This window comes from Planctomonas sp. JC2975 (genome assembly GCF_012985205.1).
Lineage (GTDB): Bacteria > Actinomycetota > Actinomycetes > Actinomycetales > Microbacteriaceae > Humibacter.
Genome location: NZ_JABEKS010000002.1, coordinates 403,395 through 459,120 on the forward strand (window position 1 = coordinate 403,395; position 55,726 = coordinate 459,120).

Here is a 55,726-nt window from a genome sequence, read left to right on the forward strand (position 1 = left end):
TGGAATGCGTGCTCGAGCGAGACGATCGCCCGGCGACCGGTGTACTTGCGTGCGATCTTCACGGCGTTCTCGACGGCCTCTGCACCGGAGTTCACCAGGATGGAGTGCTTCTCGAAGTCGCCAGGCGTGATCTCGGCGAGCTTCTCGGCCACCCGCACGTAGTTCTCGTACGGCGTCACGGTGAAGAGGGTGTGCGTGAGCTTGTTGGCCTGCTCGAAGGCTGCGGCCGCCACGGCGGGATGCGCGTGACCGATCGTCGTGACCCCGATGCCGCATCCCAGGTCGATGAGCCGGTTGCCGTCGACATCCACGAGGATCGCGCCGGAGGCGTGGTCCATGTAGATGTTCGCCAGTGTGCCTGCGCCGCGCGAAACGGATGCTTCACGCCGCTTCTGCAACTCGACGGAGCGCGGTCCGGGGAGGGGGGTCAGGACGGCACGAGACTGCGGCACGGAGAATTCGCGGGGCATCCCACCATCGTACGGTGGGCGGCCGGATGTCGATTCCAGGGCGCGTGCCTGCCCGTTCCCAGCGGGAGCCTAGGCGCATGGTGCACACTGAGGTGGCCCCCACTCCACATTCAGAAAGCGATGCCGTGCGCCTGAAGATCCCAGCAGTCCTCGCCGTATCCGCCGCTGCCGCCCTGCTGCTCGCCGGATGCGCCGGTTCAGGCACTGGCGCCAGCACGGCGACCCCTTCCGCCTCCGCGAAGTCCGCGTCGACGGCGTGCAACCCGCCGAAGTCGGGCAGCGTTTCCGATGCTGTCAAGGTGACCGGTGACGTCGGCAAGGACAACACCGCAGCGGAGCCGACGGTGACGTTCACGAAGCCGCTGAAGGCGACGGACACCCAGCGCAGCTACGTCAGCAAGGGTGACGGCGCACAGGCGAAGACGGGTGCGACGGTCGACATCTCGATGGTCGTCTACAACGGTACGAGCGGTGCGAAGCTCACGAGCAACGGATACGCGGGCACGGCGACCATTCCGGTCACCGTCGGCGGCGGCTCCCTGATCCCCGGCCTGACGCAGGCGGTGGAGTGCGCACCGGTCGGGTCCCGCTTGGTCACGACGGCGACGGCCAAGGACGCCTGGGGCGGCGACCCGTCGTCGAACGTCAGCAGCCTGAAGGCAACGGACACCGTCGTCTTCGTGGTGGACATCCTCTCGTCGGTGCCGTCGAAGGCCGACGGCACCCCGCAGGCCGCTCAGGACGGATTCCCCACCGTGAAGCTGGCCGCAAGCGGCCAGCCGACGGTCACCATCCCGAAGAGCCTCAAGGCTCCCACCGAGACCAAGATCGAGGAGCTCAAGCAAGGCGACGGTGCCACTGTCGCGGATGGCGACTCGGTCACCGTCCAGTACCAGGGCGTCAACTGGCGCACCGGCAAGGTCTTCGACCAGAGCTGGGGTCGCGGTCTCTCCACGATGCAGACCTCGCAGGTGATCCCCGGGTTCACGAAGGCACTCGTCGGGCAGAAGGTCGGTTCGCAGGTGCTCGTCGTCATCCCACCGGCCGACGGCTACGGCACGACGGGAAACTCGCAGGCCGGCATCAAGGGCACGGACACGCTCGTCTTCGTCATCGACATCCTGGAGACCCAGCACTGACCCCAGCGGTCGTTCTGATCCCGTCGCACAGAAGCGCCCCTCTCGCACGCGAGATGGGGCGCTTCGTGCTCCTCGAGCAGGTGGATCCGGCACCGATACGATGAGCGGATGCGACGGGTACTGATTCTCGGGTCCACAGGCTCCATCGGAACCCAGGCGCTCGACGTCATCCGTGCGAACCCCGACCGTTTCGAGGTGGTCGGACTCGCGGCGGGGCGCAACCGCGACGCGATGGACGCGCAGGCCGCGGAGTTCGGCGTCTCGCACACCGCACTCGGCGTGGACGAAGCGGTGCAGCTCGTGCGCGACGTCGACGCCGACGTGGTGCTCAACGGCATCACCGGATCCGTCGGGCTCGGCCCGACCCTCGCCGCGCTCGACAAGGGCGTCACGCTCGCCCTGGCGAACAAGGAGTCCCTCGTGGTCGGGGGAGAGCTCGTCGCCTCGAGGGCTCGTCCGGGACAGATCGTGCCCGTCGACTCCGAGCATTCCGCCATCGCACAATCGCTTCGCGCTGGTGCGCCGAGCGAGGTGCGCAGACTCGTGGTGACGGCGTCCGGCGGTCCGTTCCGTGGCTGGCAACGGGAACGGCTGCGTGACGTCACGCCGCAGGAGGCGCTCAGGCACCCCAACTTCGCGATGGGGAACGTCATCACCACCAATTCGGCGACCCTCGTCAACAAGGGCCTTGAAGTCATCGAGGCGCGCCTGCTCTTCGACGTTCCCTATGAGCGCATCGAGGTGGTCGTTCACCCGCAGCAGTACATCCACTCCATGGTGGAGTTCGTCGATGGCGCTGTCGTGGCGCAGCTCGGTTTGCCGACGATGCTGGTGCCCATCTCGCACGCACTCGGATGGCCGCAGCGTGTTCCGGACGCGGAAACGCCGATCGACTGGACGATGGCGAGCGACTGGCGATTCGAGCCGCTCGACGGCGAAGCGTTCCCTTCCGTCGGGCTCGCGAAGCGAGTGGGCGTTGCCGCAGGCACCTACCCCGCGGTGTTCAACGCCGCCAACGAGCAGGCCGTCGCAGCGTTCCACGACGGACGCCTCGGATTCCTCGGCATCGTGGATACGATCGAGCGGGTCGTCGACGAGCACGAGGCGCCGGCGAGCCTGGACCTGACGGTGCTCGCCGAAGCTGAGCGCTGGGCGAGGGAGCGGGCGGACGCGATCATCGCTTCAGTCTGAGACCCGCTTCACGCCGTCACAACCGGGCGCGGTACCACTCCGCCGTCACCGTGAGCGACTCGTGCCATGGCGTCTCCTCCACGCCCAGACGCTCGCTGGTCTCGGTGGCGTCGATCACGTACGGCACGGCGAACTGATAGCTGGAGGCGTGGATCTCACGCATCATCGGGCTCACGAGCCCGGCGGTGCGCAGAACCCAGCGCGGAATCTCGGCGGCCTCGCCCGTCGTCCCGTACAGGGCGTTCAACTGCGCAGCGATCTCGGCCCTGGGATGCGGGGCGCCGCTCGGCACGTGCCACACTCGGCCCCAGTCCCCTGTCCAGTCGGCAGCAGCGGCCAACGTGGAGGCGATGTCCGGGATGTAGCTCCAGCTGTGGTCGATGTCGACGCCGCCGACGCCGCGCACGGTCTTGGACTTCAGGATCCCGGAGAAGAAGGCACTGCCGAGGTGCGCCGTGCCACCCGATCCCGGCCCGAAGTAGTCGCTGGCTCGAACCTCGACACCACGGATTCGGCCCTGCAGCGTCGCCTCGCGCACGTCGTGCCATCCGGCCTTGCGCACCAGGCCTTTCGTCTCGTTCGTGAGCTCGGGAGTGTCCTCGGTCATCGGTCCTGTCGGCGAACCGTACGGATAGAGGTTGCCCATGACGACGAGGGATGCTCCCGATCGTTCGGCTGCGGAGATAGCGGCGCGGAACACCGGAGGCCAATCTCGCGGCCACGACGTGTAGGGCGGATTGGTGACCACGAAGATGGTCTCGGCGCCCTCGGCGGCGCGCGTGATGGCATCCGCATCGGAGGCGTCGAGTCGGATGGGCCGAGCGCCGGCGACCTCGGTCCCGCTGCGAGTGGCGACACGCACCGAGTCGCCTCGCTCGGTGAGCTGTGCGGCGAGCTGTGCGCCGATGAGGCCCGCGCCGATGACCAGTCGAGTCGTCATGTGTCTCGTGCTTCCGTTTCGACGGCTGTCGTGGGGGACGACAGCGACGCGATGGCTCCGTTTCTGGAACCACCGCGATCCGCGAGCGGTGTTCAGGAGCAATGCTCCCGGGTCCGCGTCGACGGGAACGCGAACCCGCATGATTTGTGAGCACCGCTCACCGCAAAAATCTAGGGGATCGGTCACGAGAGTTCAAGAGCACCGATCGCTAACTCCTGGCGAACGATGGCAGGATGGCAGGGTGACAGACCGGTCCGTCCATCGCGGGCGGAAGCCCGTGATCTCGCGCGAGCAGGTGCTCGAGGCGGCAGCGGCCACTCTCGAGAACGGCGGAGCGGAGACCATCTCGTTGCGCGCCATCGCCCGCGAGCTCGGCGTGGTCAGCTCGGCGATCTACCGGCACTACCCGAGTCGTGATGCGCTGCTCACCGATCTGATCGTGCAGGCTCACACCGAGCTCGGCGAATGGGTCTCGGGTGCCGAGCACTCCGTCGACAGGGCGCAGCTCGGAGATCGTTTCGGCGTGGTCGTCCGCAGCGCGCGTGAGTGGGCAAAGCGGAACCCGCACAGATATGCGCTCATCTACGGCACGCCGGTGCCCGGATACAGCGTGCCGGCGAGTACGCTCCAACCCGCGTCCATCATCGCCATGCTCTTCGCCAGGCTGCTCCTCGACGCCGCTGCCGCCGGATGTCGCCCACCTCCGGATGCGGCACGCGATGCACTGGCACCCTCGTTCTCGCGCCTTGGAGAACAGCTGGAGCTTCCGCCTGCGCTGCATCCGTCCCTGGTCGCGGGCGTTCAGGTGTGGTCGCAGCTCTTCGGCCACATCTCGTTCGAGATCTTCGGGCACTACGTCGGCGTCGTCGACGATGTCGACGCCTACACGGAAGCGCTGATCGTGCTCATGGCGGCACGTCTCGGTCTGCCGGAAACCGGTGTGCCGCCAGCGGTCCCGCCTGCGGCCGGATCGTCATCCGGCCACTGACGAGACCTGCCGGGTCACTGCGTGGCGGTCGGAGTGGGCGTGGGAGTCGACGTCGAGGTGGACGACGACCCGACGGCGGACTCCACGAAGGAGGCGAACGTGGACGCGTCGGTGAGCGATCCCTTGTACTGCTGACCGTTCACGATCACCGTCGGCGTTCCGCCGAACGTCGTGACGTTCGAGTTCGGCAGCTTCTTCGTCGTCGCTCGAGAGGTCGCGGCATTGAGCCAACTCGTGAACTTCGTGTCGTTCACGCACTTGGTGACGTTGTCGGAACTCACCCCGGCGCTCTTCAGGATCGACAGGATCTTGGAATTCGGCAGACCACCGGTGTTCTCCTGGGGCTGCTTGGCGTACAACGCCGTGTTCACGGTGATGAACTTGTCGGGGAAGTACTCGGCGACGCACGCCATCGCATTGCCTGCGCGCAGCGAGTATCCGCCGTTCCCCTGGCTCGTGAGGTAGTTCAGCGGATGCAACTCGAGGGTGGCGATGCCCGAGTCGAGCCATTGCGTGATCTGCGACATGTTCGTCTGCTCGAACTGCTGGCAGTACGGGCACTGCAGGTCTTCGTAGATGGTGATGTACGCCTTGGACGACGTATCGGACTGGGTGGTCGGCGTCGGGGACTCACCGGCCTGCAGAGCTGGGGTGCGCACGGCCTTCGTGCTCGAGGTCATGACGATGCCGTCGCTGATCATGTTCTTCGGGCCGGCGGATGTCTGTCCCTGCGGAATCGAATTCACGATCACCAGCGCTATAACGGCCAGCACGGCGATGATCACCACGCCGACGGAGCCCTGGATCCACCACTTGCGGCGCCTGGCCTTCTTCGCGGCCTCCTCGCGCATGAGGCGGGCGTGCTCCCGCGCAGTCTCCCGGCGGTCCTTCTTGCTCGGACCGTTCGCACCGCGGCCAGTAGCCATTGACGTCCTCTTCGTTCAGGGGAGTAGTGGAAGCGAGTGGGCCGGTGGTGAGCACCGGCAACAGATCCTCACCCTAACGTGACCGGGCTATGGGTTTCGTGAGCGATGGCTGCGGATGCCCCCTCTCGGATGCTGCTTCGGGGGAGCATCCAGGCGCACGCGGCTAGCATTTCTGCATGTCCTCCGTGCTGCCCTTCATCGTCGGCGTGCTGATCTTCGTGGTCGGCCTCGCCGTCTCGATCGCGCTGCACGAGCTCGGCCACCTGACGGCCGCGAAGGCGTTCGGCGTCAAGGTGACGCAGTACATGATCGGCTTCGGGAAGACCCTGTTCTCGTTCCGCAGGGGAGAGACCGAGTACGGCGTGAAGGCACTGCCGTTCGGGGGATACATCGCGATGATCGGGATGTTCCCACCGAGGCATCCCGGAGAGGCGCCGCGGGATGCCTCCACGGGCTTCTACAACTCGCTCGTCGTGACCGACGGCGCGATCGGCGCGCCGCGCGAGGAGCGCGAGCAGCAGCGTCGGAGCGTGCTCGGCACCATGGCCGACGAGGCGCGGCAGGCCAGCGCCGAGACCATTCCTGAGGGCGAGGAGCATCGCGCCTTCTATCTGTTGCATCCGCTCAAGCGCATCATCGTGATGTTCGCCGGCCCGTTCATGAACCTCGTGATCGCGTTCGTGCTCATCGCGATCATGCTGTGCGGAATCGGTGTGCAGGGTGCGAGCACCACGGTTCAGTCGGTGTCGGAGTGCCTCAAGCCGGCGACGTCGACGTCGACCACGTGTTCGACCTCCGATCCGGCATCTCCGGCTGCTGCGGCGGGCTTCAAGTCCGGTGATCGCGTCGTGGAGTACGACGGCACGGCCATCACCGACTGGACGCAGCTCTCCACGAAGATCCAGGGCTCCGCCGGCCGAACCGTTCCGGTGGTCGTGGTTCGCGACGGCCGGCGCGTCACTCTGCAGGTGACGCCGAAGCAGACGCAGGCCGAGGTGTCGGACGCATCCGGCGCGACGGTCGTGAAGAACGTCGGCATGATCGGGATCGCGCCGACGACCGAACTGCAGCCGCAGTCCTTCGGCACCGCCGTCGCCACCACGGGACAGCAGCTCGGTCAGGTCGCCGGCGTCGTCATCAACCTCCCGCAGCGCATGGTCGGTGTCTGGAATGCCGCGTTCGGACCGGACGAGCGCTCCGCCTCCAGTCCGGTCGGCATCATCGGCGTCGGCCGGATGGCGGGCGAGATCGCCGACAGTTCCTCGTACGCGTTCGTGTCGAAGATCCAGCTCATGCTGAGCCTGCTCGCCTCGCTCAACCTGGCGCTGTTCGTCTTCAACATGATTCCGTTGCTTCCCCTGGATGGCGGCCACATCGCCGGCGCCATCTGGGAGTGGATCAAGCGCGGCTGGTTCGCGGCGACCCGTAGGGGATCCTCACCCAAGCCGGTCGACATGGCACGCCTCATGCCGCTCACGTACGCGGTCATCATTGTGCTCGGCGCGATGAGTCTTCTCCTCGCCTACGCGGACATCGTCAAGCCGATCAGTCTGCCCGGCTGATCCCTCCAGCACCCGAGAGCGCTGTTGCACGTCCGTGACCGCTCGTCGGCCCTTGTGACCGAGCAGCGAGGGGACCTTTCTGGTCACCCTCAGCGGCAGATCCACTGACCCCGACCTGCTCGTCCGCGCAGCCGAGCGGAATCCGGGCGGCGCGCCCGACACGATCCCTTGCCTGACCGCGGCCGCGATGCGACGCTGGGCGTGGCGCATCGAGGCGCCGCCGGCGACGTGGAGGGGGTCCAGCGTGCGGACGATTCTCACCGGGATCACGGTGTCCGATCCTGCGGCATCCGTCGCCTTCTACGGTGCGCTCGGCTACGAAGTCGTCGGCTCCGTGGCCGAGGCGGAGATCGGGGCGCTCACCATGCTGAAGCTGCCGGACGAGGAGTTCGTCTCCATCGAGCTCGTTGCGGACGGCACGGTCGCCGGTGGTCCCGCGGCGGGCCTGAACCACATCGCGATCCAGGTCGACGATCTGGAAGACCTGCTCGGACGCCTCCGTGACGCGGGCGTCTCCGTCGGCGAGGTGGGCATGCCGGGCGGGGCGACCGGGCCGCGCACGTGCATGCTGTCCGATCCCGACGGCTATGCCATCGAACTGACGCAATGGCAGCCCGGCCATCCGACGGGGTTGACCGTCGACGACTTCCGAGCGGACTGAGTGTCCCGAACCCAGCCGGAGAATCCACAAGGACGGAGCGACCATGCCGAAGCATTCGGACCCCGCGCTCGCGGGGCGCCGCGCAGTCATCACGGGAGGAGCGAGCGGTATCGGGCGAGCATGCGCGATGGCGTTCGCGGATGCCGGAGCCCTCGTCACCGTCGCCGACCTCGACGGTGAAGCAGCCCAGCGCGTCGCCGAGGAAATCGGCGGCCACGCTTGGCAGGTCGACCTCACCGACCTGGAAGCGCTCGCCGACGTGCAGCTCGACGTCGACATCCTGATCAACAACGCGGGGATCCAGCACGTTCGACCCATCGAGGAGTTCGAGCCCGAGCAGTTCCAGCGGATCATCCGCCTCATGCTCGAGGCGCCGTTCCTGCTGATCCGCGCCGTGCTGCCAGGCATGTACGAGCGCGGCTGGGGTCGCATCATCAACCTGTCCAGCGTGCACGGCCTGCGGGCATCCGCCTACAAGTCGGCCTACGTGGCCGCCAAGCACGGCCTGGAGGGCCTGTCGAAGACGACGGCGCTGGAAGGCGGCCCGCACGGCGTGACGAGCAACTGCATCAATCCGGCGTACGTCAACACGCCTCTGGTGCAGAAGCAGATTGCCGACCAGGCGAAGGTGCACGGCATCGCCGAGGCGGATGTCGTCGAGCAGGTCATGCTGACCGAGAGCGCGATCAAGCGGCTCGTCGAGCCGGGGGAGGTCGCATCCCTCGCCCTCTGGCTCGCCGGTGATGAGGCCGGAATGGTGACCGGGGCGAGCTACACGATGGACGGCGGATGGAGCGCGCGATGACGGCATCCGACTCGGCGGGCGCCTCGCGCGCACACTACCGGCCGTTCCGCGTACCCGTCAGAGGCGGCGAGCTCGCCGGGGCCCAGTGGAACCCCGACGCCGCCGGCATGCCTGTGCTCGCCATCCATGGCATCACGGCGACGCACCGTGAGTGGCCGCTGCTCGCCGACCGGCTGGCCCGGCGGCGCATCATCGCGCCCGACCTGCGCGGCAGAGGCCGCAGCAACGCTCTGCCTGCGCCGTGGGGTATGCGAGACCACGCTGACGACATGGCCGCTCTCCTGGATGCCTTCGGGGTCGACCGCGCCCTTGTCGTCGGCCACTCGATGGGAGGCTTCGTCGCCGTGCGCACGGCCGACCAGCATCCGGACAGGGTGGCCGGTCTCGTTCTCGTGGACGGCGGCCTTCCGCTGCCCTTCCGGGTTCCCGACGACGTCGCTCCTGAGGATGCCGCCGCCTACCTGCTCGGCCCGGCAGGGGAGCGGCTGACGCGGGTGTACCCGTCGCGGGATGCCTACGCGGACTTCTGGCGCGCGCATCCGGCCTTCGCAGAGAACTGGAACGACGAGGTCGCCGCCTACATCGACTACGACCTCGACGAGACCGACGGCGGATTCCGATCGTCGGCGCAGCTGGCAGCCGTCGCCACGAACATCGTGCAGCAGGACGGCAGCGACGGATACCGGGAGGCCCTGACGCGACTGCGCGTTCCGGTGAGCTTCCTGCGTGCGCCCCGCGGCCTTCTGAACGAGACGCCGGGGCTGTATCCGGATGCCGTCATAGCCGCGGCAGCGGGGCTCGTCCCCGGCATGGTGCTCACCGACGTCGACGACGTCAACCATTACTCGATCGTGCTCACCGACCACGGCATCGACCAGGTCGCACCCGTCGTGGAGCGCGCAGCACGCAAGGCGGAACCCAGCAGCGAGGAGGCTGAATCGGCATGACGATAGACAAACGGGTGGGCAGCGCGGCAGAGGCCGTCGCCGACATCTCCGATGGCGCGAGCATCGCGGTGGGCGGTTTCGGACTGTGCGGAAATCCGATGGCGCTCATCAGGGCCGTGCTGGACTCCGGTGTCGGCGGGCTCTCGGTGGTGAGCAACAACTGCGGCGTGGACGACTGGGGCCTCGGCATCCTGCTGCAAGCCAGGCGCATCAGCACGATGACGTCGTCGTACGTGGGGGAGAACAAGGAGTTCGAACGGCAGTTCCTCACCGGCGAGCTGGAGGTGCACCTGACGCCGCAGGGGACGCTCGCGGAGAAGCTGCGTGCGGGAGGCAGCGGCATCGCGGCCTTCTTCACCCAGACCGGCGTGGGCACACAGATGGCCGATGGTGGGCTCCCGCTGCGGCACAACCCGGACGGCACCGTCGCGGTGGCGTCGCCGGCGAAGGAGGTCCGCTCGTTCGACGTGAACGGGACCCTCAAGGAGTTCGTGCTCGAGGAGGCCATCACGACCGACTATTCACTGGTGCACGCTTTGCGCGGAGACAGCCACGGCAACCTCGTCTTCCACGAGTCCGCGCGCAACTTCTCGCCGCTGGCCGCGATGGCCGGTCGGATCTGCGTCGCCGAGGTGGAGGAGCTGGTGCCACCGGGGACGATCGATCCGGATGCCGTGCACTTGCCGGGCGCGTATGTGCACCGCATCGTCGAGGTCGGCTCCGACATCGAGAAGCGCATCGAACGACGCACAGTGCGGAAGGCGGACTGACCATGGCACTCACGCGAGAGCAGATGGCCGCGCGCGCGGCTCTGGAACTGCCGGACGGCGCCTACGTGAACCTCGGCATCGGGCTTCCGACGCTCGTGCCCAACTACGTGCCGGACGGCGTCACGGTCGTGCTGCAGTCAGAGAACGGCATCCTCGGCGTCGGCCCGTATCCGACAGAGGACGCCGTCGATGCCGACCTCATCAACGCGGGGAAGGAGACGGTGACGGTGCTGCCCGGTGCCGCCTTCTTCGACTCGGCCCTGAGCTTCGGCATGATCCGAGGGGGCAAGATCGACGCCGCCATCCTCGGCGCCATGCAGGTGTCCGCCACGGGCGATCTCGCCAACTGGATGATCCCCGGCAAGATGGTGAAGGGTCCGGGCGGCGCCATGGATCTGGTGCACGGCGCCGGTCGCGTGATCGTGCTCATGGAGCACGTCGCCAGGGACGGTTCCCCGAAGATCGTGGACGCGTGTTCCCTTCCGCTGACCGGCAAACGCGTTGTCGACCGCATCATCACCGACCTCGCCGTCTTCGACGTCACGCCGGAGGGCCTCGTGCTGCGCGAACTAGCGCCCGACGTGACGATCGACCAGGTGAAAGCGGCGACCGAACCTCCCTTCAGGGTCGCGCTGGAGAAGGAGGACGTGCGATGACCGATGTGCGCACCGTCTTCGACGGCATCGCCGAGCTGAGCGTTCGCACGGAACGCCTCGTCGCGAACGTCCTCGAACGCGAGGCGGAGACCGCTGCAGAAGCGGAGACCGTCGTCTTCGTGCACGGCAACTGCTCGTCGTCTCTGTTCTTCCAGCCGGTCATGCTGCGGCTACCGGTTCAGCTGCGGGCGCTCGCGGTCGACCTGCGCGGCTTCGGCGGCAGCGAGACCCTCCCGGTGGATGCGACGAGGGGCGTTCGCGACTTCTCCGACGACGTGTGGTCCGTGATCGACGCGCTGGAGCTCGGCCGCGTGCACCTCGTCGGATGGAGCATGGGCGGCGGCGTCGTGCTGCAGCAGCTGCTCGACCGATCGGACTCCGTGGCATCCGTCACCCTCATCTCGCCCGTCTCCCCGTACGGATTCGGCGGGACGGCAGCAGACGGCTCGCGCCTCACCGACGACGACGCCGGTGTGGGCGCCGGCGCGGCCAACCCGGACTTCGTCGCGCGGCTCGCGGACGGCGACCGCACGGACGACGCCCCGACCTCGCCCCGTACGGTGTTCCGCTCCTCCTACGTCGCTCCCGGGTACTCGGGTGAATTCGAGGACGTCTGGGTGGAGTCCATGCTCACCACGGTGACGGGCGCGGAGAACTATCCGGGCGACGCTGTGGAGTCTCCGAACTGGCCCGGCATGGCACCCGGACCTCGAGGGGTGCTGAACACCATGGCGCCGAAGTATTTCGACGTGACGGGCATCGTCGATCTGCCGCAGACGCCGCCCATCCTGTGGATCCACGGAACACGAGACGCGATCGTCGGCGACGAGACGTTCTTCGACCTCAACACGCTCGGCAAAGCGGGCGTCGTGCCCGGGTGGCCGGGCGAGGACGTCGCACCGCCGCAGCCCATGCTGGCGCAGACCAGGGCCGTCCTGGAGCGGTACGCGAACGCCGGAGGCAGCTATCGCGAACTCGCCCTTCCGGACTGCGGCCATTCCGCGCACATCGAGTACCCCGATACGGTCGCGGAGGCGGTGGTGGAGCTGGTCGCGAGCAGTCGACCGTCAGCCTGAGCGCGACGTGCGCGTCGGCTGGGCGTGCTCGCCCCGCCCGATCCGCCCGTGTCGCGCGACCTAGACTGAGTGCCGTGCCAGCAGTGAATCTCGGTATGCCGACCGTCCCCGAAGTGCTCCACCCGCGCCGCAAATCGCGCCAGATCCGCGTGGGCAAGGTGCTCGTGGGCGGCGACGCTCCCGTCAGCGTGCAGTCCATGTGCACCACGCCGACCACGAACATCAACGCGACGCTTCAGCAGATCGCCGAACTGACGGCATCCGGATGCGACATCGTGCGCGTTGCTGTGCCCAGCCGCGACGACGCCGAGGCGCTGCCGATCATCGCGAAGAAGTCGCAGATCCCGGTGATCGCCGACATCCACTTCCAGCCGAACTACGTGTTCGCCGCGATCGACGCCGGATGCGCCGCCGTTCGCGTGAATCCCGGCAACATCCGCAAGTTCGACGACCAGGTCGGCGAGATCGCGCGGCGCGCCAAAGAGGCCGGCGTCTCGATCCGCATCGGCGTGAACGCGGGATCGCTGGAGCCCAGCATCCTGCAGAAGTACGGCAAGCCGACGGCCGAAGCACTCGTCGAGTCCGCAGTGTGGGAGGCGAGCCTCTTCGAGGAGCACGATTTCCACGACTTCAAGATCTCCGTCAAGCACAACGACCCGATCGTCATGGTGAAGGCGTACCGTCAACTCGCCGAGCGCGGCGACTGGCCGCTGCACCTCGGTGTCACCGAGGCGGGGCCGGCGTTCCAGGGCACCATCAAGTCGGCGACGGCGTTCGGCATCCTGCTGTCAGAGGGCATCGGCGACACCATCCGCGTCTCCCTCTCCGCCCCGCCGGTCGAAGAGGTGAAGGTAGGGCTGCAGATCCTGCAGTCGCTCAACCTGCGGGAGCGCAAGCTCGAGATCGTGTCGTGCCCGTCGTGCGGACGCGCGCAGGTCGATGTCTACACGCTCGCCGACAGCGTGACGGAAGGCCTGCAGGGCATGAGCGTTCCGCTGCGCGTGGCCGTCATGGGATGCGTCGTCAACGGTCCCGGTGAGGCGCGCGAGGCCGACCTCGGCGTGGCATCCGGCAACGGCAAGGGCCAGATCTTCGTCAAGGGCGAGGTCATCAAGACCGTGCCGGAGGCGGAGATCGTTCAGACCCTGATCGCCGAGGCGAACCGCATCGCCGCCGAGATGGCCGACGAGCGGCCGTCCGGCGAGCCGACCGTCGCCGTCGGCCACTGAGGCGCGGCGCCTCCGGCGTCAGTGCAGCGTTCCGCCGGCCGTGTCGATATCGGCACGGGTACTGAGCGTCGTGCGCACGGCGATCTCGATCGCACGGGCCAGGTCGTCGAGCGGAAGCTCGGGTTCGCCGTTCGTCGCCTGACCGACAGCCCATGGCACGTGGATGAATCCGGCACGCCTGTCCGAGCCCTGAGCCCACGATGCGGCGTGAACCAGAACGTGGTTGCACACGTACGAACCGGCGCTCAGCGAGAGGGCGACCGGGATGCCGGCGGCGGCGATGTCGCGCACGATCGCCTTCACCGGCAGTGACGCGAACACCGCGGCCTGTGCATCGGCAAGCGATGGCACGTCGACCGGCTGATCGCCGTCGTTGTCCGGGATCCGAGCGTCGATGAGGTTCACCCCGACGCGCTCGACGGACACTTTCGAGCGCCCGCCCGCCAGCCCCGTCGCGATCACGACATCGGGCTCGTTCGTCTCGATGAGCTCGGTGAGACGCTCCACGGATCCGCGGAACGCGACGGGCAGGATGTCCGTGACCAGCCGTTCCGGACCGCGCCACCGCGACGCCACGAGACGCACCGCGTCGCCCGACGGGTTGACGGCGTCCGATCCGAACGGCTCGAATCCGGTCAGCAGAACCGTGGTCATCGTGATTCCTCCGGAGTGTCGGCCGGCGCTGTTCCGGAGGGTTTCGAGTGGGATGAATGGTCGTCGCTCGTATCCGTCGGCTCGCCGGTCTCGGCTTCGAGGCGCACGGTTCCGCCGGCGATGTCCGCGCCCTGCAGCACGACGGTGATCGTGTCACCCGCGACGACGCCGGCTTCGGCGCGGCACGAGACGGTGACGATCGGGTCGGTCAGCTGTACCCTGGCCCTCCCGTCCTGCACCTCGAGCACCCAGGCCGCGAACCGTTCACCGACGCGGTCGCGGAGCAGAGCGGCCTCGACGCGATCGATCGAGCCTGACGCCAGCCGCGACTCCTTCTCGATCGCGGTGTGCATCAGCCCAGGCACGTCGGGAAGGCTCTGCCTCACCCAGTCGGGCACGGATGCTCCGCTCGAGACCGCCGCGCTCACGACGAGTCCCCAGCGGTCGACGAGCCGACGCAAGGGCGCCGTGACGTGCGCGTAGGGCGCCGCGACGGCAGCCTGCAACGGGTTCGGCGGGGGCGCACCGTCGAAGGCGACATAGCCGGCACCGCGGAACAGGGATGCGGCAGCCTGCAGCACGGCGAGTGTCTGCGGGTCCTCACGGTCGAGGCTGCGCAGGTAGTCCCCGTACCGCACGCCATGGGGCCACGGCAGGCCGAGGGCGACGGTGCGAACGCGGAAGGCGTTCAGCGCGACGTCGTCCGCGGCGGGCATGGTGCGCAGGATGCCGATCCCTGCGTCCAGCATCATCGAGGCCGCCGCCATACCCGTCATCAGCGAGAGCTGGGCGTTCCAGTCCTCGACCGGGAGCGGGCGCCGCCGCTCGATGCCGTACGAGCCGGAGGCGTCTCGCACGATCTCCTCGTCAGGAAGGTTGAGGCTCGCACCGCCGCGCAGACGCTCCTGCTTGAGACGGGCGCGACCGATCTCGGGCAGCAGGGCCGCCGGTGTGTCGGTGGAACCGGCATCCAAGTCTGCCTGCGTCGACGCGTAATCGAGCTGCACGCGTGAGCGCACCCACGCCCTCGTCACCTCGTGAGCCGTCTCGGCGCCGGCATCGTCCAAGTCGATGGTCCAGACGAACGCCGGGCGGTCGCGTCCTGGCAGGAGCGACCCCTTGTCCTCGCTGATCTCTCTCGGGTGCAGCGGGATGGTGCCGTCGGCCGCGTACAGCGTCTCGCCGCGACGGCGGGCCTCGGCATCCATCGCGCGGCCGGCGCGGACGAAACCCGGCACGTCCGCGATCGCGTACCTGACTCGCCACCCGGATCCGTTCCGCTGAAGGTGGAACGCCTGGTCGAGGTCGCGGGATCCGAGCGGATCGAGCGTCGCGAACGGAATGTCTCTCAGGTCGAGCTGCGGGGGAACGGCCGTCGCCGCCGCCGCTTCCGCGAGGGCATCGGCCGGGAACTCCGCGGGGAGCTGCAACCGCGACCGCAGATCGGCGAGCGCCTCGGCGAGCTGACCCTGGGCGGTGGAGGCGGTCAGGCGCGCGCGACGATGGGGCACGGGGTCAACCCTAGACTTGACAGGTGGTCACCCGTCTCTCCAACTTCTTCCTCCGCACCCTTCGTGAAGACCCCGCCGACGCCGAAGTCACGAGCCACAAGCTGCTCGTGCGCGCCGGATACATCCGGCGTCAGGCAGCGGGCATTTTCGCCTGGCTGCCCCTCGGTCTGCGCGTGAAGGCGAAGATCGAGCAGATCATCCGCGAGGAGATGTCGGCCGCCGGCGCGCAGGAGGTGCACTTCCCGGCGCTGATGCCGCGTGAGGCGTACCAGGCGACCGGTCGATGGGACGAGTACGGCGACCTCCTGTTCCGTCTGCAGGACCGGAAGGGCGGCGACTACCTGCTCGCGCCCACGCACGAGGAGGCGTTCACGCTGCTCGTGAAGGACCTGTACTCGTCGTACAAGGACCTGCCGATCACGATCTACCAGATCCAGGACAAGTACCGCGATGAGGCGCGTCCGCGCGCCGGTCTGCTCCGCGGTCGCGAGTTCACCATGAAGGACGCCTACTCCTTCGACTCCTCCGACGCCGGCCTCGACACCAGCTACATGGCCCAGCGCGATGCGTACGAACGCATCTTCGCGCGCCTCGGGCTCGACTACGTCATTGTGAAAGCGGATGCCGGTGCCATGGGCGGATCGCGCAGCGAGGAGTTCCTGCACCCGACGCCGGTCGGCGAGGACACGTTCGTGCAATCGGCGGGCGGATACGCGGCCAACGTCGAGGCCTATGTCACGACGGCCCCCGCGGCGCGCTCGTACGAGAAGCTGACGCCCCAGGAGGTCGTCGACACCCCGAACACGCCGACGATCGAGTCGTTGGTCGCGATCGCGAACGAGAAGCATCCGCGTCCGGACGGTCGCGCGTGGACCGCGGCCGACACGCTGAAGAACGTCGTGCTCGGCCTGACCGACCTCGACGGAACGCGCGAGGTCGTCGTCGTCGGGCTGCCCGGCGACCGCGAGGTGGACATGAAGCGCGCCGAGGTGGCGTTCGCGCCGGCCGAGGTGGAACCGGCGACCGAAGCGGACTTCGCGAAGCATCCCGGACTCGTCAAGGGCTACATCGGGCCCTGGTCGCCGGAAGGCCAGGTGCTCGGCGAGGAGTCGCGCACGGGCATCCGCTACGTCGTCGACCCTCGGGTCGTCGACGGATCCGGATGGGTCACCGGCGCGAACATCGACGGCAAGCATGTGCTCGGCCTCGTCGCCGGCCGCGACTTCACGTGGGACGACACGGTCGAGGTCGCCGAGGTGCTGCCGGGCGATCCGGCACCGGACGGATCCGGTCCTGTCGAGCTCGCCCGTGGCATGGAGATCGGCCACGTCTTCCAACTTGGTCGCAAGTACGCGGAGGCCCTCGGCCTCAAGGTGCTCGACGAGAACGGCAAGCTGGTCACGGTCACGATGGGCTCATACGGCATCGGCGTGACGCGCATCCTCGCAATCATCGCCGAGGAGAACAACGATGACAAGGGCCTCATCTGGCCGGAGTCGGTTGCACCGTTCGATGTGCACGTCGTGGCAACGGGCAAGGACTCGGCGGTGTACGGGATCGCGGACGGCGTCGTCGCGTCGCTGGAGGCATCCGGACTCGACGTGCTCTACGACGACCGCCAGAAGGTGTCGCCCGGCGTCAAGTTCGGCGACGCCGAGCTCGTCGGCGTGCCGCGCATCGTGATCGTCGGACGGGATGCCGCAGACGGCGTCGTCGAGCTCTGGGACCGCCGAACGGGCGACCGTACGAAGGTCGCCGTCGGCGACGTCGTCGCCGCCCTGGCAGCCAGCTGACCGAACGACGCCCGAGCTCACGGAGCGGGCGGAGTGGGCCGAAGGGCCACCGGCACAGGCACACTGCGACTCGCCGACGCTCGCAGGCGGCCAGACGCTGCGCGACGGCGGGCGTGACATCCTGAATCCATGCCTCACGAACCCGTCGACGCCGTCCGCCCCGACGATGACGGCATCGCGCGCCTGATCGCCGAAGCCGGTATCCGCGAGGACCGCGACCTCGTCGCGCGCATGATGCAGACGTCGCTCGGCCTTGGAACGGATGCGCCGGGCCGCCTCGACCTCAAGATCTCTACGGCGGCGCTCCAGGAGATGCGCGCGGCCTTCCGGCTCTTCGCACCGTTCCACGACGTGAAGAAGGTCACGATCTTCGGTTCCGCGCGGACGAAGCCTCAGGATGCCCTCTACGTGCAGACCACGCGCGTGGCGGCAGCCCTCGCGGGCCGTGGATGGATGGCGGTCACGGGCGCAGGTCCCGGCATCATGCAGGCGGCGGTCGCGGGCGCAGGACCGGAGAAGTCCATCGGGGTGTCCATCCGCTTGCCGTTCGAGGAGCATCCCGACGCGTCGGTGCAGGAGGAGCCCAACGTCGTCACGATGAAGTACTTCTTCACCCGCAAGCTCATGCTCGTGAAGGAGTCGAGCGGGTTCATCTATCTGCCAGGAGGGTTCGGGACGCTCGATGAGATGTTCGAGCTGCTCACGCTGCAGCAGACAGGCAAGGCGGAACCCGTGCCGATCGTGCTGCTCGATGCACCGGACGGAACCAACTGGACCGGATTGAAGAAGTATGTCGACGAGCAGCTCGTGACGTCAGGGGTGATCGCGCCGAACGACTTCGACCGGGTGGTGATCACCGACTCCGTCGACACGGCTGTTGCCGAGATCACCGGGTTCTGGCGCAACTACGACTCGCTCCGCTGGGTGGGTGATCTGCTGGTGCTGCGCCTGCGGCACGAGCCGACGGATGCCGAGCTGGAGCGCCTCAATGCTCGGTTCGGCGTGTTCGCGACCGATGGCATCCGTCGCGTCGAACCGCTGCGCGCCGAGCGTCAGGACGACGACCGGCTCGGGTTGCCGCGGATCGCCCTCCGCCTCGAACCCCATCGCGTCGGCGACCTCTTCGAGCTCATCAGGGCCATCAACGAGTTGCCGTCCGCCGTCCAAGCGGGCTGAGAATCCTCGGGATCGGCCTGCGGCGACTTCACGCTTCCCGGGCGAGCGCCTCGATGCGGTCGGCTGCGACGCCGGCGCCGTGCTCGTCGCGGAGCCGCACACCGGCTCGCGAGGCGTTGGCGGCAACCGTAGGATCGGCGAGGATGCTTCGCACGGCCTGCATGATGGCAGCCGGTTTCGCCGATCGGCGCAGCGTGAGCCCGAGACCGTTCTGCTGCACGATGCGTCCGATCAGAGGCTGATCGGACATGCGATTCATCGGCAGGATGAGGAGCGGCACCCCGTGTGCGAGGGCGGCGAGGGTCGTCGAGTGCCCGCCGTGTCCGATCACAAGCGATGCGCGAGAAAGGATGCCGGCGTGCGGCGTGCGGCCTCTCATCTCGACATTCGGCGGGATCTCGCCCGTGAACGGCGAGGTCGGCGTGCTGCGGGTGATGATCGCTCGTAAGGGGAGTCGGCCGAGCGCAGCGATGATGCGCCGGTACACCTCGTCCTGGCCGTGTTGCCACACGCTGCTCAGGCTGACCAGCACGAGCGGGTCGGCATGCGGAGCGCGGGGTTCGGGTGCGGCACCGTGTTCGGTGGTGCCGGTCCACTGGAAGCCGACGGTGTCGCCGGTGTCGGTGAGCGGATCCAGCGCTCGGTCCGTCAGCGCCAGACGCTCGTCGGCAGCGGACCACAACCGGACAGGGCTCAAGCCGACGGGCCGCAGCGCGATGTTCGCCGGGCCTTTCGCCATGGGTCCGTCGAAGAACGCCCCGAAGGAGTGGAACAGCACGGCGACGGGGGAGGGGCAGCGTTGCGCTGCGCGGATCGCCGTGATCATCATGGCGTCGATGACGACGACATCCGGTCGTCGTCGCAGGATGGTTTCGTGCACCTGACGGCCGACGGCAGGACTCATGCCCAAGCGGATCAGCCCGGTCAGCTGTCCGAATCCGGTCGTCGCCGGGCCCGGCTCGTGTCCGAGAAGCGCCGAGAGCGGCACCGGCTCGATCCCGGAGGAACGAGGGGTGAACCCGGCGGCTGCCACCCGATGGCCCCGTCCGGCGAGTTCGCGTGCGACTGCCATGACGGGCGGGATATTGCCGCCGGCATCCGCACCGACGAACAGGATGTCGCGCCTCACGAGCCGTCTCCGTCTGTCGGAGGGAGTGCGAGCTCGGTGTCGTATGGAAGGCGCACGATGACGCTCCAGCCATTCTGAACGGGACCGGCTTCGACGGATCCGCCGAGCTCCTCCGCCCGCTGCTGCATCGACGTCAGACCCATGCCGTGAGGGAATCTGCGATCTCCCGGGGTGCTGAACTCCGTCGCGTTGGTGACGACGAGCTCGGCCGCTTTCCCGCTGATCGCGAAGTGGAGGGAGGCAGATGATCCTGGCGAATGCCGCTCCACGTTGGCGATGGCCTCGCACGCAATCCGGTACGCGGCGAGTTCGACGGCTGGTGGCAACGGTGGAACCTCGGACGGTACCGTGACGTCGATTCCGGCTGCTCTTGCCCGTGCGGCGATCGCGGCGCCGAGTCCGCGCTGCTCCAGTTCGACCGGCCACAGGCCGTAGACGACGCGACGCACCTCGGCGATAGCGGTGCGGAGGTCAGCACGGGAGGCGTCGAGCTGCTCGGCCGCTGAGACGTCGTCGGTCGTGAGGAGGTTGCGTGCGGCATCCGCTCGCATCACCGCGCCCGTGAGCAGCGGACCCAGGCCGTCGTGCAGGTCGCGATGCAGGGAGAGTTGTTCGCGTTCCCGGGTGTCGGCGAGGGATGCCCGCGCCGCACGAACCTGCGCCAGGAGCGCTGACTCGCGGGCCAGCAGAACGAGCGGCGGGGCGATGAGGGCCAGCGCAGCCCGATCGTCCCTGTGCAGGGACCGTTCGCCTCGACGCAGGGTCACCCGCAGCAGGAAGCCTTCGCCCGCGCCGAGCGGAACGTCCGCAGTGGCGTCCTCCGGGCTTTGCCCGGACGTGCCCGACGCGATGACCGCCTGGCCGTCGACGAGTTCGATGCGCGGCAGCCGCAGGGCGGCGGCCGCCTCATCGAGTGCCGCGGTGAGCGCGTCCGTCCCGTCGAGCACACGGCGGCCGATACGGAGTGCCGTCGCGGCTGGCTCGACGCGCCCGCCGTACAGGGCACGGCCGACGGTGCGTCGCAGAAGCAGCACGAGCGGCGCGAACGCGATCGCGATGACGACAGCCGTAAGAGTCTGCACGAGGCGCAGCGCCGACGCCGGCACGATGAGCGTGCCCACCGCGACCACGCCCGCATAGACGGCGAGCACCACGATCACCGCGAGCAGTGCCAGCACGAGGTCGGAGGCGTCGGAGAGGATCATCGCGACGATCGCGATGGTGACCAGCGTGCCCACCGTGGCCAGGATCACACCGCCGGGCGGCACCACGTTCGCCGGCGCGAAGAACACGGGCAGCGCCGTGAGGATCCCGGCCAACTGCGCGCAGGCGATGGCGACCGTCGCCCACCGCAGTCCGCGCCAGGCCGGCAGGAAGAGTGCGATCGTCACGACGAGGATGGCGCAGGTCAGCACGGCCACGATGACCGACAGCGGTCCGACTTCGCCCGTGGACGGATCCGCCTCGATGTCCAAGGCAGACGGAATCGCGGCAGCCGATAGCAGCAGGGCGAGTACGAGGCCGGTGCGTCGCAGGATCACGATCCGTACCCGCCGTCGCGCGCGAGCACGATCGCCTCTGACCGGGTTGCGACGCCGAGCTTGAGGAAGATGGCCGACACGTGGTTGCCGACCGTCTTGCCGGCGATCCCGAGTCGGTCGGAGATGTCGCCGTTCGAGCGTCCGGCGGCGATCAGGTCGAGCACCTGGCGCTCGCGTGCGGTGAGGGCGGGGAACGGATCCGCGCGTCGCCCGCGACGCGCGCTCGAGAGCCCCGAACCTGAAAGACCGGCACCCGCGAGTGCGGCTCCCGCGACGGGTGCAGCGAGGATCGTCGCACCTGTCGCGACCGTGCGCACCGCGCGCTCGATCTCCTCGGGCTCGGCACCCTTGAGAAGATATCCGTTCGCGCCGGCCGACAGAACATCGGCGACGAGGTCGTCGTCGTCGAACATCGTCAGCACGAGGATCGCGGTGCCCGGCGCATCCCTCCGGATGCGGCGCGCCGCCTCGATCCCGTCGACGCCCGGCATGCGCAGGTCGAGGATGACCACCTCGGGTCGCGACAGCACCGTCTCCCGGACCGCGCCCGCGCCGTCGGCGGCCTCTCCGACGACCTCGACGCCCTCCAGCGTGCCGAGCAGGGCGACGAGTCCGGCGCGCACGACCGGATGGTCGTCGGCGACCAGCACGCGGATGGTTGCGGCCATGTCCATATAGTGCCGCCGACATGGCGGCACGGCATGGGGGCGCGCCCCCATGCGCTCCGGGAGAAGGCCGCCGTAATGCCCGGACGCACAGGGGTGCCGCCTCATGCCGTGTCGCCTGGTGCCCGGAACGCTGTCCGCAGCGGTCGCCGCGCGGCGGCCGTCGTCGCCGAGGCGAACCCCGCCTGCACGACGAACCGGCACGGGGCCCGGGACGAGAAGCCACTACGAGAAGGAGTCACCATGAGCACCACAGCGAATGCGGTCGCAACGACGAGGGGCACGCGCATCCGACCTCGTCATCCGGTCGCGCTGCGCATCGGCCTGGTGCTGGCCGCACTGGTCAGCATCCTGAACGCGCTCCCCGCGGTCACCGACATCGGCCTGAACGGCACGCCGTGGGATGCGGTCGTGATCGGCCTCGCCGTTCTCACGCCCGCCATCGCCATCGCGACCCTCGTACTGCTGCCGTTCGCGTGGATGGGCAACCGCCGACCGGCGGTATGGGTCGCGGCGCTGCAACTCGTCGCGATCCTCGGCCTTCTCCCGCCGTTCGTGCTGGTCTTCACAGACGGGCTGCCCCTCATCGCACCGCTGAGCGCAGGGATCACGATCCTGCTCGAGCTGCTGTTCGCCTGGCTGATCGTGCACGGCGCTGCGCCCCGCGGAGACGGCCCGGGCCTCTGACCAGGGCCGACGAGCTGAACATCGGAGGATGCGGTCGCCTCGAACGAGGGACCGCATCCTGCGGTGCGTTCCGTGGTGTGGGTGCGCAGGTTCCGAGCGCTTTTCGTGCGTGCGGACTCCGTGGGTGCGTTCCGAGTGCCGCATCCCCGCGCATCCGAGACTGAAGCTCCGCCGCCTCAGCGCCGCCGCAACCCTACGATGAGGAACACGACCGCGACCGCGGCGACCGCGAGCTCCAGCCAGGCGACGACGAGCGCGCCGACGGGCGCCGCCGCGGGCTCCAGCAGCAGCGGAAGGATAGTGAGCGCCGACAGCGCCCGGCTGATGGCCGTGAGCCAGATGCCCCACCTCGCGCCGCGCCAGGCGTCGACTGCGCCGACGATCGTGAGCACGTCGAGCACGCCTCCCACGACGAAGACGGCGAAAGGCGCGTTCGCCGGTATCGCGATGAACACCGTGCCCAGGATGTCCGCGGCGACGAGCGCCAGCGAGATGACGGTGCCGATGCGGGCCGCCTTAAGCGGTCGGGCGAACGTGACGGATGCGTTGACCATGGTCGTTTCCCTTCGACTCCGGCCCGCGATCCGGGCCTGTGACTCCAGGCTCGTCGGGCCTGCCGCCGCCGCCCACCGTGGCAGCGCCCGATCCCGATGCGTGCTGGCACGGATGTCCGCACGGGCGCGGCATCCGCGTCACTGCACAGACGCCGGGTCTTTCCGGCGTCGGACATCGCCGGCGTCGGAAGGGTCTGGAGTCAGGCGGTCTTGGCCTCGAGATAGGCGAGGATCGCGCGCACGCGCCGGTGGCCGTCGGGGGAGTCCGCGAGCCCGAGCTTGGCGAAGACGCTGCCGATGTGCGTCTCGACCGTGCGCTCGGAGAGGAAGAGCCGTGCCCCGATCGCCGCGTTCGACCACCCTTCGGCCATGAGGCCGAGCACGTCCAACTCGCGCGGGGTGAGGGCATCCAGCACGGATGTCGAGCGCGCTGCCCCGAGGAGGCGCGTGACGACATCCGGATCCAATGCTGTGCCGCCTCCCGCGACGCGTTCGAGTGCGAGCAGGAACTCGTCCACGTCGAGCACGCGGTCCTTCAGCAGGTACCCGATGCCGCCGGAGGTGACGAGCTCGAGCGTGCGGCGCGTCTCGATGTGCTGCGACAGCAGCATCACGGGCGTCGGCGGATTCCACGCACGGATCTCGAGCGCGGCGGCGATGCCCTCGTCGTCCGAGGGCATGCGGATGTCGAGCACGACGATGTCGGGACGCTGGGCGCGCACCTGGCCGACCGCGGTCGGTCCCGTGGATGCCCGGCCGACGATCTCGTGTCCGGCGGACTCCAGCAACGCGGCGAGACCCTCTCGGAAGAGCGCGGAGTCCTCTCCGATCACGATGCGCACGGGATCCTCGCCTCCACGACGGTGCCCCTGCCCGAGGTCGAGGCGACTGACAGCCTGCCGCCGAGTGCCGCGACCCGGTCGGAGAGTCCGGTGAGGCCGCCGGTGGAGCGGGGCGCCGCGCCGCCGCGTCCGTCGTCCGACACGCGCACGAGCAGGGTCCCGTCGGCCTCGCGCACCCGCACCAGGACGCGCTCCGCCTCGGCGTGCCGAAGAGCGTTGGCGACCGCCTCGTTCACGACGTAGTACGCGGTGGTGGCCACGGCATCCGGCAGGTCGCCCGCACGGATGTCGAGCTCGAGCGTCTGCGGCGACGACCGCTCCAGCTCGGCCAGTGCCGCGGCCAGCCCGTCGTCGAGAGCGCTCGGCCGCACCCCGTGCGCCAGCTGACGCAGCTCTGCGACAGCGGTTCCGAGCTGGGCGACGGCATCGTCGAGGGCTGCGGCGACCGGCCCATCCGCGTCGGCCGCGCGCTGCAGCACCCGCAGCCGCATGCCGAGGGCCACCAGCCGTTGCTGGGCGCCGTCGTGCAGATCACGTTCGAGCCGCCTGCGCTCCTCGTAGCCCGCGCGGAGCAGCCGCTCGCGCGAGGCCTCGACCTCGGCGGCGGCGAGCGCGAGTTCGGACCGCACGCGCACGGAGTCCACCAGCGGTGCGGCAGCGCGCGCGATCGCGGCGGCCGGACGCTTGACATGTGCAGGCGAGGGGATGATCGCGCCGATCTCCTCGCCGCGGGACCGCACGGTGGCGAGCACTCCTGCGGCGCCGACCGGTGTCCCGTCGAGCCCGACGAGTTCATGGTCGGCGAGGCGGCGGTAGGCGACGACGAGCCGCGGATCCCGCAACGCCTCCCGCAGCACCTCCTGCACCACCTCCGGCTCGGCGAGACCGGCGTCGACCCGTGAGGTCATCCGGTGCAGCCGCGCGACGGTGCGCGCCCGTTCCGGATACAGCATTCGGTCGAACCCGTGCCGTGCGAACGGGAAGGCCAGCACGGCGCCGAACGTGGCGCCGGCGGTGACCACGGCGGCGGAGATCGACGGCCATTCGTCCATCGTCTCCCCGACCGCAATGCTCGCGAGCGTCAGGCCGACGAGGGCGATCGCGGCCAGGGTGAGAGCAGTGGCGATCGCCGAGGTGGCGCGGTCGACGTCGAAGAGCTGGGGTCGGGTGAGCGAGATCGTCGCGCCAGCCGGAACGGCCACGAACATCACGAGCAGGCCGAACACCACGAGGTCGGGCACCCCGATCGCGAGGTAGCTCGCCCAGCACAGCAGCAGGGTGAGCGGAACCGAGAGCCCGGCGACGAGGAGCCAGCGCAGCCGGATCTGCTCGAGCTCGCTGGCGTGCCGGTATCGGGCGAATGGCGCGACCGCGCACGCGATGAGGCATCCGAAGAAACCGAAAAGCAGCACCAAGGTCGGCACTATCAGCGCCTCGGATGCCTGCGGCCAGATCGCCTGCGCGGCGCACACCAGGATGAACGCGCCGACAGCGCTGCACAGCGTCCAGGTGACCCAGCGCCAGAACCGCGTCGCCGGACGCCCCGTCGGCAGGAGCAACAGGATCAGCGCGAGCGGCAGGTACAGCAGCATCCAGTCCCCGGCGAAGACACCGTCGGCGGGCGTGTCCACACTGTTGGTCGTCACCACGATGAGGCCGAGCGCGGCCAGCAGCGGGGCAGTCACGTCGCCCGGTGCGCCGCGGGCGACGACGAGCGCGAATCCCGTCTCCAGCGCCCCGATCGCGAACGCGGCCGCCACCTGCCACGGAGGGTTCAGGGCGTCGCCCGCGTAGGTGAGGATCAGGATCGCCGCGAGCACTGTGGCGGCAGCGATCACGACGACCGCGACGGACGTGCCGGGAAGTCGCGAGCGGCTCCGCAGTGACGTGGATGCGCCTGATATCGGCTCCATGACAGAACCATAGGGTCGCGCCGTCCGTGGCGGTATCCGTGGCAGTACGGAGAGTGGTCCGGTGGCGGCACCGATGCCGGCGCCCAGCGGCAGGAGGAGCGTCGTGGTCGAGCGGATGCAGGGGCATCCGCGACAGGAGGAGATCATGACAGAGGCACGCACCGCCCAGGAACGAACCGCCCGGACCGGCACCGCCCAGGCAGACACAACCCAGAACGGCGCCGCGCAGACCAGCACTGACGCGCGCACGGATCCGACGGCCGGCTTCCGGCGCATCGCGGGAGCCGTCGCACTTCCGCTGGCCTTCGCCTGCCAGTTGGCCTGCAACACCCTCTACGCCGCGGCGTCCACCGGGAATGCCGGCGACAGCGGGTCCGGCGAGCAGACGATCCAGTTCTACGCGTCGCACGCGACAGCGATGCTCGCGGCCACACTGTTGGCCTTGCTCGGATGTCTTCTCGCCGTCCCCGGCATGCTCGCGGCGCTGCGGACGCTGCGTCCTGCGAGGCCGCGCCTCGCTCTCTGGGCCGCGGGGCTGATGATCGCCGGCTACGTCTGCTACTTCGGCATCGTCTTCACGAACTTCGGCACGCTGGCTCTGGCGCAGTCCGACGTGTCGAGGAAGGCGGCAGGAGCGGCACTGGATGACACGCAGGCAATTCCGGCCGCCGTCGCGGTCTTCCTAGTTTTCGTGGTGGGCAACCTTCTCGGCACGCTGCTCCTCGGACTCGCGGTGATCCTGGGCGCGCGGCGCACCGGGATCCCGTGGTGGTCCGGCCTGCTGATCGCCTGCTGGACCGTCGGACATCTCGCGAACATCCTCGGTGCAGGCGAGTGGGCAGCCGTTGGTGGGGGAGCGTTGGAGGTCGTTGGGTTGAGCCTCGTCGCGGTGGTCGCGCTGCGCACCCCGAACACGGAGTGGACGGCGCGCGGCTGACGGCACCGGGTACACGAGGGCGGCGGCGTCGGAGGTTGGCAGGCGCCGTCGCCTCGTGCTCCGTTCGGCGCCGATATCCGAAGGTGCCGTCGTGCCGTCATCCATGTTCGCCGACCGGTGACGGCGAGGCGCTCATCCGCTATCCTGGTGTGTCAGCCCTCAGAAGGGCGAAGGTGTGATGCCCGCAGGTCCTCGAAGGACTGCGGGCGTTCGAATGAAAACAACGACGAACTGAATAAAGGGGGCCGAAGGTGGACATCGACCTCAGCGTCTTGCGCCTGATGGAACGAGAGCGGGAGATCCCGTTCGACGAACTCGTGGAAATCATCGAGCAGGCGATTCTGACGGCCTACCTCAAGCACACGAACCAGGCGGAGCACAGGCACAGCCAGGGTCACAGCGAAGAAGCGCCCGCTGCGCGCGTGCACCTCGACCGGAAGACCGGCCACGTGACGGTCTATGTGCCGGAGTTCGACGACGAGGGCGTCATCGTCGGCGAGTCGGAGGACAGCCCGAGCGACTTCGGCCGCATCGCGGCGTTCGCGGCGAAGCAGGTGATCAACCAGCGGCTGCGCGACATCCAGGACGACGCCGTGCTCGGCGAGTTCAAGGGTCGAGAGGGCGACGTGGTCGCCGGTGTCATCCAGCAGGGCCCGAACCCGCGAATGATCCACGTCGACCTGGGCAGCGTCGAGGCGATCCTGCCGCCGGAGGAGCAGGTGCCCGGCGAGGACTACGCGCACGGATCGCGGATCCGGGTGTACGTGACCAGCGTTTCGAAGGGACCGAAGGGCCCGTCGATCACGGTCTCCCGTACGCACCCCGCTCTGGTGCGCAAGCTGTTCGCACTCGAGGTGCCGGAGATCGCCAGCGGCGTCGTCGAGATCGTGTCTCTGGCACGCGAGGCCGGCCACCGTACCAAGATCGCCGTGCGGGCCAACCAGCCGGGCGTGAACGCGAAGGGCGCGTGCATCGGCGAACTCGGCCAGCGCGTTCGCGCTGTCACGTCGGAGCTGAACAACGAGAAGATCGACATCGTCGACTATTCGCCAGATCTCTCCACGTTCGTGGCGAGCGCCCTGTCGCCGGCCAAGGTGACGCGCGCCTTCGTCGTGGACGAGTCCCTGAAGGCGGTCCGCGCTCTGGTGCCGGACTACCAGCTGTCCCTCGCGATCGGCAAGGAGGGGCAGAACGCCCGTCTCGCCGCCAAGCTGACGGGCGCGAAGATCGATATTCAGCCGGATACGGCGGAATAGCGAGCTTCGCGCAAGGCGGCAGCCGGGGCGATGCCAGTGGCATCGCCCATCCGGCAGTCTCGAAAGGCCGACGCGGTAGCTCGAGGAACGCGGCATTCAGCCCCGAAGGGCTCGCTGTGCTCTGCGCGCGATGCCAGTGGCATCGGCTATCGCGCGTGCGGGCGGTTGGTCGTCGGTCAGGGTGTAGCTGCGGGTGTCGAGAGCATTGTGGCCGGCGGGAGATAGCCGCCGGACCAGCCAAGCAGCTTTACTGCTCCGTTGCGCTGGACGCGTGCGTTCAGACCCCAAAACTGGACGTCTCCGCATGGGCCGTGCTCGACAGACTCCTTCAGAACGAGCGATTCATGGAACAACATCCGGCCACCCGCACCAGTGGTCGATATCGTGAGCCTTTCCGGCGTAACTGGATTGTTGTCTAGCTGCCTGAGTTGCACTGGTTGCCGCGCAACGCCGATTTACTGACAGCGCTGGTCAAAGCAGGCGCGCAGTTGCTCACCTGAATGAGCTGCCAGCCATGGTGACGCGTCCAGCCACACGGCGGGACCCAACATCGCTGATCCCGCGCACGCACGGGCAACGCACCCCGTGCAGGCAGATGCCACAAGGATTGCAACGGCCGCACATCCGAACGACACTCGCCACCTCGTCACCAGCCCAAACTATTCAGACCCAGGCGCCTACCGCACCCCCAACACGTTTCGGTTCCATATCGCCGAACCGAACCGTTCGCTCAGCGATCGGCTATCGCCCGGTCGTTGACTTCGTGCCCTACCACGAGCCTTACGAGCAGCTGACCGTTGTCGACCTCACGCCGGTCGAGGGAGGGACGCGCGTCGTCATGCAGGTCGATGAGCTGCACGACGACGTGTGGACAGAGCGACTCCTGGCCGGCCGCGCGAACGAGCTGGAAAACCTGGTCCGGCTGGTGGCGTGAGGACAAGTCCGTTACCGACCCCACCACAATCAACTCGCCGCCTCGGTTTCGCCAGGGCCGCCCCGGCAAGGTCCTGGGGTACGTCTTCGGTTACCAAGAAAGTGACGGCGTTGGCGCGACAAGTGGCGCGGGGTGTAGCTCAGAACGCGGTCTCCCCGGCGAGGAAGGCTGCGACGCTCGCTGTAGTATCGGCCGCTCAGCCCTGGGTGATCATGATGGTCGATGCGGCGAGCTGCTCCGGCCTGGCTTCGTCGGCGACAGCCTGTGAGCGTCCGCATGCGAGATGATGCTGGGGTGGATGAATCCGCTTCGATGCGGTTGACCGTCGCGCTGTCGGCGGCCGAGGTGGAGGTATCGGCCGAGCTGCATCTCCAGGCTGACCCCTGGGCCGCGATCGGCGTTGCGCATGGGGCCGGGACGCGCATGGACAATCCGTTCCTTGTCGGCTTCGCCGGGGCGTGCGCGAGTCTCGGCCTCGCCGCCCTGTGCTTCAACTTCCCCTACTCTGAGGCGGGCAGGCGGGTGCCAGGCCCCGTTTCCCACGCGATCGCGACATGGGCCGCGGTCGACGAGTTCCTGCGCGACCAGATCCCGGGCGTCCCGATCGTCGCCTGCGGCCGCTCGTACGGCGGGCGTATGGCATCGATGGCCGCGGCCGAAGGCCGCATCGCCCCTGATGCGCTCGTCTACCTCGGCTACCCGATGCATCCGCCCGGCGGGCCGGAGAATCCGCGTGTCGAGCACCTGCCTGCGATCGCCGCACCGCAGCTCTTCCTCTCCGGGGAGACCGACCCGTTCGTCGCCCCGCACGAACAGCTCACGGATGCGGTCGCCGCATGCCAGGACGCCACGCTGGAGTGGGTACCGGGCGACCATAGCTTCGTCGTCAAGGGCGCCAAGCAGCCTGCGGTCGAGATCGGCGCGGGGTTGGCGGCACGGACCGTCGCCTTCCTGCGCGCCCGCCTCGATGCGTGGGCCAGTACGCCTGACCGGGGTACGAATGGTCGCTGAGCCAGGCGGATTCTCTGCCCCATGATGAGATGGTCCGCGGCATGATGAGCGTGAACTTCGCTGCCGCAAGCTGGCCCCCTCGTGCGGCACGTGAACTACATCCTCAACAATGTCTACCGCGACGACTACCACGACCAGAAGGACGACCCCAGCCTGTGGGTGCCCGTGATCGACACCCACGATGTCCACGACGGCTACGCCGCCACTGTTGATGGGCACCAGCGTGCGGGCGCGGTTGTCGACGCCAACGCGCACATCCTTGGCCTGGGCGTGCAACTCGATAACGACCGCACCATGACAGCGGTGATCCCACGCGAACTCATCACGATGATCGAGTTGGACTTCGCCTCAGAACTCCCACACTGAAGCTCGATACCCATTGCGCGCAGCGGGATCGGCTTGCGAGCGTCGAGGAATCTACCGTCTGCGCCGAGCGATCAGGAACGCTACGACCAGGACAACGATGAGTGTTGTGATGACCGCGACTAAGGCTTCGGTACTGATCGCCATTCGTCCTCCTTGCGAATTCTCGCGAGACGACAGTATCGGCGATTATCGGTCGAACCTCCGGCGCGCTAGTGGATCCGCCTGCGCGCGGTGGATCGTCCTGTCGGGTCTGCTAGAACCTGGTTATGTTCCAAGTTGTGTGGGGTTGGGCGAGCGCCGCAATGGGTCTGGCGATTGTGGTGCTGACTTATATGTACGGCGCCAAGTTGGGAGATTGGTCGGACCGCTACGCCGGCACGCCCGCGGAATATGCCGCACCGACAGTAACGCTGCTGTTCGGTGTGGCCGGCCTTGGCCTTCTGCTGCTGATCGGTGGGGTGCTCTCGGCCGTGATGCGGCCAACCAAGGCCAGCACGTCGTCGGTCGACGGGCCCAACTGAACACATGACGACAAGCGACACCCGCCTCCAACCGCATCCCGCCACCCGTGGGCACTGAACTACCCGTTACCCGATCGGCTTGCGAGCGTCGAGGAATCTACCGTCTGCGCCGAGCGATCAGGAACGCTACGACCAGGACAAAAATGAGTGTTGTGATGACCGCGACTAAGGCTCCGGTACTGATCGCCATTCGTCCTCCTTGCGAATTCTCGCGAGACGACAGTATCGGCGATTATCGGTCGAACCTCCGGCGCGCTAGTGGATCGCTGATTGCAGTGTCCGGAGTGCTGGCGATGGTTTCGGGGATGCTGCAGTGTTTTAGAGGTCGACGACTTCGAATTCGAGGAGGTCGGCGCCGGTTGCGACGGGGTTGGTGCCGCCGTGGGTCATGCCGGCTTGGCCTTCCCGCCATGCCTGGTAGTCGGCTTCGCTTGCCCAGGTGCTGACGACGAAGTAGCGGTCTTCTCCCTTGACGGGGCGCAGCAGTTGGAAGCTTTCGAAGCCGATGTGCTGGTCGACGTCGTGTGCGACCAGCGAATCGGGCTTCCAGGTCAGCGCCGCGACCTTCGGGGACGTTGATGGCGTTGATCTTCACAACAGACATGGGTCGTTCCTTTGCTTTCTGGTTGGTGATCGGTGGGTAGTCAGTTGTTGGCGTTCACGGGGGTGACGCGGAAGTCGTCGAGGTTGCGGAGCTCGCTACGGACGTGCGCGGAAGCGTGCTCGGCCACATGGGTCGCATCGTGCAGGGCAAGCGCATCGGTGGTGACGACGGCGGACCCCAGCAGTCGATGTCCTGACCACCGCAGTTTCACGTTCTGCACCCCGGTGACACCGGTGGTGTGCTGCAATGTGTGCTCGACCCGCTCGATCAGGTGCGGGTCGACCGCGTCCATCAGGCGGGCGCCGACGGACTTCACGGTCCCCCACAGCAGGACCAGGATCGAGATCGCGATGAGCAGACCGATGATCGGATCTGCCAGCGGGAATCCGAGCAACACACCGATCGCTCCGAGCACAACGGAAAGCGAGGTGATGCCATCCAGCCGGGCGTGCACACCGTCAGCGATCAGGGCGGCGGATCCGATCTTCCGGCCGACGCGGATGCGGTAGATCGCGACGATCTCGTTGCCGGCGAACCCGATCAGGCCGGCCGCGATCAACCACCACGCGTTCTCCACCGGGCGCGGATGGATGAACCGGTCGATCGCTTCCCATCCCGCGATCACCGCGGACAGCGCCACCACGAAGATGATGAACAACCCGGCCAGGTCCTCCGCACGACCGTACCCATACGTGTAGCGGCGAGTCGCGAGACGACGGCCGAGGACGAACGCGATCCACAACGGAACCGCGGTCAGCGCATCCGCGAAGTTGTGGATCGTGTCCGCCAACAGCGCCACGGACCCGGTGAAGAGCACAAAGACGAACTGCAGAAGAGTCGTCCCCAGCAGCACGAACATCGACACCTTGACCGCCGTCACCCCGGCTTTGCTCGCCTCCAGCGCATCATCCACAGAGTCCGCGGCGTCATGGGTGTGTGGCACGAACAGGTCGTACAAGAACCCCTTCACACCACCATGCGGATGCGAGTGCCCGTGCTCATGCTCATGCTCATATGTGTGTCCGTGCTCATGCTCATGCTCATGTGTGTGCTGGTGCGTCACGATCTACGCCTCGGTTTGTGCGTGGTGGTGGCGGGGCGTACCGCCGAGAGAGTGTTCGGCCTGGAAGATCGCGTCGGTCACCAGCTGCTTCGCGTGCTCGTTCTCCAACCGGTAGAACACCCGCTGACCGTCCTGCCGGGTCGCCACGATCCGTGCCAGACGCAACTTCGCCAAATGCTGCGACACCGCAGACGGCTGCTTGTCCAGGATGTCCGCCAAATGGTTCACCGACAGCTCCTCGACATCCCGCAACGCGAGAATGATCCGCACCCGTGTCGCATCCGCGAGCATCGAGAACACCTCGACAGCCAGCTCCACGTACTGGCTGTCCGGCTCACGCCCACAAATCGGCTTATCTGCATCCATACGCAGATACTAACGGAAGAGCCTCGAAGCCTCGAGTCAATGCCAACCCTGGGTCGTGAGCGGCTCCACGCGCCCGCAGGCGGATCGTCAAGTGGGCGGGATCTCTTTCCAGCGATAATGCTCCGATGGAGATTGAGCTGCGGAAGGCTGTTGCGGACGATGAGGGTTGGCTCTTTGAGCTTCACGAAGCTGCCCATCGCGAACTCGTTGAGGCAGCTTACGGGCCTTGGGTCGTCGAGCAGCAGGAGGAGTTCTTTCGCCCGCTTGTCGATGACCACGAGGTGTTCGTGGTGGTCGCGGAGGGTCACGACGTCGGTGCTGTCTATTTGGGTGAGCGCGACGGTGATACCTGGCTTGAGCTGATCGAGGTTGAGCCCGCGCATCAGGGCGAGGGCATCGGGGCGGCAGCGTTGCGCTGGGTCGTGAGCGGATCGGCGGACCGCGGTCGTGGAACCTTGCTGCAGGTGCACCGGATTAATGACGGCGCGAAGCAACTCTATGAGCGCGAGGGCTTCGCGAGCGTCGGTGAGACGCCGACTCATCACTTGCTTCGCCGTCCCTGAGATCGACTATGCGGCTGCCGGTTCGGTCGCCTTTGGTTGGTAGAGGTGCCGTCGCGGATCATTGCGTAGAGGACGTCGGAGCGGCGTCGGGCGAGGGCGATGAGGGCTTGGTTGTGGCGTTTGCCTTGGGCGATCTTGCGGTCGTCGTGGGCGCGCGATTCCGGGTCCCCCTGCGTGCCGTGTGTTCGCCGTCGCCGATCGGCTGCCCAGTGGATGAGCGGGATGCCCGTTTAGCCCGCGCGATGAGATGCCCGATCGGGGTGCGTCAACTGCAGCACCGCCGGAAGCACGATTCCGAGCCATTTGGCGGATCTGCCAAGTCCCGGCCATATGTCGCGGAAGCCGCCATCTCCGCTCGGAACCTCCGAGAACATACCCGATCGGCATGTTCCGAGCCGAATGTCCTGTCGAGATCCGGAACCGGTGAGACCGGGCGTCGTCGGTGCCGTTGCAGGACCTCGTCCGAAATACAGTCTCGGCTGCGTGGGGTAAGCTTATGTCCGTGAGAACGTGCGTCGGATGCCGTTCCCGCGCCCCCCGATCCTCTCTTCTGAGGGTCGTCGCCCGGAATTCGCACCTCGTGGTGGATGAGTCCGCCCGGATGCCCGGTCGAGGAGCGTGGTTGCATCCGACTTCCGAGTGTCTCGACAAAGCAATCCGGCGCAGGGCCTTCGGGCGTGCGCTCCGGGTTGAAGGACCTCTGGACACCCGGCCACTAGAGAACAGGCTGAACGGCTAATGGACAACTGATGAGCGGCTCGAAATGAGACCCGTCCACCACTAAGGCTTGCCCCTGCTCGGGCAAGCCCCGAACAGGAGAATTGTGGCTGCAAAACCACGTGTACATGAGATCGCGAGCGAGCTCGGCGTCGACAGCAAGGTCGCCCTCGCGAAGCTCAAGGAACTCGGCGAATTCGTCAAGGGACCGTCGTCGAGCATCGAGCCCCCCGTGGCTCGCAAGCTGAGGGCTGCCCTCCAGGCAGAGGGCGCCAGTTCTGCTGCGCCCGCTGAGGCGTCCAAGCCCGTTGCGACCCCGGCGTCGAGGCAGTCCGGCACGCCCGCGACGGTGCCCGCCGGTGCTGCCGCGCCGCGCCCCGCAGCGCCCAAGCCGCCGGCCGCAACGCCGGCCCCGGCTCCGGCGCCCGCCGCTGCCGAGGCGAAGCCCGCTGCTGCGAAGTCGGCGGATGCGAAGCCCGCGAGCCCGAAGCCGGCCGATTCCGCGCCGCGTCCCGGTGGTCCGCGTCCCGGTGGTCCGCGTCCGGGTAACAACCCGTTCTCGAGCTCGCAGGGCATGGGTCAGCGCCCGGCAGGCACGCCGCGTCCGGGTAACAACCCGTTCTCGAGCTCGCAGGGCATGGGTCAGCGCCCGACGCCGGGCAACATCCCGCGTCCGCAGGCTCCTCGTCCCGGTTCGCCGCGGCCCGGCGGCCCGCGTCCGGCAGGCGCCGGGCAGCGCGGGCCGCGTCCGGGTGGCGCAGGCGGCGGTCGTCCAGGTGGCTTCCAGCGTCCCGGCGGTGCCGGCGCAGGAGCCGGTGCGGGCGCCGGCGCAGGCGGCTTCAACCGTCCGGGTGGCGGCTTCGGCGGCCCTCGTCCCGCAGGTGGCGGCGGCCGTGGTCGTGGCCCAGGCGGCGGCACGGCCGGTGCGTTCGGCCGTGGTGGCAGCAAGAGCAAGTCGCGCAAGTCGAAGCGGACGAAGAGAGCCGAATTCGAGATGCGGGAGGCCCCGTCGCTCGGTGGCGTCAGCGTTCCCCGCGGCGACGGCAGCACGGTCATCCGTCTGCGTCGCGGCGCATCCATCAGCGACTTCGCCGACAAGATCGACGCGAGCCCCGGCAACCTCGTGACCGTTCTGTTCCACCTCGGTGAGATGGCGACGGCCACGGAGTCGCTCGACGAGGCGACGTTCGAGGTGCTCGGTGCAGAGCTGGGCTACAAGATCCAGGTCGTGTCGCCCGAGGACGAAGACAGGGAACTGCTCGAGGGCTTCGACATCGACCTCGATGCCGAACTCGAAGACGAGTCCGACGAGGACCTGAAGGCGCGCCCGCCCGTGGTCACCGTCGTCGGCCACGTCGACCACGGAAAGACGCGCCTGCTGGACGCGATCCGTCAGACCAACGTCATCGCAGGCGAGGCCGGCGGCATCACGCAGCACATCGGTGCGTACCAGGTGTCGACGGAGCACGACGGCTCCGAGCGTGCCATCACCTTCATCGACACCCCTGGCCACGAGGCGTTCACCGCCATGCGTGCCCGCGGTGCGCAGGTGTCCGACATCGCGATCCTCGTGGTCGCGGCGGATGACGGCATCATGCCCCAGACGATCGAGGCACTGAACCACATGCAGGCGGCCGACGTGCCGATCGTGGTCGCGGTGAACAAGATCGACAAGCCGGATGCCAACCCCGCCAAGGTGCGCCAGCAGCTCACCGAGTTCGGTCTGGTCGCCGAGGAGTACGGCGGCGACACGATGTTCGTCGACGTCTCCGCACGCGAGAACATCGGCATCACCGACCTGCTCGACGCAGTCCTGCTCACCGCCGACGCCGGTCTCGACCTGCGGGCGAACCCGGACAAGGATGCCCGTGGCGTGGCCATCGAGGCCAAGCTCGACAAGGGCCGTGGTGCGGTTGCCACCGTGCTCATCCAGTCCGGAACGCTGCGCGTCGGCGACTCGATCGTCGCCGGAACCGCTTACGGCCGCGTGCGTGCCATGCAGGACGAGAACGGCGACGCCGTCATCGAGGCGCTTCCGTCGCGTCCGGTCCAGGTGCAGGGTCTGTCGAGCGTTCCGCGTGCAGGTGACACCTTCCTCGTCACCGAGGAGGACCGCACCGCACGCCAGATCGCCGAGAAGCGCGAGGCAGCCGAGCGTAACGCCCAGCTGGCGAAGGCGCGCAAGCGCATCAGCCTCGAGGACTTCACCCGTGCTCTCGAAGAGGGCAAGGTCGAGTCGCTCAACCTCATCATCAAGGGTGACGTCTCCGGTGCCGTCGAGGCTCTGGAGGAGTCGCTGCTCAAGATCGAGGTGGACGACAGCGTTCAGCTGCGCATCCTGCACCGCGGTGTGGGTGCGATCACCGAGAGCGACATCGATCTCGCGACGATCGACAACGCGATCGTCATCGGGTTCAACGTGCGCCCCGATGTCAAGGCCCGCGAGCGTGCAGCCCGCGAGGGCATCGACGTGCGGTTCTACTCCGTCATCTACAACGCCATCGACGACATCGAGAACTCGCTCAAGGGCATGCTCAAGCCCGAGTTCGAAGAGGTGCAGTCCGGTGTGGCCGAGATCCGCGAGGTGTTCCGCTCCTCGAAGTTCGGCAACATCGCCGGTGTGTACGTGCGCAGCGGAACCATCACGCGCAACGCCAAGGCGCGGGTCATCCGCGATGGCGTGGTCGTGGGGGACAACCTCGCGATCGAGTCGCTGCGTCGGTTCAAGGACGACGTCACCGAGGTCCGCACGGACTTCGAAGCCGGTATCGGCCTCGGCAAGTTCAACGACATCCAGGTCGGCGACGAGATCGAGACGATCGAGATGCGCGAAAAGCCGCGGGTCTGACGGCAGACCAAACGGGAACGGGGTTCCCGCTCGGCATTCCCTTCGGGAAGCGAGCGGGGACCCCTACCCGGATTCCCCTGAAGGGAATGCCGAACCCCGAGAATCACGTCGGTGGACGTGTTCAGCTGGGCGATCGCACGTGAGGGAAAGAAGAGTAAGGGGAGAAGGATGGCGGACGAAGCACGGGCACGCAAGCTCGCAGACCGCATCAAGGAGGTCGTCGCCAAGAGGCTGGACAAGGGTCTTCGCGACCCCCGGCTGGGCTTCGTGACCATCACGGATGTGCGCGTCACCGGCGATCTTCAGCACGCCAGCATCTTCTACACCGTGTACGGCACAGAGCAGGAGCGCACCGATTCTGCAGCGGCTCTGAAAGCCGCGACGGGAATGCTCCGCACGGAAGTGGGCAGGAACATCACGACCCGCCTGACCCCGTCGCTCGAGTTCATCCTCGACGCGATCCCGGAGAACGCAGAGCACATCGAGGGCCTGCTGCGGGAGGCTCATGAGCGCGACGCGCAGGTGGCAGGGCTGGCGGCATCCGCTCAGTATGCGGGCGACGAGGATCCCTACGTCAAGCCGCGGGAGCTCGACGAGGACGAGTAGGCCGCGTCCAGGCGCGTCGGTCCCCGAGGCTCCGACGGCCTCGATGCCGTACGAGTCTCACTCGCTCGAGGCGTTTCCTTGACGGCGCTGAGCGCCGTACAGGTCCCGTAAGAGCGCCGCCTCGGCGCCGTGATGAATCAGCTCGTCGGCGACGTGGAATACGAACGATCGACGCGACGCCGATCCGTACGGTCCGGCGGGTTCGCCGATCGGTTCGGCGAGTGACTGCTCCCCGGCGGTGACGAGAACGCCGCGCCACCAGCGGAATGCGGCAGTCAGACGGGCGAGTGCCTCGTCGGCGCCGCGCGCATGACCGCCATTCGGACGGGTGCCGGTCGCGACACCGAGCCAGCCCGCGTTCCGTTCCTCGGCGAGCATGTCGGCAATGTGGTCGAGCCTCCACCGCAGTCCCACCCGGTCATCCGAGGTGGGCAGCCACGCCCATTCGTCGTCGGTGAGGCCGTCCATGCGAGTGGCGAGCCTATCGAAGACGTGGTCGAACACTTCGGTGAGGTCATCGCGTTCGGGCGTCATCGTTGTCTCCCTCAGACGAAGCGGATGCCCTGCTGCAGCCGCGTGCGCAACTCGAAGAGGGTCGTGCCGTCGGGCCGCGGGGTGTCGGCGACGCCGGTGCGAAGCAGATGGGCCACGACGGATGCCTGCACCGCGACGAGCGTGATCCCTCGCGACCGACCCACGACAGTGATCGCCTGCTCGAGGTCGGAATCCGGCAGGACGACGGCCGCGATCGTGAACTTGACACCCGCCGCCCTGCCGAGCGTGCGAGCGCGTCCGGCGAGCTCGTGAAGCGGCTGCCGCTGGAATCCGGATGCCTCGCCCTGCGGCACGAGATCCCCCCGCCGCACGATCGCCGGGGTCGCCCAGTCCTCCGACTGCACGGCGAACAGGCCGGTCGGACCGAGCACGACGTGGTCGATCTTCTCAACACGGCCTTCGGAGGCGGCGAGCCTGCCCGTGGCATCCACGTCGTGCCACACCGTGTAACCGATGCCGAGCGAGGTGAGGGCGCGCGCCGTGTTCTCCTCGGCGATGGCGTCCGCTAGTGCGTGGCGGATCTCGCGCGGCGCCGTACGGACCAGTGCCGGGTCGTACGGATCCGCAAGCTGCTGCCCGCGTCCGACCCACTCTCGGATGAGCGTCAGGTAGCGCTCCCGGGAGAATCCGCCTGGATGCCCGTACGCGCGGGTCTGCGGTCGCGACGGCTGCTGCGGTGGGCGCGGCGGTTGCGGTGCCCACGTGTGCTGCGGCTCGCGAACCACGTGTCCGCGGTCGTATTCGGCGCGGCCCTCCGGCGTTCCGATGACCGCCCACGCGCGCTGGACCGCGACGAACAGCGCGTCGGATCCACCGGTGTCGGGGTGAGCCTGACGGAGCATGCGGCGGTAGGCCTTGCGCAGCTCGTCCTGGCTCGCCGATGTCGGCACTCCGAGCACGTCGTACGGCGAGGCGGAAAGCGGGCTGTCAGGCATCGAGGATTTAGCCTAAGGCTTACCGTCCGCCCGACGCTGTGACCGGGGCGGGTCTCATTCGGGTGTCGGATGAGAATCGGTCCGTCGAGGATCGGCCGGATGACCGGTGCGTCGTCTCGCCGACGCGGGTCCCCTCGCCGGCGAACGAGCGCCGGTAGGCGGTGGGCGCCACGCCCACCTCACGGGCGAAGTGATGCCGGAACAGAGTGCCGCTGCCGAAACCGCACGCGGCGGCGATCTCGTCGATCGGGGCATCCGTCGTCTCCAGCAGGAGGCGTGCGTGCAGCACGCGCTGACCGGTGAGCCACTGCATCGGGGTGACGCCGGTCTCGGCCACGAATCGGCGGGCGAACGTACGTGTTGACATGTGGGCGCGCTGGGCCAGCACGGCGACAGAGTGCTGCTGGTCGAGGTGGTCGTTCATGTAGGCGAGCACGTCGACGAGCTCATCGCAGTCGGCCTCCGGCACGGGACGGGGAATGTACTGCCGCTGTCCGCCGTCGCGCTGCGGGGGGACGACCATGTTGCGGGCGATGACGTTCGCGACCTCGCTGCCGAGCTCGCGACGTACCAGGTGCAGGCTCGCGTCGATGCCCGCCGCGGTGCCGGCCGACGTCACGATGTCGCCGTCGTCGACGAAGAGCACGTCTTCGTCGACCCGCGCGGTGGGATGCCGTCGCTGCAGCTCGTCCGCGTAGCGCCAGTGCGTGGTGCACGGGCGTCCGTCGAGCAGGCCGGCGGCACCGAGCACGAAGGCGCCTGAGCAGGCGCTGAGCATGATCGCACCCCGTGCCGATGCCCGTCGCAACGCGTCGAGCAGCTCTGGAGGATACGCATCGTCGGGACGGATGGTCGCCGCCGGCACGGCGATCACGTCGGCGTCGTCCAAGGCGGTGAGGTCGAACGCCGGTGTCACCGGCACGCCGATCTGCGTCGTGACCGGCCGGCCGGCCTCGACCCCGCAAACCCGGAAATCGATCGGCGGGATGTCGGTGTACCAGCTGCGATCCAGGCCGAAGACCTCGCCGAAGAGGCCGAACTCGAAGATGGCGAGGTCGTCGATGACGGGCACTGCCACGCTGCGCAACATGGCAGACAGTCTAGTGGCGGAATCTTTGCGAGGAGCGTCTCTCTGCCATATAGTGGCTGTATATATACGAACGTAACGTGAGAGTCATGACAGAGCACACGGCATCCATCCCGACCTTCGGTGGACCTTCATCCCGCACCCGCCGCCCGCTGCAGGGCATCGAGCACGGCTACATCCAGCGGCCCGCCCGGCACGAGACGTTCTCGTTGTGGAAATGGTTCTCGGCCGAGCTCGAGCACAACGGGCGCAGGGCATCCCGCGACAGCGATCGTGCCTACCGCGACCTGCAGGCCGTCCGCGACCGCTCGGAGTGGTGAGAACCCGGCCGCTCGCTCGAGCAGCTGGTCCGACGGCCCGATCGTCCGCTCAGTCAGGCAGGGAGAGCCCGTCCGGCCCGGACGCCACGAGTCCGTCGGAGAGCAGTCCGGAGAGCGCACGGTCCCGCTGCGTCGCCTCCGGCCAGAGCGGCTCGAGCTCCTCGGTCGACAGGGGTCTTCGAGCCGACCCGAGCGCCCGCAGAAGGATGCCGCGCGCCTGCCTGTCGCTTCCCTCGTACCGCTTCTGCACGGCCCGTCTCGCGCCCAGGTAAGCGGGTGCACCCGCCCCGCGCCACGCGCACAGGTCGGCGACCGGGCACGCGTCGCAACGCGGTGAACGCGCCGTGCACACGACGGCCCCGAGTTCCATCGCCGCGGCGTTGAACACACGCGCCTCGGACGGATCGGCCGGGAGCACGGCATCCATCGCCGCCAGGTCGCGCCGCGCGTTCGGCGGTGCGGGCTCGCCCTGACCGTCGACGCAGCGGGCCAGCACGCGGCGCACATTCGTGTCGACCACGGGGTGCCGCTCGCCGTACGCGAAGGCCGCGACCGCTCTCGCCGTGTAGTCGCCGATGCCAGGAAGCGCCAGCAGCGCGTCGACGTCCCTGGGCACGACGCCCCCGTGGCTCTCCGTGATCGCCGTCGCGCAGGCGTGCAAGCGGAGCGCGCGACGCGGATATCCGAGCCCCGCCCAGGCGCGGATCGCCTCGGACTGCGGCGTCGCGGCGAGGTCCGCCGGGGTCGGCCAGCGATCCAGCCATTCCCTCAACCGAGGGATCACGCGCACCACGGGCGTCTGCTGCAGCATCACCTCGCTGACGAGGATGCCCCATGCACCGAACCCGGGCCGCCGCCACGGCAGATCGCGCGCTTCGAGCCGGAACCAGGCATTGAGAGAGCGCGTCAGCTCCGCTGCGGATGCCGCCTCGCTCACCGTCTGCATCGCTCCAGCGTACGGAGCTGTGCGGGCTCGCGCCGACCCGGGCCGCACACTTTAGGCTTGCGGCATGCAACTGGCGACCACTCCGCGCACCGCGTTCCTGCGCGACCTCCGTGCCGAGATCGTGCACAACTATCCGGCCGGGCGGGTCGTCATCGCCATCGACGGCGCAGAGGGGTCGGGAACCGCGGAGTTCGGCGACGACCTGGCAGCCGTCTACCGCGAAGCAGGTACGGACACGGCGCGTGCATCGATGCGCGACTTCCACCTGCCGAGGGCCACCAGGCACGAGCACGGTCGGGCGGATCCAGGTGACTACTACGAGCGGTCCTTCGACTATGCGACGCTGCGTCGCGTGCTGATCGATCCGTTCCGTCTCGGCGGATCGACCGGCTTCCAGACGCGTGCGTTCGACGTGACGCGGGACGCACCCGTCGTCTCCGAGTGGCAGACCGGTCCCGCGGACATCGCGCTCATCATCGACGGGCCGTTCCTGCTGCGTCCGGAAATCAGCGGCGCCTGGAACTTCTCGGTGCTCCTCGACGTTCCGCTCGCGGAGGCGTACGCGCGACTCGCGGCGAGTCAGGGCAGGGATCCGGACCCCGAGGCACAGTCCAACGCCCGCTATGTCGGCGGTTGGCGGCGCTACGGCGCTGAGGTCGAGCCGCAGTACCTCGCGTCGGCGGTGGTGGATGCCGTCGACCCGGCGCATCCGCTCAGGGAGTACCCGGACACGGGGTGCGCCTGCTTCTGAGTGCCGAACGGCACCGTGCCCGCCACGACGACCTCGAGCCCGACACGACCAGCATGACCGCGACGTGACGTCGTCGCAGGCTCAGCGCAACGGGAGAACTGATGCCTCTTCCCGGCTCAGATACCCCTCGGTCGATTCGAGCCGGTGCATGGCATCGACGATCGCGGCGTTCACGGGAGCGCTGCGTCCGATCGCCTGTGCCGCTCGCACGACGGCGCCGTTGAGGTAGTCGATCTCGGTGGTGCGTCCACGTCGGCGACTCTGCAGCGTCGACCCGAGGTTCGGCACCGGACCCATGCGGCGCGCCATGAGCGCGGGCAGCGCATGTGCGGCCCCGAGGGGGAGTGACGAGAAGACCCGCAGCAGCGGGTCGCTCAACCCCTGAACGTTCGCGTAGCGCACGCCTGAGGCGAGCCCGATCCGCACGGTCTCGCGCATCGACGCGGTCACCACGCGCCCGAGCTCTCTATCGCGAATGGTCTCCTGCACGCTGAGGCCGGTGAGCGCAGGTATGGCGTTCACCATGTTGACAACGAGCTTCGACCACTGGGCGCCGAGGAAGTTGCTGGTCGCGACGGTCGGCATGACCGTGCCGAGAAGGGAGGCCGCGGCGCGGGCGGCATCCGTCGGCTCACCCGGTCCGTCGCCGAGGTAGGTGCTGCCTGTCGCCGTGACCGTGACGTGGCCCGGCTCCACGTACTGCGAGGCGTAGAGGGCGAGCCCGCCGACGAGCTCCGAGTCCGGCAGGAAGCCGGTCGCCACCTCGAGCGCGTCGAGTCCGTTCTGCACGACCACGACCGTGATGCCGCGCAACAGCTCGGCGTTCTCGTCCAGAGCGGATGCCGCGTCCTGCGCCTTCGTGCACACGAACGCGAGCTGGGGTGCGGCCTCGAGCCGCTCCGACGCCTCGATGCGGGCGAGGTGATCGCCCCACGCGCCGTCGAACCTGAGGCCGTTCTCGCGGATGGCGGCCAGGCCATCGCCCCGTGCGGTCACGGCGACCTCGTGCCCTGCCCGATCCAGGAGAGCGGCGATCGTGCCGCCGATGGCCCCTGCCCCGATGATGCCGATCCGCATCCGGTCAGCTTAGGGCTCGCGAGAGGCGTGCCTGCGCGGAGGCAGAGGAAGCGCATCCGCTGGAGGTGGCCGAGGCGGACCCGGTGCCCGTGCCGGCCGTGCGAGGCGGTGGGCACGGGCACCTGTGCCGCGATCAACCGATGGACGCGCCGGCGGTGACTTCGTCGAGATCCTCGGCCTCGGCGGCGAGCTCGCTGGTCTGCGCAGTGCGCTCGACCTTCCGTTCCGGTCGTCCGACAGGGAGGAACAGGGCGATGACGGCGGCTCCCGCAAGCACCGACGCTCCCACGATGACGGCGGGGATCGCTGCGCTCACGTAGCCGGTCGGCGTCAGAGTTCCGCCCGCGCCCATGAACACCGCGGTGAGCACTGCGACGCCGAGGGAGACGCCGATCTCTCGCAGGGTGGCGTTCGTGCCGGAGGCCTTCGCGTGGTCCTTCTCGCCGAACCCGGCGAGCACGGCCGTCGAACTCGGCGCGAAGACGAGTCCCATGCCGATGCCGGCCAGCAGGAACGGGGCCACCATCGCGGAGTACGGCTCGTCGGGAGCGATGACCGCTGCCAGCCAGAACATCGCGACCGCCTGGAAGACGAGTCCGACGACGATGGGCAGGCGGGTGCCGAAGCGCGGAACGATGACAGCGCCGGTCAACGGTGCGATGACCATCGGCGCGAGGGTCCACGGCATGGTCATGAGTCCCGCCTCCAGCGCGGTGTGGCCCTGCACCACCTGCAGGAACTGGATCAGGATGAAGACGGCTCCGAAGATCCCGAAGCTGAAGGTCACGCCAACCAGATTCGCGACCGAGAAGCTCCGGTTGCGGAACAGTCCGAGCGGAAGCAGCGGAGCGGTCGCCCTGGATTCCCACCAGACGAATCCGAGCAGAAGGACACCGCCGCCGATCAGCGCGGCCAGCACCTCGCCGCTGTCCCAGCCCGCGTCGTTGCCGCGGACGATGCCGAACACGACGGCGAAGACCCCGACACCGACGAGCACCACGCCGAGCACGTCGGCCCGCAGCCTGGCACCGAACGAGTTGGGCAGTGCGAGGAGTGCGAGCGGCAGGGCGATGATCCCCACCGGCACGTTGATCCAGAAGATGGCCTGCCAGTTCCAGCCCTGCACGATCGCGCCGCCGATCAGCGGTCCGAGAGCGACGCCGAGGCCGGAGATCCCGCCCCAGATGCCGATCGCTGCGGGACGGATGCGCTCGCTCACCGATCCGGCGAGGAGCGTGAGCGACAGCGGCATGACGGCTGCCGCTCCCGCTCCCTGGATGGCGCGGAACATGATCAGCTCGCCGGGGGAGGTGGCCAACGCCGCCGCGGCGCTAGCGAGGGTGAAGACGCCGAGTCCGACGACGAAGACGGTGCGCCTGCCGAGCCGATCGCCGAGGGCGACGGCGAGCAGGATGAACGTCGCGAACGAGAGGCTGTAGGCGTTCACGACCCACTGCAGCTCCTCGATCGAGGCCTTCAGATCCATGGCGATCCTCGGCAGCGCGTTCGTGACGACCAAGTTGTCGAGCGTCGCCATGAACATGGGCAAGGATGCCGCCAGGATGGCGAGCCAGGTGGGCACCCGCCTGCGTGGTGCCGCCGCGATCTCTGCGGTCATGATGCAGTCCCTCTCGTTAGGGTGAAGACTGAGTGGGTGATGTAATCGAATGATTACAAGATGGACAGTAGTAATCGACTGATAACATGTCAAGCATGACCAGCGAATCCGACCGCGTCGCCGATGCCGCGCTCGAGTCCGAGCAGGCGACCGACGTGCCGACCAAGCAGGAGCGCGTGCCGGCCGCGGTGCGGCGGGAGCAGATCCTGGAGGCCGCGAGCCACGTCTTCGGCGAACGCGGCTACGTCGGCGCCACCACCGATCAGGTCGCACGGGCGGCGGGCATCAGCCAGCCGTACGTGGTGCGCATGTTCGGATCGAAGGAGAACCTGTTCGCAGCGGTGCTGGATCGCGCGCTCGACAAGCTCATGGAGGCCTTCCACGGCGCCCTTGCGGAGACCGACGACATCGACGACCGCACTGTGGTGACCACACGCCTCGGTGCCGCGTACGCCGACCTCATCAGCGACCGCGGCATCCTGCTCTCCCTCATGCAGGGGTTCATCTCCGGGCACGATGCCGTGATCGGGGCGAAGGCGCGAAGCGGATTCCTCGCCATCTACCAGTTGCTGCGCGACGAGGCAGGCATGGAGCCGGACGAGATCGTGGACTTCCTCGCGCACGGCATGCTGTTCAACACCCTGATCGCCATGCACATGGTCGACGAGTTCGGCTCGGACGACCCGTGCATCCGCGAGTTGCTCACGCACACGTTCCGCACCAAGCTGGACATCGTGGTGAACACGGTGACCGGTATCTCCGCTTCGGAAGCGCACGCTGCTGCGATGGCGTCGCACGCGCGGGCGACCGCGTGAGCGCACCGAACGGCATCCTCGTAGTCGACAAACCGGGGGAGTGGACCAGCCACGACGTCGTCGCGCGCGTGCGCCGTCTCGCCGGAACCCGCAAGGTCGGCCACGCGGGAACGCTCGACCCGATGGCCACTGGGGTGCTGATCCTCGGACTGGGACCGTCGACTCGTCTGCTCACGTACATCGTGGGGGCCGACAAGGAGTATCTGGCGACCGTGCGCCTCGGGGCTTCCACGACGACGGACGACGCGGAGGGCGAGAACCTCGGCTGGGCTCCGGCGGCCCGGGTGCGGGCGATCACGCCCGACCGACTCGCGGCGGCCGTCGCCCATCTCACCGGCGAGATCGACCAGGTGCCGTCGAGCGTGTCCGCCATCAAGGTCGACGGCAAGCGCGCGTACGCGAAGGTCCGCGTGGGCGAACAGGTCGAGTTGAAGGCCCGGCCCGTCACCGTTTCGGAGTTCGAGGTGCTCGACACGCGCGAGGCGTCCGTCGGTGACGCCCTCGCTCTCGACGTCGATGTGCGGGTCGTGTGCTCGTCGGGCACCTACGTGCGTGCCCTCGCGCGCGACCTGGGTGTCGCGCTGCTCACCGGCGGCCACCTGACCGCACTGCGGCGCACGCGCGTCGGACCGTTCGCCGTGACGGATGCTCGCCCCCTCGAGAACCTCGACGTCGCCCAGACACTCATCGCGCCGGCCGATGCGGCATCCGCACTCTTCCCCGTGCTCGCGCTCTCTGCAGAGCAGGCCACCGACCTCGGTCACGGCAAGCGGATCGGGGTCGACGCACCGGATGCGGACACCGCAGCGGCCGTCGCTCCTGACGGCCGACTGGTCGGGCTGGCCGCGGTACGCACGGGATCCGCCCGCACGATCGTGAACTTCCCCGACGCGGGACAGCAGGAACAGGAGTCCCGTTGATCGAATGGTTCACGGCAGTGCAGGTCGTCGTGGCTGTGCTGGCGGGTCTGCTGTGCCTCGTCGTCGGCTTCATCGGAAAGCCGCCGAACGACCTCACGCTCGGCGCGATCGTGCTGGTCGAGCTGCTGCTCATCGTGCAGTTGGTGGTCACGATCGTGGCGCCGCTGGTCGGCAACCCTCCGACCGGGTCGCTCGCCGAGTTCTACATCTATCTGGTCTCCGCCCTGCTGCTCCCACTTGCCGGGGGCTTCTGGGCGCTCATCGAGCGAACCCGCTGGAGCACCGTCGTGCTCGGCGTCGTCGGGCTCGCGATCGCGGTGATGCTTTACAGGATGGGCCAGATCTGGTTCGTGCAGGGCACGCCCTGAGCGAGGGCCGGAGGATGTCTCGGCCGTCGTCCGCATCCGCCGGTCATCGTGCCCTCGGCTGGAAGCTCCTTCGTGGAGCGGACGCCCGGCGTCCAGCCTGGATAATGGAAGGCGATGTCTGAGAATCCCCCCGCACGCTCCGCCGCCACTGCCCCCGGTTCGTCGGCGGCCCGTCCCGTTCGGCGAATGACCGGCGTGGGCCGCGTTCTGGTTGTCGTGTACGGCATCCTCGCACTCGCCGCCACAGGACGCAGCGTGTTCCAGATCATCGACCACTTCCAGGCCGCACCCGTGGCGTTCACGCTCTCCGCCTTCTCCGCAGTGGTCTACATCGTCGCGACGATCGCGCTTATCGCACCCGGCCGCGCGTGGTACCGCGTCGCGTGGATCACGATCTCCATCGAGCTGGCCGGAGTGCTCATCATCGGCACCCTGAGCACGTTCGTTCCCGCCGCGATCGGCATGAGCGCGATCGATCCGTTCGGCCAGGATTCAACAGTGTGGTCCGCCTACGGTGCCGGCTACTTGTTCATCCCGCTCGTGCTGCCGGTGCTCGGGATGCTCTGGCTGGCGAAGCACAGACCGGCTCCGGCATCCGCCGACTCCGTCGCGCCGGCGCCGGCGGACTCCGCCTCTGCAGATTCCACACCCCTGGCATGAGCGCCGGCATGCAGGTCTTCCGCTCGATCGAGGACATCCCGGACGACTTCGGCCCGAGTGCGGTCACCGTCGGCAAGTTCGACGGCGTGCACCTCGGCCATCGTGCGGTGATCGGCAGGCTCCTCGCCGTCGCGCATGCACAGCGGCTGGCATCCGTCGTCGTCACGTTCGACCGCAATCCGATGTCGATCGTGGCGCCTGAGCGGTGCCCGGAAGACCTGGTCAGCGTGGAGCAGAAGCTCGAACTGCTCGAGCACACCGGCATCGACGCGGTGCTGGTGCTGACCTTCGACCTCGAACTCTCGCATGTTCCCGCCGAGGACTTCGTGCAGCGCTTCCTCGTCTCGAAGCTGCACACGAAGACCATGCTCGTCGGCAGCGACTTCCGCTACGGCGCCAAGGCCGCCGGTGACGTCGCCCTTCTGCGCGAACTCGGGGCACGGGACGGCTACGAGGTGCAGCTCATCGACGATGTCCGGCCCGACGGGCACGACCGGGTCTCGTCGACATGGATCAGGAGCCTTCTCGCGGAGGGCGACGTGGCGTACGCGGGAATGCTGCTCGGACATCCGCCGACAGTGCGAGGCGTCGTGGTGCACGGCGCGCAGCGTGGGCGTGAGCTCGGGTTCCCGACCGCCAACCTGTCGCCGCAGTGCGAGGGCCTGATCCCTGCTGACGGCGTGTACGCGGGATGGCTGGTCGACGGCGGAGTGCGGCATCCGGCTGCCATCTCGGTGGGCAACAACCCGACGTTCGAGGGTGTGCCGCAACGGCAGGTCGAAGCGTACGTGATCGGCGAGGAGATCGACCTCTACGACCACATCGTCGGCGTCGAGTTCGCCGAGCGCATCCGAGGCATGGTGGCGTTCTCCGGCATCGAGCCGCTCATCAGGCAGATGCGCACCGACGTCGACGAGGCATCGCGGCTGCTGGCAGAGCAATAGAGCGGATCGGATGGCACTCGCGGCCATGGTCCGGTCCGCATTCCGTCGCCGTCAGTTGATGATCTCGCCCCGCTCGTCTTCGCGGAGTGCCGCCAGCCGCTCCCGCCATCCCTGCAGCGCCTCGGAGGTCAATCGCGTCCAGTCGGTGACCTCGGCGAGAATCCTCAGCGGATCACTGCTGCGATAGGAACGGGTCGGATTGCCCGGGAACTTCTTGTCCGTGACGTTCGGGTCGTCTTCGAACGGACCCGTCGGCTCGACGGAGTACACGCGCGGTACGCCGTCGCCTGCCGCGAGTTCGGCGGCGAGACCGGCACCGTCGCGCAACGCGGTGAAGTAGATGTGATTCATGATCACCTCCGGTCGATAGTTCGACCGGAATCCAGCCGTGAGGAGATCGCCCACCTGCAGGTCGGCTTTGGTGCCGTGGAAGAAGGGGCCCTCGTCGCGAGGTGTGCTCATCGCGACAGCCTACGGGGCTGGCCCGCCGCCCGATGTGCCGCCATCGGTTGGCCCAAGCGGTGAAGGAGTCAGTGGAGGGCCGCACGGATTCCTGCCTGGCCTCGAGCATCGCACGGGCGGCCTACGCTGCTCATGGAGCGGAAGGGGGAGGCCGTGTTGAAACAGGTCGCAGCCGGCGTGCACATCCACGAGAGCGGATGGGTGCAGAGCAACACTGTCGTCATCGACGGAACGGACGGCGTACTGCTCGTCGACCCTGGACTGCTCGGCGATGAACTCGACTGCCTCGCGAAGGATCTCTCGGCGTCCGGCCGAGTCGTCCTCGCAGGATTCTCGACGCATCCGCACTGGGATCATCTGGTGTGGCACGACCGGCTAGGAAGCGCCCCTCGCTACGGAACGGCACTCTGCGCCGCCACCGCTCGCGAGCGGCTCTCCGGTGATGTCGCGGCTGTGGCCAAGGCCGTCGGCATCCCCGATCGCGTGCCGCTCGATCGGCTCGGCGACATCCAAGGGCTGCCGGACGGCAGTGCAGAGGTCCCCTGGAACGGACCTTCTGCGATGGTCATCGAGCACGCAGCGTACGCACCGGGGCACGCGGCGCTCCTCGTCGAGGATCGGTACGTGCTCGCGGTGGGCGACATGCTCTCCGACGTCCTGATCCCGATGCTCAGTCCGATGGCGGATGATCCGATCGAGGACTACCTCGTCGCGCTGGAGCTTCTCGAAGCGGTCACGGCGAACGTCAAGGTCGTCGTTCCTGGACACGGCTCCATCGCAGAGGCCGGCGAGATCCAGGCGCGGATCGACAGGGATCGGGCGTATGTCAACGCACTGCGCGATGGCATGCCGACCGCTGACCCGAGAATCCATCGGCCGGCAGACGATCCGTGGGCGTGGGTGGCCGACGTGCATGCGCGGCAGGTCGAGATGATCGCCGCGAAGCGTCATGCCTACGAGATCGACGACGCTGACGACAGCGACTGAGGCGCCGGCTCCAGGCGTCCCGGCGTCAGATGCCGGCGCGCGCCGGAAGCGGGTCGCGCCCGAAGAGGAACAGCACGATCCCCCTGGCCGTGCCCTCGATGATGGGACCGCGCCCGACGGCCCATCCGGCGTCGGCTGCGTACAGCGTGTGCCTGCCGGCGACAGCACGGCGGACCCCAGAGCCGAGCAGCATGCCGCGCAGGGCGATGAGTCGCGTCGCTTCCGGATCCACGTCGATCGGGACGCCGAGCGGCTGCACGATGTCGTAGCTGTGCACGACGGCCTCGACCAGGTCGTTCAGCCCGGTGCGCCCGATCCCCGCCAGGCGGAGTGCCGCGATGTGTCGAAGTCGACGCACGAGTTCCTCAGGACTGGACGCTTCGCCCTCCTGCCGGCTGACCGCCTCGGTGAGTGCACTCGGGCTGGGGCCCGACAATGTCAGCAGCGGCAGCGCCGTGCGCACCATCTCTGAATAGGAACTGCCGAGGCGCCAGACGATGTGGCCTGCGGCGTCTCGAACGGTCCAGCGTTCGCAGAGCGTTGCTGCGCCCCATTCGTCGGGTTCCAGACCCTCCAGCACGGCGGCCAGCTGAACCAGGGTCTGCGCGATCTGCTCTCCGAAGTCTCGTTGCATGGCATCCCTCCGCCCGCGGTCAATCATGGCACGGTGTGTGCCCGGCGGACCGGAACCGTACGCTGGGTGGGGCGCCGGCGACTGGCGGTGCGACGGGACTCGAGGGGGAGGTCGGCGTGAGCACAGGGCGGCCGGCGGCATCCGACGGCGGATTCGCGGGCGGCGCGGTGCCCTCCGGCGCGGATCGGGGGATCGCGCCGATCGCGCTCGGCCTCAACCGGCCGGCCGAACGGCCCTATCGCGGCGGCGCCGGCATCCTGCGGTTCCGCGGCATTCGGCCGAGCGACGCATCGGTGGATGACCCCGGTGCGGATCGGATGCCTGAGGACTTCGTCGCATCGGCGACGGAGGTCTTCGCAGGCGGCGGGGTCGGACTCACGGTGCTGCCGGACGGCACGAGACTGCGCGACGCGTTCGACGCGCATCCGATCGACTACTTCGGTGAGGCGCACGTCGCCGCGTTCGGCGCGGATCCCATGCTGCTCGTCAAACTGCTGAACACGGGGGAGCGGCTTTTCGTGCACTTCCACCCGTCAACGGAGTTCGCGCGGAGCACCCTCGACCGTGTCCGTGGAAAGACGGAGGCGTGGATCGTCGTCGACACCGACGAAGCGGGGTACGCGTACCTCGGCTTCCGACGGCAGGTGGACGAGGAAGAGCTTCTCGACTGGTTCGAGCGACAAGATGTCGACGCCATGCTGGCCGCGATGAACCGGATCGAGCTGGCTCCGGGCGACACGCTGTACGTGCCGGCAGGCGTGCCGCACTCGATCGGGCCGGGCATCACGCTTGTGGAGCTGCAGCAGCCCGTCGATCTGTCGATCTTGGTGGAGTACGACGGATTCCCTGGGCTGGACCGACGCGCTGCGCTGCTCGGGCTCGAGCCCGGCGTCGCGTTCTCCGACCTCGACCGCGAGCCGCTGAGTGAGGAGCCGCTTGCCCGATTGGCATCCTGGCGACCGGTGCGCACCGACGGCGACGCCCAGCTGACGGCGTTGTTCCCGCCCGATGCGGACGCCCTCTTTCGTGCCGACCGCATCGAGGTGGACGGCGCGTATCTGCTGCCGGCAGATTTCGCCGTGCTCGTGGTGACCGACGGCGAAGGAGAACTGGGCTGGGCCGGACAGGCGATTCCGCTCGCGCCCGGCCAGACCATCCTCGTGCCTCACGGTGCCGGCGCGACAGTGCTGCGGGGCGCGCTCGGCGTTCTGCGGTGCCGGCCACCGCATCCGGAAGCGCATTCGCCGTCGGGCGGGCGCTAAGCGTCGGCACGAGCGCGAACATGAGCATCGCGCTCGGCGCCGCTGAGCGGGTTGAAGCTGCCGCGACGGGCACGACGATTCGCGGATCCGTCACCTGAGCGCCGCAAGGTTCGCAGAGTCGGGGTTCAGCCGCTCGGCGATGCGGATCGCGGATCCGATGCCGCTCTCGTGCGAGTCGACGTCCTCGACGTACGAGCCCGCGAACCACAGGCCGCCCAGTCCCTGCAGCGCCGGCAGCAGGGACTGCGATCGATAGTAACCAGGCGTCAACCGGGGGTGATGGAACTCGAACTCGGCGTGTAGGAGCGAAGGTCGCCGGTCGCTGAATGTCGCCCAGCTCTTGAAGTAGGGGAACTCGCCACTGTGCCGGCACCAGATCGTGGCCTCGCAGTTCGGTCCGTCGTGTCGCGCGTTGTACACCGACCAGTTCGACTTCTTGCGGGGCATCCAGGACGTGTCGGAGTGCACCAGGATGCGCGTCGACGCGTACGGGAACCCGGCGACCACCTCGCGAAGTCGGTCCGCGTCGGGCAGCGTCGCGAGGAGGGCGAGCGCTTCGAAGGCAGGCGTGGCCAGTATGACGGAATCGAACTCGTGCTGCGCGCCGGAGGCCTCGGTAAGCTGCCACCGCCCATGGCTTCGCTGCAGGGGTCGCAGCTCGACACGACGACGAATGGTCGTCGTCTGCAGCCGATTCAGCAGGGGCTGCACGTAGGCGTCGACACCACCGGTGAGTTCCTGCAGGCCGAACGGCCGCAGCGCGCCTTCCGGCTGCACGTGCACCGGATACCTGAGCGCGGCGCGTGCCGAGAACGCCTTCACCTCGGCGATCGGCACACCGCTGACAGCGGCCATCCAGGGATAGACGACTTCGTCCTTGACGAACCGGGAGACGGGTTGCGGCTCGAGGAACTCGTCGAGCGTTGTCGTCCAGTCGTCGGCGTCGTCGAGGGCGCGCGCGGCTCTGGTGACGCTGCGCACGGCGAGCATCCGCTGCAGACCGAGAGGATCGAGCACGGATGAGACGCGCAACGGCGACAGGGTCGGAGTGACGAAGACGTCGCGGTGGAGGCCGGTCGAACCGACCGTCACCGACGCCGGTGCCGACTCCCGCGTCACGCGCAGCAGTTCCAGCAGACGAATGAAACGCGGGTACATGGCAGGAGCGATGTAACCGAACGCAGGGTTCACGAAGGCGTGCCGCCCTTCGTGGCCGAAGCGATGGGTGCGGGCATGGCCGCCCAGGAGATCGCGGCGCTCGAAAAGGGTGACCTCATGCGCGGAATCGAGCAGAAGCGCCGAGGCGAGTCCGGCAATACCCGCACCGACGATCGCGATCCTCATGATGGAACATCTATTCCGTTCCCCTCGCCGATGCCAGCCCCCGTCCGCGGGCGACGTCGCACGGGCATCCCCTTTCGAAGGGCCCATGCGTCGAGGCCGGCTCCGGCTCGAGCGACGGCGTCACGTTCCGGATGAGCGTCAGGGCCGACGCCCGAACACAGGGGGGTGCCGTCTGAAAGACTGGGGTGTGATCCTCCCGAACACTGCGCAGCCGCAACGCCCCGGTCCGCTCTGGGCAGGGCGGACCCTCGCGCTCCTCGGCATCCTGCTCGTCGCCGCGAATCTCCGGGCAGCCGTCACCGCGCTGTCGCCGATCTTCGACGAGATCACCCACGACGTGCCGTTCGGAGCGGCCGGGATCGGCCTGCTCGGTGCGCTGCCGCCGATCTGCTTCGCCGTGTTCGGGCTGGTCGCTCCGCTCTTCACGCGGAAGACGAGCCTCGAGGTCATCATCACGGCCGCACTTGCTGCCATCGTCGTCGGCGACGTCACCCGCGGCCTCTCGGTCTCCTTCTGGATGCTCGTGGCCGGAAGCGTGCTCACATTCGCCGGCATGGCGGTCGGCAACGTGCTCCTTCCGCCGCTGGTCAAGCGTTACTTCCCGGACCGGATCGGTCTGATGACCTCCCTGTACGCGACCGTCCTGGCAGTCAGCACGCTTGTTCCGCCTCTGCTCGCCGTCCCGGTCGCCGACTCGGTCGGCTGGCGGTACTCGGTCGGAATGTGGGCTCTGCTCGGCGTGCTTGCGGTCCTTCCGTGGCTGGCTATCCTCCTGCGCCGACCGGACGCCCGACACGTCGACGCCGACGTCGAGGAGCCGGGCAAGGCAGAGATGGGGAGAGTGTGGCATGCACCATTGGCGTGGGCGATGGCGGTCACGTTCGCGACATCGTCGCTGAACGCGTACGCCCTGTTCGCGTGGCTTCCCGAACTTCTGCGCGACACGGCCGGTACGGACGCCGCACAGTCCGGCGCACTCCTGTCGTTGTATGCCGGAATCGGCATACCCGCGAGTCTGCTGATTCCGGCGTTGGCGAGCCGTCTGAGAAACGTCGCGTGGCTGATCTACCTGGGAGCGGCGTTCTTCATCGTCGGATATCTCGGTCTCATCCTGCTGCCGAGTACCGCGACCTGGCTCTGGGTGGTCTTCGCGGGGCTCGGTCCGCTGCTGTTTCCACTTTGCCTCGTCCTCATCAACCTGCGCACCCGCACCCACGAGGGCGCCGTCGCCCTGAGCGGATTCGTGCAGGGGCTCGGATACGTGCTCGGCGCGCTCGGGCCGCTGCTCGTCGGAGTGCTGCACGACTTGACGGGTGGATGGCTGTGGCCACTCCTCTTCCTGCTCCTCACCGCGGTCGCCGTGGTCTTCGCGGGTGCTGTCATCGCGCGGCCAGGCATGCTCGAGGACCACGTCGCAGCCAGGGCGCCCCGCGTCTCACGGTGAATGTTGGGTGACGGCTCGGTTCGCCGGGCGCCGCCGAGCATCGTCACGCCAGCACCGCGTGTTTGACTGAACCGGTGAGGACTGTCGTGTGAGCGCTGCCGAACCGGAGAAGGCCGATGCACTCCGACTCGTGCGGGGCCGTGGCGGTGCGACCCGTCTGCTCGTCATCCGGCACGGCCGTCAATACCTCGACGAGCGGATCGGCTGCTCGCCCGATGCCCTCTTCTGGATGTTCTCCGCCGGCAAGCCGTTCATCGCCGTGCTCGTGCACAAGTTGGCCGAGTCCGGAGTCATCGAACTCGATGCCCCCGTTGCGCGCTACTGGCCCGAGTTCGCGCAGTACGGCAAGGGATCCGTCACGACCCGCAGGGTGCTTCAGCACCGTTCCGGCATGGCCGTCGCGACGTCGAGCGTCGGCGACGCCCTCGCCATGACGAACTGGGAGCGCAGCGTTCGGCACGTCGCCCATGCCAGGCTGCGCTGGCCGGTCGGTGCGGTTCCGGCATACCAGTACCTCGCGTTCGGCTTCATCCTCGGCGAGATCGTGCAGCGCGTCACCCGGCTGCCCGTGGCCGACGCGCTGCGGATGCACCTCCTCGAGCCGCTCGGCCTGCACAACACCTACCTCGGGGTCCCGTCGCGCGAGCTGTACCGCTGCGTGCCCATCAGGGGCACGACGACGGTCGGACGCGTCGCCGCGATCGACCTCAACCGGCGCAGCTTGCGTCAGGCCGTCATCCCGGCGGCCGGCATCTCCACCACGGCGGAGGATGTCGCCCGGTTCTACAGCATGCTGCTGGCGGGGGGCGAGCTCGACGGCGTGCGCATCCTCTCCCAGAGCACGATCACGCGGATGCTGCGCCCATCGAGCAACGGCGAGCTCGACCGCTACGCCAAGGCGCCCGTGCGCTGGTCGGAGGGACTCCAGCTCGGCGGGGCGCGCCACGAGGCCGGATTCATCAGCCCGCTCGGCGAGCTGA

Annotated in this window: 57 protein-coding genes and 2 pseudogenes (2 of these 59 only partly in view); 35 read left to right on the forward strand and 24 right to left on the reverse strand. The window is 68.3% G+C overall.

Annotation, left to right across the window (positions count from 1 at the left end):
- Window positions 1-470, reverse strand: partial view of an aminotransferase class III-fold pyridoxal phosphate-dependent enzyme gene (locus tag HII28_RS15230; protein ID WP_170026612.1) — the beginning only. The gene continues 865 nt to the left of window position 1, outside the view; the window shows 470 of its 1,335 coding nt (coding positions 1-470); the start codon lies at window positions 468-470; its stop codon lies beyond the left edge, outside the window.
- Between the two features lie 77 nt (window positions 471-547).
- Between HII28_RS15230 and HII28_RS15235 the strand changes: the two genes are divergently transcribed.
- Together HII28_RS15235 and dxr are read left to right on the forward strand one after the other, a co-directional pair.
- A complete protein-coding gene (locus tag HII28_RS15235; protein ID WP_170026614.1) occupies window positions 548-1,609 on the forward strand; it encodes an FKBP-type peptidyl-prolyl cis-trans isomerase in 1,062 nt (353 codons plus the stop codon).
- Window positions 1,610-1,717: 108 nt separating this feature from the next.
- Complete coding sequence (gene dxr, locus HII28_RS15240; protein WP_170026616.1) at window positions 1,718-2,800, forward strand: 1-deoxy-D-xylulose-5-phosphate reductoisomerase; 1,083 nt, start codon at window positions 1,718-1,720, stop codon at window positions 2,798-2,800.
- A 16-nt stretch (window positions 2,801-2,816) separates the two neighbouring features.
- Here dxr and HII28_RS15245 read toward each other — a convergent pair whose 3' ends face one another.
- Window positions 2,817-3,740: an NAD-dependent epimerase/dehydratase family protein gene (locus HII28_RS15245; RefSeq protein ID WP_170026618.1), complete on the reverse strand. Its 924-nt coding sequence runs from the start codon at window positions 3,738-3,740 to the stop codon at window positions 2,817-2,819.
- A gap of 241 nt (window positions 3,741-3,981) precedes the next feature.
- On the opposite strand from HII28_RS15245, the gene HII28_RS15250 reads away from it, so the two are divergent.
- Window positions 3,982-4,728, forward strand: a complete 747-nt coding sequence (locus tag HII28_RS15250) for a TetR/AcrR family transcriptional regulator (RefSeq protein ID WP_170026620.1) — start codon at window positions 3,982-3,984, stop codon at window positions 4,726-4,728.
- 14 nt (window positions 4,729-4,742) lie between these two features.
- Here HII28_RS15250 and HII28_RS15255 read toward each other — a convergent pair whose 3' ends face one another.
- The gene (locus tag HII28_RS15255; RefSeq protein ID WP_240978092.1) at window positions 4,743-5,654 is read right to left on the reverse strand and encodes a thioredoxin domain-containing protein; all 912 of its coding nucleotides are present in this window, start codon (window positions 5,652-5,654) and stop codon (window positions 4,743-4,745) included.
- A 176-nt stretch (window positions 5,655-5,830) separates the two neighbouring features.
- Between HII28_RS15255 and HII28_RS15260 the strand changes: the two genes are divergently transcribed.
- The 8 genes from HII28_RS15260 (at window position 5,831) to ispG (ending at window position 13,360) form a co-directional block, all read left to right on the forward strand.
- Entirely contained in the window at window positions 5,831-7,216 is a 1,386-nt protein-coding gene (locus HII28_RS15260; protein ID WP_170026622.1) for a site-2 protease family protein, read from the forward strand.
- Window positions 7,217-7,460: 244 nt separating this feature from the next.
- Window positions 7,461-7,877 carry a VOC family protein gene (locus tag HII28_RS15265; protein ID WP_346769358.1) on the forward strand — a complete coding sequence of 139 codons (417 nt, stop codon included), beginning with the start codon at window positions 7,461-7,463 and terminating at the stop codon, window positions 7,875-7,877.
- A 43-nt stretch (window positions 7,878-7,920) separates the two neighbouring features.
- Window positions 7,921-8,682, forward strand: a complete 762-nt coding sequence (locus HII28_RS15270) for a 3-hydroxybutyrate dehydrogenase (protein ID WP_170026626.1) — start codon at window positions 7,921-7,923, stop codon at window positions 8,680-8,682.
- Window positions 8,679-9,629, forward strand: a complete 951-nt coding sequence (locus HII28_RS15275) for an alpha/beta hydrolase (protein WP_240978101.1) — start codon at window positions 8,679-8,681, stop codon at window positions 9,627-9,629. The genes HII28_RS15270 and HII28_RS15275 overlap by 4 nt, the downstream gene beginning before the upstream one ends.
- Entirely contained in the window at window positions 9,626-10,399 is a 774-nt protein-coding gene (locus tag HII28_RS15280; protein ID WP_170026630.1) for a CoA transferase subunit A, read from the forward strand. The genes HII28_RS15275 and HII28_RS15280 overlap by 4 nt, the downstream gene beginning before the upstream one ends.
- A gap of 2 nt (window positions 10,400-10,401) precedes the next feature.
- Entirely contained in the window at window positions 10,402-11,055 is a 654-nt protein-coding gene (locus tag HII28_RS15285; RefSeq protein WP_170026632.1) for a CoA transferase subunit B, read from the forward strand.
- A complete protein-coding gene (locus tag HII28_RS15290) occupies window positions 11,052-12,131 on the forward strand; it encodes an alpha/beta hydrolase (RefSeq protein ID WP_170026634.1) in 1,080 nt (359 codons plus the stop codon). Before HII28_RS15285 ends, HII28_RS15290 begins: the two co-directional genes overlap by 4 nt.
- Window positions 12,132-12,226: 95 nt before the next feature.
- Entirely contained in the window at window positions 12,227-13,360 is a 1,134-nt protein-coding gene (gene ispG, locus HII28_RS15295; protein WP_170026879.1) for a flavodoxin-dependent (E)-4-hydroxy-3-methylbut-2-enyl-diphosphate synthase, read from the forward strand.
- Between the two features lie 18 nt (window positions 13,361-13,378).
- Here the strand turns inward: ispG and pcp are convergent, their stop codons facing one another.
- Together pcp and HII28_RS15305 are read right to left on the reverse strand one after the other, a co-directional pair.
- Window positions 13,379-14,014, reverse strand: coding sequence for a pyroglutamyl-peptidase I (pcp, locus tag HII28_RS15300; protein ID WP_170026636.1), 636 nt, complete (start codon window positions 14,012-14,014; stop codon window positions 13,379-13,381).
- Entirely contained in the window at window positions 14,011-15,525 is a 1,515-nt protein-coding gene (locus HII28_RS15305) for an RNB domain-containing ribonuclease (protein WP_170026638.1), read from the reverse strand. The genes pcp and HII28_RS15305 overlap by 4 nt, the downstream gene beginning before the upstream one ends.
- 23 nt (window positions 15,526-15,548) lie before the next feature.
- On the opposite strand from HII28_RS15305, the gene HII28_RS15310 reads away from it, so the two are divergent.
- Window positions 15,549-17,318, forward strand: a complete 1,770-nt coding sequence (locus HII28_RS15310; RefSeq protein ID WP_170026640.1) for a proline--tRNA ligase — start codon at window positions 15,549-15,551, stop codon at window positions 17,316-17,318.
- 129 nt (window positions 17,319-17,447) lie between these two features.
- Complete coding sequence (locus HII28_RS15315; RefSeq protein WP_170026642.1) at window positions 17,448-18,494, forward strand: TIGR00730 family Rossman fold protein; 1,047 nt, start codon at window positions 17,448-17,450, stop codon at window positions 18,492-18,494.
- A 28-nt stretch (window positions 18,495-18,522) separates the two neighbouring features.
- Here the strand turns inward: HII28_RS15315 and HII28_RS20745 are convergent, their stop codons facing one another.
- From HII28_RS20745 to HII28_RS15330, 3 genes are read right to left on the reverse strand one after another with little or no spacing between them, the layout of a single operon-like run.
- Window positions 18,523-19,623, reverse strand: a complete 1,101-nt coding sequence (locus tag HII28_RS20745; protein WP_170026644.1) for a glycosyltransferase — start codon at window positions 19,621-19,623, stop codon at window positions 18,523-18,525.
- On the reverse strand, window positions 19,620-21,164 hold the full coding sequence (locus HII28_RS15325; protein WP_170026646.1) for a histidine kinase: 1,545 nt from the start codon (window positions 21,162-21,164) through the stop codon (window positions 19,620-19,622). The genes HII28_RS20745 and HII28_RS15325 overlap by 4 nt, the downstream gene beginning before the upstream one ends.
- Window positions 21,161-21,832 (reverse strand): response regulator transcription factor, encoded by a 672-nt coding sequence (locus HII28_RS15330; protein ID WP_240978110.1) that lies wholly within the window; start codon window positions 21,830-21,832, stop codon window positions 21,161-21,163. The genes HII28_RS15325 and HII28_RS15330 overlap by 4 nt, the downstream gene beginning before the upstream one ends.
- 240 nt (window positions 21,833-22,072) lie before the next feature.
- On the opposite strand from HII28_RS15330, the gene HII28_RS15335 reads away from it, so the two are divergent.
- Window positions 22,073-22,516: a hypothetical protein gene (locus HII28_RS15335; RefSeq protein WP_170026650.1), complete on the forward strand. Its 444-nt coding sequence runs from the start codon at window positions 22,073-22,075 to the stop codon at window positions 22,514-22,516.
- 176 nt (window positions 22,517-22,692) lie between these two features.
- On the opposite strand, the gene HII28_RS15340 is transcribed toward HII28_RS15335, so the two are convergent.
- From HII28_RS15340 to HII28_RS15350, 3 genes are all read right to left on the reverse strand, one after another.
- Window positions 22,693-23,070 carry a hypothetical protein gene (locus HII28_RS15340; protein ID WP_170026652.1) on the reverse strand — a complete coding sequence of 126 codons (378 nt, stop codon included), beginning with the start codon at window positions 23,068-23,070 and terminating at the stop codon, window positions 22,693-22,695.
- Between the two features lie 200 nt (window positions 23,071-23,270).
- Complete coding sequence (locus HII28_RS15345; protein WP_170026654.1) at window positions 23,271-23,912, reverse strand: response regulator transcription factor; 642 nt, start codon at window positions 23,910-23,912, stop codon at window positions 23,271-23,273.
- Entirely contained in the window at window positions 23,900-25,825 is a 1,926-nt protein-coding gene (locus HII28_RS15350) for a sensor histidine kinase (protein WP_170026656.1), read from the reverse strand. The genes HII28_RS15345 and HII28_RS15350 overlap by 13 nt, the downstream gene beginning before the upstream one ends.
- Window positions 25,826-25,970: 145 nt before the next feature.
- Here HII28_RS15350 and HII28_RS15355 point away from each other — a divergent pair, with 145 nt between their 5' ends.
- From HII28_RS15355 to HII28_RS15380, 6 genes are all read left to right on the forward strand, one after another.
- Window positions 25,971-26,762 (forward strand): hypothetical protein, encoded by a 792-nt coding sequence (locus HII28_RS15355; RefSeq protein ID WP_170026658.1) that lies wholly within the window; start codon window positions 25,971-25,973, stop codon window positions 26,760-26,762.
- Window positions 26,763-27,013: 251 nt separating this feature from the next.
- The gene (gene nusA, locus HII28_RS15360) at window positions 27,014-28,018 is read left to right on the forward strand and encodes a transcription termination factor NusA (RefSeq protein WP_170026660.1); all 1,005 of its coding nucleotides are present in this window, start codon (window positions 27,014-27,016) and stop codon (window positions 28,016-28,018) included.
- 763 nt (window positions 28,019-28,781) lie between these two features.
- Window positions 28,782-28,952 carry a hypothetical protein gene (locus HII28_RS15365; protein ID WP_240978112.1) on the forward strand — a complete coding sequence of 57 codons (171 nt, stop codon included), beginning with the start codon at window positions 28,782-28,784 and terminating at the stop codon, window positions 28,950-28,952.
- Window positions 28,953-29,264: 312 nt separating this feature from the next.
- The gene (locus HII28_RS15370) at window positions 29,265-29,963 is read left to right on the forward strand and encodes an alpha/beta family hydrolase (RefSeq protein ID WP_170026880.1); all 699 of its coding nucleotides are present in this window, start codon (window positions 29,265-29,267) and stop codon (window positions 29,961-29,963) included.
- A 90-nt stretch (window positions 29,964-30,053) separates the two neighbouring features.
- On the forward strand, window positions 30,054-30,329 hold the full coding sequence (locus tag HII28_RS15375) for a hypothetical protein (protein ID WP_170026662.1): 276 nt from the start codon (window positions 30,054-30,056) through the stop codon (window positions 30,327-30,329).
- A 302-nt stretch (window positions 30,330-30,631) separates the two neighbouring features.
- Window positions 30,632-30,850, forward strand: coding sequence for a hypothetical protein (locus tag HII28_RS15380; RefSeq protein WP_170026664.1), 219 nt, complete (start codon window positions 30,632-30,634; stop codon window positions 30,848-30,850).
- 318 nt (window positions 30,851-31,168) lie between these two features.
- On the opposite strand, the pseudogene HII28_RS15385 reads toward HII28_RS15380, so the two are convergent.
- The 3 genes and pseudogenes from HII28_RS15385 to HII28_RS15395 all read right to left on the reverse strand — a co-directional run bounded on the left by HII28_RS15385 (window position 31,169) and on the right by HII28_RS15395 (window position 32,883).
- A pseudogene (locus HII28_RS15385) lies at window positions 31,169-31,454 on the reverse strand (antibiotic biosynthesis monooxygenase).
- A gap of 40 nt (window positions 31,455-31,494) precedes the next feature.
- Window positions 31,495-32,517, reverse strand: a complete 1,023-nt coding sequence (locus HII28_RS15390; protein WP_346769359.1) for a cation diffusion facilitator family transporter — start codon at window positions 32,515-32,517, stop codon at window positions 31,495-31,497.
- A gap of 3 nt (window positions 32,518-32,520) precedes the next feature.
- Window positions 32,521-32,883: a metalloregulator ArsR/SmtB family transcription factor gene (locus tag HII28_RS15395; protein ID WP_170026665.1), complete on the reverse strand. Its 363-nt coding sequence runs from the start codon at window positions 32,881-32,883 to the stop codon at window positions 32,521-32,523.
- A 125-nt stretch (window positions 32,884-33,008) separates the two neighbouring features.
- On the opposite strand from HII28_RS15395, the gene HII28_RS15400 reads away from it, so the two are divergent.
- Window positions 33,009-33,446, forward strand: coding sequence for a GNAT family N-acetyltransferase (locus HII28_RS15400; protein ID WP_170026667.1), 438 nt, complete (start codon window positions 33,009-33,011; stop codon window positions 33,444-33,446).
- On the opposite strand, the pseudogene HII28_RS15405 reads toward HII28_RS15400, so the two are convergent.
- Window positions 33,425-33,613, reverse strand: a pseudogene (locus tag HII28_RS15405) (hypothetical protein); the annotation flags it as partial. The gene HII28_RS15400 and the pseudogene HII28_RS15405 sit on opposite strands and share 22 nt — an antisense overlap.
- 329 nt (window positions 33,614-33,942) lie before the next feature.
- Between HII28_RS15405 and HII28_RS15410 the strand changes: the two are divergent.
- The 3 genes from HII28_RS15410 to rbfA all read left to right on the forward strand — a co-directional run bounded on the left by HII28_RS15410 (window position 33,943) and on the right by rbfA (window position 37,617).
- Window positions 33,943-34,185: a YlxR family protein gene (locus HII28_RS15410; RefSeq protein ID WP_170026669.1), complete on the forward strand. Its 243-nt coding sequence runs from the start codon at window positions 33,943-33,945 to the stop codon at window positions 34,183-34,185.
- A gap of 84 nt (window positions 34,186-34,269) precedes the next feature.
- Window positions 34,270-37,011 carry a translation initiation factor IF-2 gene (infB, locus tag HII28_RS15415; protein ID WP_170026671.1) on the forward strand — a complete coding sequence of 914 codons (2,742 nt, stop codon included), beginning with the start codon at window positions 34,270-34,272 and terminating at the stop codon, window positions 37,009-37,011.
- Between the two features lie 168 nt (window positions 37,012-37,179).
- Window positions 37,180-37,617, forward strand: coding sequence for a 30S ribosome-binding factor RbfA (gene rbfA, locus HII28_RS15420; protein WP_170026673.1), 438 nt, complete (start codon window positions 37,180-37,182; stop codon window positions 37,615-37,617).
- Window positions 37,618-37,674: 57 nt separating this feature from the next.
- On the opposite strand, the gene HII28_RS15425 is transcribed toward rbfA, so the two are convergent.
- From HII28_RS15425 to HII28_RS15435, 3 genes are read right to left on the reverse strand one after another with little or no spacing between them, the layout of a single operon-like run.
- Window positions 37,675-38,151, reverse strand: a complete 477-nt coding sequence (locus tag HII28_RS15425; protein WP_170026675.1) for a DinB family protein — start codon at window positions 38,149-38,151, stop codon at window positions 37,675-37,677.
- Between the two features lie 11 nt (window positions 38,152-38,162).
- Window positions 38,163-39,107 carry a DnaJ domain-containing protein gene (locus HII28_RS15430; protein ID WP_170026677.1) on the reverse strand — a complete coding sequence of 315 codons (945 nt, stop codon included), beginning with the start codon at window positions 39,105-39,107 and terminating at the stop codon, window positions 38,163-38,165.
- Between the two features lie 19 nt (window positions 39,108-39,126).
- Window positions 39,127-40,197: a helix-turn-helix domain-containing protein gene (locus HII28_RS15435; protein ID WP_170026679.1), complete on the reverse strand. Its 1,071-nt coding sequence runs from the start codon at window positions 40,195-40,197 to the stop codon at window positions 39,127-39,129.
- An 86-nt stretch (window positions 40,198-40,283) separates the two neighbouring features.
- On the opposite strand from HII28_RS15435, the gene HII28_RS15440 reads away from it, so the two are divergent.
- On the forward strand, window positions 40,284-40,514 hold the full coding sequence (locus tag HII28_RS15440; RefSeq protein WP_170026681.1) for a hypothetical protein: 231 nt from the start codon (window positions 40,284-40,286) through the stop codon (window positions 40,512-40,514).
- 49 nt (window positions 40,515-40,563) lie between these two features.
- On the opposite strand, the gene HII28_RS15445 is transcribed toward HII28_RS15440, so the two are convergent.
- The gene (locus tag HII28_RS15445) at window positions 40,564-41,460 is read right to left on the reverse strand and encodes an A/G-specific adenine glycosylase (RefSeq protein WP_170026683.1); all 897 of its coding nucleotides are present in this window, start codon (window positions 41,458-41,460) and stop codon (window positions 40,564-40,566) included.
- Between the two features lie 64 nt (window positions 41,461-41,524).
- Here HII28_RS15445 and HII28_RS15450 point away from each other — a divergent pair, with 64 nt between their 5' ends.
- Window positions 41,525-42,211, forward strand: a complete 687-nt coding sequence (locus HII28_RS15450) for a uridine kinase (RefSeq protein ID WP_170026685.1) — start codon at window positions 41,525-41,527, stop codon at window positions 42,209-42,211.
- Window positions 42,212-42,292: 81 nt separating this feature from the next.
- Here the strand turns inward: HII28_RS15450 and HII28_RS15455 are convergent, their stop codons facing one another.
- The gene (locus HII28_RS15455) at window positions 42,293-43,288 is read right to left on the reverse strand and encodes a 2-dehydropantoate 2-reductase (RefSeq protein WP_170026687.1); all 996 of its coding nucleotides are present in this window, start codon (window positions 43,286-43,288) and stop codon (window positions 42,293-42,295) included.
- 133 nt (window positions 43,289-43,421) lie between these two features.
- Complete coding sequence (locus HII28_RS15460; protein WP_170026689.1) at window positions 43,422-44,906, reverse strand: MFS transporter; 1,485 nt, start codon at window positions 44,904-44,906, stop codon at window positions 43,422-43,424.
- A gap of 95 nt (window positions 44,907-45,001) precedes the next feature.
- Between HII28_RS15460 and HII28_RS15465 the strand changes: the two genes are divergently transcribed.
- The 5 genes from HII28_RS15465 (at window position 45,002) to HII28_RS15485 (ending at window position 48,613) form a co-directional block, all read left to right on the forward strand.
- Window positions 45,002-45,721 carry a TetR/AcrR family transcriptional regulator gene (locus HII28_RS15465; RefSeq protein WP_170026691.1) on the forward strand — a complete coding sequence of 240 codons (720 nt, stop codon included), beginning with the start codon at window positions 45,002-45,004 and terminating at the stop codon, window positions 45,719-45,721.
- Window positions 45,718-46,641 carry a tRNA pseudouridine(55) synthase TruB gene (gene truB, locus HII28_RS15470; RefSeq protein ID WP_170026693.1) on the forward strand — a complete coding sequence of 308 codons (924 nt, stop codon included), beginning with the start codon at window positions 45,718-45,720 and terminating at the stop codon, window positions 46,639-46,641. The genes HII28_RS15465 and truB overlap by 4 nt, the downstream gene beginning before the upstream one ends.
- Window positions 46,638-47,009, forward strand: a complete 372-nt coding sequence (locus HII28_RS15475) for a hypothetical protein (protein WP_170026694.1) — start codon at window positions 46,638-46,640, stop codon at window positions 47,007-47,009. The genes truB and HII28_RS15475 overlap by 4 nt, the downstream gene beginning before the upstream one ends.
- A gap of 186 nt (window positions 47,010-47,195) precedes the next feature.
- Window positions 47,196-47,669 carry a hypothetical protein gene (locus HII28_RS15480; RefSeq protein ID WP_240978114.1) on the forward strand — a complete coding sequence of 158 codons (474 nt, stop codon included), beginning with the start codon at window positions 47,196-47,198 and terminating at the stop codon, window positions 47,667-47,669.
- Window positions 47,670-47,677: 8 nt separating this feature from the next.
- The gene (locus tag HII28_RS15485) at window positions 47,678-48,613 is read left to right on the forward strand and encodes a bifunctional riboflavin kinase/FAD synthetase (protein WP_170026882.1); all 936 of its coding nucleotides are present in this window, start codon (window positions 47,678-47,680) and stop codon (window positions 48,611-48,613) included.
- Window positions 48,614-48,664: 51 nt separating this feature from the next.
- Here HII28_RS15485 and arr read toward each other — a convergent pair whose 3' ends face one another.
- A complete protein-coding gene (arr, locus tag HII28_RS15490; protein ID WP_170026695.1) occupies window positions 48,665-49,075 on the reverse strand; it encodes an NAD(+)--rifampin ADP-ribosyltransferase in 411 nt (136 codons plus the stop codon).
- Between the two features lie 153 nt (window positions 49,076-49,228).
- Between arr and HII28_RS15495 the strand changes: the two genes are divergently transcribed.
- A complete protein-coding gene (locus tag HII28_RS15495) occupies window positions 49,229-50,062 on the forward strand; it encodes an MBL fold metallo-hydrolase (protein ID WP_170026697.1) in 834 nt (277 codons plus the stop codon).
- 25 nt (window positions 50,063-50,087) lie between these two features.
- Here the strand turns inward: HII28_RS15495 and HII28_RS15500 are convergent, their stop codons facing one another.
- Complete coding sequence (locus tag HII28_RS15500; RefSeq protein WP_170026699.1) at window positions 50,088-50,696, reverse strand: maleylpyruvate isomerase family mycothiol-dependent enzyme; 609 nt, start codon at window positions 50,694-50,696, stop codon at window positions 50,088-50,090.
- A 116-nt stretch (window positions 50,697-50,812) separates the two neighbouring features.
- On the opposite strand from HII28_RS15500, the gene HII28_RS15505 reads away from it, so the two are divergent.
- Entirely contained in the window at window positions 50,813-51,958 is a 1,146-nt protein-coding gene (locus HII28_RS15505; protein WP_205864962.1) for a class I mannose-6-phosphate isomerase, read from the forward strand.
- Between the two features lie 90 nt (window positions 51,959-52,048).
- Here the strand turns inward: HII28_RS15505 and HII28_RS15510 are convergent, their stop codons facing one another.
- A complete protein-coding gene (locus HII28_RS15510; protein ID WP_170026701.1) occupies window positions 52,049-53,302 on the reverse strand; it encodes an FAD-dependent oxidoreductase in 1,254 nt (417 codons plus the stop codon).
- 187 nt (window positions 53,303-53,489) lie between these two features.
- Here HII28_RS15510 and HII28_RS15515 point away from each other — a divergent pair, with 187 nt between their 5' ends.
- Together HII28_RS15515 and HII28_RS15520 are read left to right on the forward strand one after the other, a co-directional pair.
- Window positions 53,490-54,746: an MFS transporter gene (locus HII28_RS15515; protein ID WP_346769360.1), complete on the forward strand. Its 1,257-nt coding sequence runs from the start codon at window positions 53,490-53,492 to the stop codon at window positions 54,744-54,746.
- Between the two features lie 88 nt (window positions 54,747-54,834).
- Window positions 54,835-55,726: the 5' portion of a serine hydrolase domain-containing protein gene (locus HII28_RS15520; RefSeq protein ID WP_170026705.1), read on the forward strand. It continues 203 nt past the right edge of the window; the window shows 892 of its 1,095 coding nt (coding positions 1-892); its start codon is at window positions 54,835-54,837; its stop codon lies off the right edge, out of view.

Excerpts from the sequence above, each read along its gene's own strand:
- HII28_RS15235 (WP_170026614.1), top strand. The coding sequence starts at position 548 with ATGGTGCACACTGAGGTGGCCCCCACTCCACATTCAGAAAGCGATGCC.
- dxr (WP_170026616.1), top strand. The coding sequence starts at position 1,718 with ATGCGACGGGTACTGATTCTCGGGTCCACAGGCTCCATCGGAACCCAG.
- HII28_RS15245 (WP_170026618.1), bottom strand. The coding sequence starts at position 3,740 with ATGACGACTCGACTGGTCATCGGCGCGGGCCTCATCGGCGCACAGCTC.
- HII28_RS15255 (WP_240978092.1), bottom strand. The coding sequence starts at position 5,654 with ATGGCTACTGGCCGCGGTGCGAACGGTCCGAGCAAGAAGGACCGCCGG.
- HII28_RS15260 (WP_170026622.1), top strand. The coding sequence starts at position 5,831 with ATGTCCTCCGTGCTGCCCTTCATCGTCGGCGTGCTGATCTTCGTGGTC.
- HII28_RS15270 (WP_170026626.1), top strand. The coding sequence starts at position 7,921 with ATGCCGAAGCATTCGGACCCCGCGCTCGCGGGGCGCCGCGCAGTCATC.
- HII28_RS15275 (WP_240978101.1), top strand. The coding sequence starts at position 8,679 with ATGACGGCATCCGACTCGGCGGGCGCCTCGCGCGCACACTACCGGCCG.
- HII28_RS15280 (WP_170026630.1), top strand. The coding sequence starts at position 9,626 with ATGACGATAGACAAACGGGTGGGCAGCGCGGCAGAGGCCGTCGCCGAC.
- HII28_RS15285 (WP_170026632.1), top strand. The coding sequence starts at position 10,402 with ATGGCACTCACGCGAGAGCAGATGGCCGCGCGCGCGGCTCTGGAACTG.
- HII28_RS15290 (WP_170026634.1), top strand. The coding sequence starts at position 11,052 with ATGACCGATGTGCGCACCGTCTTCGACGGCATCGCCGAGCTGAGCGTT.
- ispG (WP_170026879.1), top strand. The coding sequence starts at position 12,227 with ATGCCGACCGTCCCCGAAGTGCTCCACCCGCGCCGCAAATCGCGCCAG.
- pcp (WP_170026636.1), bottom strand. The coding sequence starts at position 14,014 with ATGACCACGGTTCTGCTGACCGGATTCGAGCCGTTCGGATCGGACGCC.
- HII28_RS15315 (WP_170026642.1), top strand. The coding sequence starts at position 17,448 with ATGCCTCACGAACCCGTCGACGCCGTCCGCCCCGACGATGACGGCATC.
- HII28_RS15330 (WP_240978110.1), bottom strand. The coding sequence starts at position 21,832 with ATGGCCGCAACCATCCGCGTGCTGGTCGCCGACGACCATCCGGTCGTG.
- HII28_RS15335 (WP_170026650.1), top strand. The coding sequence starts at position 22,073 with ATGAGCACCACAGCGAATGCGGTCGCAACGACGAGGGGCACGCGCATC.
- HII28_RS15340 (WP_170026652.1), bottom strand. The coding sequence starts at position 23,070 with ATGGTCAACGCATCCGTCACGTTCGCCCGACCGCTTAAGGCGGCCCGC.
- HII28_RS15350 (WP_170026656.1), bottom strand. The coding sequence starts at position 25,825 with ATGGAGCCGATATCAGGCGCATCCACGTCACTGCGGAGCCGCTCGCGA.
- HII28_RS15355 (WP_170026658.1), top strand. The coding sequence starts at position 25,971 with ATGACAGAGGCACGCACCGCCCAGGAACGAACCGCCCGGACCGGCACC.
- HII28_RS15370 (WP_170026880.1), top strand. The coding sequence starts at position 29,265 with ATGCGGTTGACCGTCGCGCTGTCGGCGGCCGAGGTGGAGGTATCGGCC.
- HII28_RS15380 (WP_170026664.1), top strand. The coding sequence starts at position 30,632 with ATGGGTCTGGCGATTGTGGTGCTGACTTATATGTACGGCGCCAAGTTG.
- HII28_RS15395 (WP_170026665.1), bottom strand. The coding sequence starts at position 32,883 with ATGGATGCAGATAAGCCGATTTGTGGGCGTGAGCCGGACAGCCAGTAC.
- HII28_RS15400 (WP_170026667.1), top strand. The coding sequence starts at position 33,009 with ATGGAGATTGAGCTGCGGAAGGCTGTTGCGGACGATGAGGGTTGGCTC.
- HII28_RS15410 (WP_170026669.1), top strand. The coding sequence starts at position 33,943 with ATGTCCGTGAGAACGTGCGTCGGATGCCGTTCCCGCGCCCCCCGATCC.
- rbfA (WP_170026673.1), top strand. The coding sequence starts at position 37,180 with ATGGCGGACGAAGCACGGGCACGCAAGCTCGCAGACCGCATCAAGGAG.
- HII28_RS15425 (WP_170026675.1), bottom strand. The coding sequence starts at position 38,151 with ATGACGCCCGAACGCGATGACCTCACCGAAGTGTTCGACCACGTCTTC.
- HII28_RS15430 (WP_170026677.1), bottom strand. The coding sequence starts at position 39,107 with ATGCCTGACAGCCCGCTTTCCGCCTCGCCGTACGACGTGCTCGGAGTG.
- HII28_RS15435 (WP_170026679.1), bottom strand. The coding sequence starts at position 40,197 with ATGTTGCGCAGCGTGGCAGTGCCCGTCATCGACGACCTCGCCATCTTC.
- HII28_RS15440 (WP_170026681.1), top strand. The coding sequence starts at position 40,284 with ATGACAGAGCACACGGCATCCATCCCGACCTTCGGTGGACCTTCATCC.
- HII28_RS15445 (WP_170026683.1), bottom strand. The coding sequence starts at position 41,460 with ATGCAGACGGTGAGCGAGGCGGCATCCGCAGCGGAGCTGACGCGCTCT.
- HII28_RS15450 (WP_170026685.1), top strand. The coding sequence starts at position 41,525 with ATGCAACTGGCGACCACTCCGCGCACCGCGTTCCTGCGCGACCTCCGT.
- HII28_RS15455 (WP_170026687.1), bottom strand. The coding sequence starts at position 43,288 with ATGCGGATCGGCATCATCGGGGCAGGGGCCATCGGCGGCACGATCGCC.
- HII28_RS15460 (WP_170026689.1), bottom strand. The coding sequence starts at position 44,906 with ATGACCGCAGAGATCGCGGCGGCACCACGCAGGCGGGTGCCCACCTGG.
- HII28_RS15465 (WP_170026691.1), top strand. The coding sequence starts at position 45,002 with ATGACCAGCGAATCCGACCGCGTCGCCGATGCCGCGCTCGAGTCCGAG.
- HII28_RS15480 (WP_240978114.1), top strand. The coding sequence starts at position 47,196 with ATGACCGGCGTGGGCCGCGTTCTGGTTGTCGTGTACGGCATCCTCGCA.
- HII28_RS15485 (WP_170026882.1), top strand. The coding sequence starts at position 47,678 with ATGCAGGTCTTCCGCTCGATCGAGGACATCCCGGACGACTTCGGCCCG.
- arr (WP_170026695.1), bottom strand. The coding sequence starts at position 49,075 with ATGAGCACACCTCGCGACGAGGGCCCCTTCTTCCACGGCACCAAAGCC.
- HII28_RS15500 (WP_170026699.1), bottom strand. The coding sequence starts at position 50,696 with ATGCAACGAGACTTCGGAGAGCAGATCGCGCAGACCCTGGTTCAGCTG.
- HII28_RS15510 (WP_170026701.1), bottom strand. The coding sequence starts at position 53,302 with ATGAGGATCGCGATCGTCGGTGCGGGTATTGCCGGACTCGCCTCGGCG.